At 44.4% G+C, this 57,671-nt stretch carries 41 protein-coding genes, 1 tRNA gene and 1 pseudogene (2 of these 43 cut by a window edge); 20 read left to right on the top strand and 23 right to left on the bottom strand.

The window, feature by feature from the left end:
• Positions 1-583: the beginning of an HD-GYP domain-containing protein gene (locus DRB05_RS09705; RefSeq protein ID WP_128726767.1), read on the bottom strand. It extends 629 nt beyond the left edge of the window; 583 of the gene's 1,212 nt are visible here — the first part of the coding sequence; it begins with the start codon at positions 581-583; the stop codon falls past the left edge of the window.
• 128 nt (positions 584-711) lie between these two features.
• Between DRB05_RS09705 and DRB05_RS09700 the strand changes: the two genes are divergently transcribed.
• Positions 712-2,025 (top strand): amidohydrolase, encoded by a 1,314-nt coding sequence (locus DRB05_RS09700; protein ID WP_128726766.1) that lies wholly within the window; start codon positions 712-714, stop codon positions 2,023-2,025.
• 49 nt (positions 2,026-2,074) lie between these two features.
• Here the strand turns inward: DRB05_RS09700 and DRB05_RS09695 are convergent, their stop codons facing one another.
• Positions 2,075-3,415: a peptidoglycan DD-metalloendopeptidase family protein gene (locus DRB05_RS09695; protein WP_128726765.1), complete on the bottom strand. Its 1,341-nt coding sequence runs from the start codon at positions 3,413-3,415 to the stop codon at positions 2,075-2,077.
• Positions 3,416-3,566: 151 nt separating this feature from the next.
• Here DRB05_RS09695 and tyrS point away from each other — a divergent pair, with 151 nt between their 5' ends.
• Positions 3,567-4,766, top strand: coding sequence for a tyrosine--tRNA ligase (gene tyrS, locus DRB05_RS09690; RefSeq protein WP_017216498.1), 1,200 nt, complete (start codon positions 3,567-3,569; stop codon positions 4,764-4,766).
• 62 nt (positions 4,767-4,828) lie between these two features.
• Here tyrS and DRB05_RS09685 read toward each other — a convergent pair whose 3' ends face one another.
• The 5 genes and pseudogenes from DRB05_RS09685 to DRB05_RS09665 form a co-directional block, all read right to left on the bottom strand.
• Entirely contained in the window at positions 4,829-5,785 is a 957-nt protein-coding gene (locus tag DRB05_RS09685) for a cobalamin biosynthesis protein (protein ID WP_128726764.1), read from the bottom strand.
• Complete coding sequence (mtnN, locus tag DRB05_RS09680; RefSeq protein ID WP_017217969.1) at positions 5,785-6,492, bottom strand: 5'-methylthioadenosine/S-adenosylhomocysteine nucleosidase; 708 nt, start codon at positions 6,490-6,492, stop codon at positions 5,785-5,787. The genes DRB05_RS09685 and mtnN overlap by 1 nt, the downstream gene beginning before the upstream one ends.
• Before the next feature lie 108 nt (positions 6,493-6,600).
• Complete coding sequence (locus DRB05_RS09675) at positions 6,601-7,191, bottom strand: DUF2726 domain-containing protein (RefSeq protein WP_010605979.1); 591 nt, start codon at positions 7,189-7,191, stop codon at positions 6,601-6,603.
• A gap of 210 nt (positions 7,192-7,401) precedes the next feature.
• A complete protein-coding gene (locus tag DRB05_RS09670) occupies positions 7,402-9,306 on the bottom strand; it encodes an aminotransferase class V-fold PLP-dependent enzyme (RefSeq protein ID WP_128726763.1) in 1,905 nt (634 codons plus the stop codon).
• A 286-nt stretch (positions 9,307-9,592) separates the two neighbouring features.
• Positions 9,593-9,864: pseudogene (locus DRB05_RS09665) on the bottom strand (endonuclease III); the annotation flags it as partial.
• Positions 9,865-9,991: 127 nt separating this feature from the next.
• Between DRB05_RS09665 and DRB05_RS09660 the strand changes: the two are divergent.
• Positions 9,992-12,202, top strand: coding sequence for a hypothetical protein (locus DRB05_RS09660; protein WP_128726762.1), 2,211 nt, complete (start codon positions 9,992-9,994; stop codon positions 12,200-12,202).
• Positions 12,203-12,241: 39 nt separating this feature from the next.
• Here the strand turns inward: DRB05_RS09660 and nth are convergent, their stop codons facing one another.
• From nth to DRB05_RS09615, 9 genes are all read right to left on the bottom strand, one after another.
• Positions 12,242-12,874, bottom strand: a complete 633-nt coding sequence (gene nth / locus DRB05_RS09655; protein WP_128726761.1) for an endonuclease III — start codon at positions 12,872-12,874, stop codon at positions 12,242-12,244.
• Between the two features lie 95 nt (positions 12,875-12,969).
• Complete coding sequence (locus DRB05_RS09650; protein ID WP_128726760.1) at positions 12,970-13,668, bottom strand: electron transport complex subunit E; 699 nt, start codon at positions 13,666-13,668, stop codon at positions 12,970-12,972.
• Positions 13,665-14,300: an electron transport complex subunit RsxG gene (rsxG, locus tag DRB05_RS09645; protein WP_128726759.1), complete on the bottom strand. Its 636-nt coding sequence runs from the start codon at positions 14,298-14,300 to the stop codon at positions 13,665-13,667. Before rsxG ends, DRB05_RS09650 begins: the two co-directional genes overlap by 4 nt.
• The gene (gene rsxD / locus DRB05_RS09640) at positions 14,297-15,358 is read right to left on the bottom strand and encodes an electron transport complex subunit RsxD (RefSeq protein WP_045990651.1); all 1,062 of its coding nucleotides are present in this window, start codon (positions 15,356-15,358) and stop codon (positions 14,297-14,299) included. Before rsxD ends, rsxG begins: the two co-directional genes overlap by 4 nt.
• Entirely contained in the window at positions 15,355-18,195 is a 2,841-nt protein-coding gene (gene rsxC / locus DRB05_RS09635) for an electron transport complex subunit RsxC (protein WP_128726758.1), read from the bottom strand. The genes rsxD and rsxC overlap by 4 nt, the downstream gene beginning before the upstream one ends.
• A 9-nt stretch (positions 18,196-18,204) precedes the next feature.
• Positions 18,205-18,759 carry an electron transport complex subunit RsxB gene (gene rsxB / locus DRB05_RS09630; RefSeq protein ID WP_128726757.1) on the bottom strand — a complete coding sequence of 185 codons (555 nt, stop codon included), beginning with the start codon at positions 18,757-18,759 and terminating at the stop codon, positions 18,205-18,207.
• A 2-nt stretch (positions 18,760-18,761) separates the two neighbouring features.
• Entirely contained in the window at positions 18,762-19,343 is a 582-nt protein-coding gene (gene rsxA / locus DRB05_RS09625; RefSeq protein ID WP_010370383.1) for an electron transport complex subunit RsxA, read from the bottom strand.
• Between the two features lie 599 nt (positions 19,344-19,942).
• Entirely contained in the window at positions 19,943-21,886 is a 1,944-nt protein-coding gene (locus DRB05_RS09620) for a GGDEF domain-containing protein (protein ID WP_128726756.1), read from the bottom strand.
• Between the two features lie 187 nt (positions 21,887-22,073).
• Positions 22,074-22,150, bottom strand: a tRNA-Asn gene (locus DRB05_RS09615).
• Between the two features lie 1,112 nt (positions 22,151-23,262).
• Between DRB05_RS09615 and DRB05_RS09610 the strand changes: the two genes are divergently transcribed.
• Together DRB05_RS09610 and uvrB are read left to right on the top strand one after the other, a co-directional pair.
• Positions 23,263-24,639, top strand: a complete 1,377-nt coding sequence (locus DRB05_RS09610) for an MATE family efflux transporter (RefSeq protein WP_128726755.1) — start codon at positions 23,263-23,265, stop codon at positions 24,637-24,639.
• Positions 24,639-26,642, top strand: coding sequence for an excinuclease ABC subunit UvrB (gene uvrB / locus DRB05_RS09605; RefSeq protein WP_128726754.1), 2,004 nt, complete (start codon positions 24,639-24,641; stop codon positions 26,640-26,642). Before DRB05_RS09610 ends, uvrB begins: the two co-directional genes overlap by 1 nt.
• 286 nt (positions 26,643-26,928) lie before the next feature.
• Here the strand turns inward: uvrB and DRB05_RS09600 are convergent, their stop codons facing one another.
• Entirely contained in the window at positions 26,929-27,522 is a 594-nt protein-coding gene (locus DRB05_RS09600; protein ID WP_128726753.1) for a porin family protein, read from the bottom strand.
• Between the two features lie 771 nt (positions 27,523-28,293).
• On the opposite strand from DRB05_RS09600, the gene DRB05_RS09590 reads away from it, so the two are divergent.
• Together DRB05_RS09590 and DRB05_RS09585 are read left to right on the top strand one after the other, a co-directional pair.
• The gene (locus tag DRB05_RS09590; RefSeq protein ID WP_128726751.1) at positions 28,294-28,800 is read left to right on the top strand and encodes a winged helix-turn-helix domain-containing protein; all 507 of its coding nucleotides are present in this window, start codon (positions 28,294-28,296) and stop codon (positions 28,798-28,800) included.
• A 29-nt stretch (positions 28,801-28,829) separates the two neighbouring features.
• Positions 28,830-29,558, top strand: coding sequence for a Sir2 family NAD-dependent protein deacetylase (locus DRB05_RS09585; RefSeq protein ID WP_128726750.1), 729 nt, complete (start codon positions 28,830-28,832; stop codon positions 29,556-29,558).
• An 18-nt stretch (positions 29,559-29,576) separates the two neighbouring features.
• Here the strand turns inward: DRB05_RS09585 and DRB05_RS09580 are convergent, their stop codons facing one another.
• Positions 29,577-30,236, bottom strand: coding sequence for a hypothetical protein (locus tag DRB05_RS09580; RefSeq protein WP_128726749.1), 660 nt, complete (start codon positions 30,234-30,236; stop codon positions 29,577-29,579).
• A gap of 126 nt (positions 30,237-30,362) precedes the next feature.
• On the opposite strand from DRB05_RS09580, the gene DRB05_RS09575 reads away from it, so the two are divergent.
• A complete protein-coding gene (locus DRB05_RS09575) occupies positions 30,363-31,208 on the top strand; it encodes an HDOD domain-containing protein (protein WP_128726748.1) in 846 nt (281 codons plus the stop codon).
• Positions 31,209-31,272: 64 nt separating this feature from the next.
• On the opposite strand, the gene metK is transcribed toward DRB05_RS09575, so the two are convergent.
• Complete coding sequence (metK, locus tag DRB05_RS09570) at positions 31,273-32,424, bottom strand: methionine adenosyltransferase (protein WP_045962687.1); 1,152 nt, start codon at positions 32,422-32,424, stop codon at positions 31,273-31,275.
• A 259-nt stretch (positions 32,425-32,683) separates the two neighbouring features.
• Here metK and tkt point away from each other — a divergent pair, with 259 nt between their 5' ends.
• A complete protein-coding gene (gene tkt / locus DRB05_RS09565) occupies positions 32,684-34,678 on the top strand; it encodes a transketolase (protein WP_128726747.1) in 1,995 nt (664 codons plus the stop codon).
• Between the two features lie 97 nt (positions 34,679-34,775).
• Here tkt and DRB05_RS09560 read toward each other — a convergent pair whose 3' ends face one another.
• The 3 genes from DRB05_RS09560 to DRB05_RS09550 form a co-directional block, all read right to left on the bottom strand.
• Complete coding sequence (locus tag DRB05_RS09560; RefSeq protein ID WP_128726746.1) at positions 34,776-35,219, bottom strand: MarR family transcriptional regulator; 444 nt, start codon at positions 35,217-35,219, stop codon at positions 34,776-34,778.
• Positions 35,212-35,694 carry a glutathione peroxidase gene (locus DRB05_RS09555; protein ID WP_128726745.1) on the bottom strand — a complete coding sequence of 161 codons (483 nt, stop codon included), beginning with the start codon at positions 35,692-35,694 and terminating at the stop codon, positions 35,212-35,214. Before DRB05_RS09555 ends, DRB05_RS09560 begins: the two co-directional genes overlap by 8 nt.
• A gap of 75 nt (positions 35,695-35,769) precedes the next feature.
• A complete protein-coding gene (locus DRB05_RS09550; RefSeq protein ID WP_128726744.1) occupies positions 35,770-36,627 on the bottom strand; it encodes a transporter substrate-binding domain-containing protein in 858 nt (285 codons plus the stop codon).
• 173 nt (positions 36,628-36,800) lie between these two features.
• Between DRB05_RS09550 and DRB05_RS09545 the strand changes: the two genes are divergently transcribed.
• From DRB05_RS09545 to DRB05_RS09530, 4 genes are all read left to right on the top strand, one after another.
• Positions 36,801-37,439 carry a cytochrome b/b6 domain-containing protein gene (locus tag DRB05_RS09545; protein ID WP_128726819.1) on the top strand — a complete coding sequence of 213 codons (639 nt, stop codon included), beginning with the start codon at positions 36,801-36,803 and terminating at the stop codon, positions 37,437-37,439.
• 177 nt (positions 37,440-37,616) lie between these two features.
• Positions 37,617-38,315, top strand: coding sequence for a DUF3581 family protein (locus tag DRB05_RS09540; RefSeq protein ID WP_128726743.1), 699 nt, complete (start codon positions 37,617-37,619; stop codon positions 38,313-38,315).
• Positions 38,316-38,448: 133 nt separating this feature from the next.
• Complete coding sequence (locus tag DRB05_RS09535) at positions 38,449-39,399, top strand: sensor domain-containing diguanylate cyclase (RefSeq protein ID WP_128726742.1); 951 nt, start codon at positions 38,449-38,451, stop codon at positions 39,397-39,399.
• A gap of 349 nt (positions 39,400-39,748) precedes the next feature.
• Positions 39,749-40,381 carry a GNAT family N-acetyltransferase gene (locus tag DRB05_RS09530; RefSeq protein WP_128726741.1) on the top strand — a complete coding sequence of 211 codons (633 nt, stop codon included), beginning with the start codon at positions 39,749-39,751 and terminating at the stop codon, positions 40,379-40,381.
• On the opposite strand, the gene DRB05_RS09525 is transcribed toward DRB05_RS09530, so the two are convergent.
• Positions 40,346-41,107: an IucA/IucC family C-terminal-domain containing protein gene (locus tag DRB05_RS09525; protein ID WP_128726740.1), complete on the bottom strand. Its 762-nt coding sequence runs from the start codon at positions 41,105-41,107 to the stop codon at positions 40,346-40,348. The genes DRB05_RS09530 and DRB05_RS09525 overlap by 36 nt on opposite strands.
• Before the next feature lie 320 nt (positions 41,108-41,427).
• Here DRB05_RS09525 and dapE point away from each other — a divergent pair, with 320 nt between their 5' ends.
• From dapE to DRB05_RS09490, 7 genes are all read left to right on the top strand, one after another.
• On the top strand, positions 41,428-42,624 hold the full coding sequence (gene dapE, locus DRB05_RS09520) for a succinyl-diaminopimelate desuccinylase (RefSeq protein WP_128726739.1): 1,197 nt from the start codon (positions 41,428-41,430) through the stop codon (positions 42,622-42,624).
• A gap of 266 nt (positions 42,625-42,890) precedes the next feature.
• Entirely contained in the window at positions 42,891-44,516 is a 1,626-nt protein-coding gene (locus tag DRB05_RS09515) for a cyclic peptide export ABC transporter (RefSeq protein WP_128726738.1), read from the top strand.
• Positions 44,517-44,831: 315 nt separating this feature from the next.
• The gene (locus DRB05_RS09510) at positions 44,832-45,068 is read left to right on the top strand and encodes an MbtH family NRPS accessory protein (protein WP_128726818.1); all 237 of its coding nucleotides are present in this window, start codon (positions 44,832-44,834) and stop codon (positions 45,066-45,068) included.
• On the top strand, positions 45,065-45,799 hold the full coding sequence (locus tag DRB05_RS09505; RefSeq protein WP_128726737.1) for an alpha/beta fold hydrolase: 735 nt from the start codon (positions 45,065-45,067) through the stop codon (positions 45,797-45,799). Before DRB05_RS09510 ends, DRB05_RS09505 begins: the two co-directional genes overlap by 4 nt.
• A 143-nt stretch (positions 45,800-45,942) precedes the next feature.
• A complete protein-coding gene (locus DRB05_RS09500) occupies positions 45,943-51,399 on the top strand; it encodes a non-ribosomal peptide synthetase (protein ID WP_128726736.1) in 5,457 nt (1,818 codons plus the stop codon).
• Between the two features lie 2 nt (positions 51,400-51,401).
• Positions 51,402-55,940 (top strand): type I polyketide synthase, encoded by a 4,539-nt coding sequence (locus tag DRB05_RS09495; RefSeq protein ID WP_128726735.1) that lies wholly within the window; start codon positions 51,402-51,404, stop codon positions 55,938-55,940.
• A gap of 2 nt (positions 55,941-55,942) precedes the next feature.
• Positions 55,943-57,671: the 5' portion of a non-ribosomal peptide synthetase gene (locus DRB05_RS09490; RefSeq protein WP_128726734.1), read on the top strand. The gene runs 1,655 nt beyond the window's last position; only the first 1,729 of its 3,384 coding nucleotides appear in the window; the start codon lies at positions 55,943-55,945; the stop codon falls past the right edge of the window.

Here is a 57,671-nt window from a genome sequence, read left to right as displayed (position 1 = left end):
CATGAAGAAGTGCTCCTGTGGTCATCTCTTCGGTTAATTCTCTTGAGTAACCAAGGTGCTTACAGAAAATAGCCATTAAGATAGAAACATTAATAGAATGCTCCAATAAATAGGCGTCTTTTTCCCTGATCCGAGCAATGCAGGAAAGCGCATCTTGATTGCGAAATACGGAGTCAATAAAGCCACTTGCTGTCGCTTTAAAAGCCTCTACTTCTATCGCTTTACCCGCTTTAATATCTGCAAACGCTTTGCTTTGAATTGCTTTTGCTTCGTCGTAAAGTGTCACTGCGTGTTGCATTTCTGCGTCGACACTACACTTGGTTTGCCAAGGGTCATGGTCTGGTTTATGTGGCTCTTCTATATGGTCATCATGAGGTGGTTCGTCATGAGGATCGTGCTCTGAAAGGCGTTTGCTGGGGTCGACCGTTACCTCTAAAACACCACTCTTTTGTAGCTTTGTAATGCTTGCTTTCGTTCTCACCCAGCCCTTGGTTTTAATCGCAACTGAGCCTGTCTGTTTGGTCACACCGACAACAAACATACCTGGCTCTAACTCACTGATATTAATATTAATCTCTGGCATGGTGGTTCCTTTGGTTGTGTCTTTAAGCGTAGCAAAGCTTGGTCAAATAGAAAGAACTAAAGCGTAAATATGATTGATTTTCCCCCAATAAACCCGCATCCTGAAAGAAACAAAAAGGAGTCTCACTTATGCGCTTATCTCCCTTGGCATTAGGTCTCATTGCCACTTTATCTTGGCATGCAACTGCTAATTTGAAACAACAAGTTGCAGAGTCTATGCCTGAACTTGAATCTTTGTACCTACATTTACATCAAAACCCTGAGCTCTCTTATAAAGAAGAAAAAACAGCAGGGCGTTTGGCGGATGAAATGCGCAGGCTAGGTTATGACGTGACTGAAAATGTGGGTGGTTTTGGTGTTGTTGGCATGCTGAAAAATGGTGATGGTCCAACTGTGATGATCCGAGCCGACACTGATGGTTTGCCAATTATTGAAGAAACAGGAAAGCCATACGCGTCAAAAGTAAAAGTGAAAGATGATGCGGGGAATGAAGTCGGTGTGATGCACGGTTGTGGTCATGATATTCATATGACCAGCCTAGTCGGTACAGCAAAACAGCTAATGACTAATAAGGAAAAGTGGCAAGGTACATTGATGCTCGTTGCTCAGCCCGCTGAAGAAGTGGGAGGCGGCGCAAAAGCGATGTTAAAGGAAGGATTGTATACTCAGTTTGCTAAACCTGATCATGTGCTTGGTTTGCATGTAAGCGCGGCCGTTCCTGCCGGTAAAGTGGCGATTGCACCAGGCTATGCATTGGCTAATGTTGACTCAGTTGACATTATCGTTAAGGGTAAAGGAGGACATGGAGCCTACCCACATACTACCATCGACCCTGTAGTACTGGCATCGCGGATTGTTTTGGGGCTGCAGACCATTACATCACGAGAGATCTCTCCGTTAGAACCGTCAGTGATCACGGTAGGCTCTATTCACGGTGGCTCTAAGCACAACATCATTTCAAATGAAGTCAAGCTACAACTGACTCTACGCTCTTATAATCCAGATGTGCGTGAGCAACAAATTGCGGCTATCAAACGCCTGACAGCAGGTATAGCAAAAAGTGCAGGGTTGGAAGACAGTCTTGTACCTGAGGTTATTGTTCATGAAAGCGAAAGCATTCCATCTACGTATAATAACCCTGAGTTGGCTGAATTTGTAACTAGCGCCATTAAGCAGGAAATTGGTGCAGAAAATGTTGAACAATCTCAGCCGGTGATGGCTGGTGAAGATTTTGGCTTATATGGCCGTACTGATGACAATGTTCCAATTACCATTTTTTGGCTAGGGGGGGTTAATCAAGCGGTATTCGATGCGGCACAAAAAAGCGGTGAGCCTTTACCTTCATTACACTCTAGTAAATTTGCGCCGGATTATCCTATCGCCATCGCGACAGGAGTAAGAGCAATGACCAATAGTGCACTTGCTTTATTTAATCAAAAATAAACTTTAGCTAGCATAGTAAAAAGGTAGCCGCGGCTACCTTTTTTAGTTTTTAGTCTTTGTTTGCTGCTGCAAGCATTAACTCTCTATTACGCTCTAGTTTTACCAGCATTGCATCCGCAATGGGTTTGAACTTAGCGAGCTCAGACTGAGGTAATGGTTCAGACTTCGGCAGTTTTACCGTTTTAGGGTTACGGTGTACACCGTTTACTAAAAACTCATAATGAAGATGAGGACCCGTTACACGGCCGGTTGCACCGACGGTACCAATTTTTTGTCCTTGCTTCACTTTTTGACCTGTTTTCACGGCACGTTTATTCAAGTGTAAGTACTTGGTCACATACTTGCTACCGTGCTGAATAAATACATAGTTACCATTGAGCCTATTGTAGCCAGACTTAAGTACTTTACCGTTACCTGAGGAAACCACCGGTGTGCCTACGCGTGCCGCATAGTCTATACCATTGTGAGACGACACCCGACCAGTCACAGGGTGAAGGCGACGCGGATTAAAGCTGGAGCTGATATATTTGAAGTTAACCGGTGCTCTTAAGAAGGCTTTTTTCATGCTGCGGCCTTCAGGGGTATAGAACTCATCATCAGTATGACGAACCGCACTGTAGCGCTCGCCTTGGTTGATAAATTCGGCTGCAATAATTTTGCCATTACCGATTTCTTCACCGTCTACATAGTGCTTTTCAAACACTAATGCGAAAGAGTCGCCCTTACGAATATCGTTTGCAAAGTCGACATCCCAACCAAAAATATCGGCAAAGTTCATTATTTGACGTTCGCTAAGACCGGCTGAAATACCTGCGCTCCAGAAGCTGGAGCTGATCTCGCCACCTGCTGATTTTTCGCGAGTTTCGATTTCTTTACTTTCGATTTTAGTTTCGTAGCTACCCTCGTCGTTTAAGGTCACCAATAAGGTGTCCGTTTTTGACAAGATGTATTTTAATTGAGCTAATTCACCACCATCATTGCTAGCAAAGCTAAGCACTTCTCCCGGGTGGATTTTAGTCAGCTTGCGGGTTTCTGCGTTGGTATTGACCAGATTGTGTAACGTTTTGGCAGAATAACCTGCGCGTTTAAAAATCACGGCTAGACTGTCACCAGACTTAACTTTGTGGTCTTTAAATTCAAATACAGGTTGTTTAGGGGCAGACTCAGGCGTGATGGCTGGCGCTGCATCTAATTCAGTAAGTTGCTCTGTTTTTTCTGATATTTTTACTGGCAACTCATAACGTTTCCCAACTTCTAAAGCTTTTCCGTCATTGTCTTTTGAAGCCGTTGCTTTTTCAGAGGGGATCAGGGCAATTCCGACCATCGCAGATAGGAAGCCGATGATGAGCACTTTGTGCTTTTTGGGGAGCTTATGAACCACATGAACCATAATGCGCCTTTTCTGCTGTCAAGAATTATTGTAGATAATATTGCAGGATATACGTAATAAACCCGTAATACCAGCGTTTTGTGCATTTAAACTCGGATAAATATAGGCTAGAATCGAGCGATTACAAGTTATAGCTGTTGGAGTGAGAATTGTGGATTTAGAAACTGCATTTGCAGAGATTAGCCGTGGTGCAGAAGAAATTCTGTTGCAGGATGAATTAAAAGAAAAGCTGAAGTCAGGTAAAAAACTACGTATTAAAGCGGGTTTCGATCCAACAGCGCCTGATTTGCATTTAGGACACACGGTGCTAATCAATAAAATGAAAACCTTTCAAGACTTAGGTCATGAGGTGATTTTCTTGATTGGTGATTTCACCGGTATGATTGGCGACCCAACGGGCAAAAATGTAACTCGTAAGCCACTCACTCGTGAAGATGTACTGGCAAATGCAGAAACATACAAAGAACAGGTTTTCAAAATCCTTGATCCTGCCAAAACCACAGTTGCATTCAACTCAGAGTGGATGGAAAAGCTAGGCACAGCCGGTATGATCAAGCTTGCTGCACGTCAAACTGTGGCACGTATGCTTGAGCGCGACGACTTTAAAAAGCGTTATGCAAATGGCCAAGCAATCGCAATCCACGAGTTCTTATACCCACTGGTTCAAGGTTGGGACTCGGTTGCATTAGAGGCGGATGTTGAGCTCGGTGGTACCGATCAGCGCTTTAACCTATTAATGGGTCGTGAGCTACAAAAAGACGAAGGGCAAAAGCCGCAAACAGTACTGATGATGCCACTACTTGAAGGCACCGACGGCGTACAGAAAATGTCTAAGTCATTAGGTAACTACATCGGTATTACTGACGCGCCAAACGACATGTTTGGTAAAGTGATGTCGATTTCTGATGATTTAATGTGGCGTTACTACGAATTACTAAGTGCGAAAACACTGGATGATATCGCCGCACTTAAAGAAGAAGTGGCGGGCGGCCGTAATCCTCGTGACATTAAAATTGAATTTGCAAAAGAAATGATTGCTCGATTCCACAGTGAAGCTGACGCTGAAGCGGCACATCAAGACTTTATCAAGCGTTTCCAAAAAAATGCTTTACCTGATGAAATCCCTGAAGTCACTGTAACTATTGAGGGTGAAAGCACGTTTATCACTAATTTGCTCAAAGAAGCTGGCTTAGTGGCAAGTACTTCAGAGGCGATGCGCATGATCAAGCAAGGCGCAGTAAAACTTAACGGCGAAGACAAAGTAACGGATACCAAATTAGAAGTTACTAAAGGTTCTTGCGAAATCTATCAAGTAGGCAAGCGTAAGTTTGCGAAAGTAACAGTAAACTAAACAAGCTAATCTACTTGTTATAGCCGAAGAGGTCAGTGCTTTACTGGCCTTTTTTGTGGTTGTTACAACATTAAGCTAGCAAAATTTATAATCACGAGTAGTAAGGCGGAAGTGGCAATAAATAGCCAGCGCATTTGATTGAGTAGTCCAAGCAAATGCTGAATATGTTCAGCAGAGGGCTGCGCTTTTGCACCCACCCGCATCACATCATAACGTTCGCCAAAATAAAAACGTGGCCCTGCGAGCTGCGTATGTAAATTTGCGGCAAAAAAGCTCAGTGCCCATCCCGTATTTGTTTGGCTAAAGTGACGGCCGTAGTATTTAATGTAGTGCCAAGTTTGCTTCGGTCTAAGTAGCAACGAAAAGCAGGTAATTAACAACCGAATAGGCATAAACTCTATAAGCCAAATTACGCGGGAAAGGCTTGCCATAAAACGGGTTGAGGGGGGCATTACTTGCCGCCATGCATGGTCGCATAGCAGTAATAGCTTATAAAATAGCGCGAGATAGGGGCCTGCTGCTAGATACAGTACAGCAATGACAAAAAAATGGCGCAGGGTATTTAATGCGGTGCTATCTATGGCGGCTTTACAAATACCAAGCTCTGTTAGCTTCTCGACATCTCTTGCTACCATTCCTTGCAACACCGCTCTTGCGGTTACTTTTTGCTTTGATTTTATCAGCGCGGAAATACGCTTAGCACGGCTTTCATGGCTAATATCTAAGCATAAAAACAACACCAGCCCACCGAGCCAATTAGGATAAAAAGCAAAGCTAATAATCGCATAAGTTAATACGGTGATGGTTAATATAGGGAGGAAGAATCCCAGTGTGCCTGATAATAGTTGATAACTAGAAGCCGCTTTGGGGCGATAAACTCTTTCGGCAATGGCTTTAAAAACAAGGCTAAGAATAAGATTAGGGTGATAAAGTGTTGATAACCTTACCCCTAGGCTGGCAAAAATCGCCAGTAAGAAAATGATCAGGCCCTCATGGGCCTGAAGCAAGCTGTCGAGCACTAAAGCGTAACCTTATCCAGCTTATTAAGTAGTGCCATCACCATTTTAGAAGAGTTAACCGAAGCGACTTCTAGATACTCCTCGAATGATTGCGGTGATTCTTTGCCGGCGATATCAGATAGCGAGCGGATCACAACAAATGGCGTGTTTAGAGAATGACAAGCCTGCGCAATTGCTGCGCCTTCCATTTCTACTGCTAACATAGTAGGGAAGTCTGCACGCGCCTTGTCGATGCGTACCGGATCGCACATAAATGAGTCACCCGTACAGATCAAGCCAACCATAGTTTGAATGCCTTCAAGTTCATGTACGCTTTGCTCTGCTGCCTCAACTAATTTTGCATGCGAAGTGAACGCAGCAGGCATTTGTGGAACTTGACCAATTTCATAGCCAAATGCAGTAACATCAACATCGTGATGACGTACTTCATTTGAAATAACCACATCGCCGACGTTTAGTGAAGGCTCAAAACCACCAGCAGAACCCGTGTTGATCACGCAATCTGGCGCAAAGTTGTCGATAAGCAAAGTTGTCGCAACTGTTGCTGCCACTTTACCAATGCCAGACTGTACAAGCGTTACGTCAAGACCAGCTAGTTTGCCGGTATAAAAAGTAAAGCCACCTTTGGTCAATGTTTGCGGGTTTTCCATGGTGTTACGCAAAATGGTAACTTCTTGCTCCATTGCGCCGATAATGCCTACTTTCATCAAAAGATTCCTAATTTGTGGTGGGGAAAGCCCCAGTGTCAAAATTGCTTTTATTATACGAAAGGGGTTTTGATAGGTAAAACAAAAAACGGGCTGACGCCCGTTTTGCTATATTTCTGCCAACTGAGTTGACTGTGCTTTTGCCTGTGAAGGGGACAGTACCGCAGGTTTGTAGGTGCGATTTCTGGTTTTCTTTGGCATCTCCACTTTTTGGCCAAGCTTGAATAGGATTGCCGCACGAACCTCAGCACTTTGGTAGCCACTTTTGATTTTCATGCGAATGTGTGGAATACCCGCAGATTCCAGAGCGCCACTGACAAACCAATCTTTTTGTGCTTTATGGCCGTTTTTATTGGCGTTGTTAACTAAATCAACAGCGGCAACAATTTTCAGTGTCTCTTTATCTACCAAGACATAATCCAGCTGTTTGTTCTTAGCTTTAGTTACCGCGGCACGACGTGCTTTTGGAGAGATCCCCGGTTTGCACTCAATCACATCAATGAGTTTAATGCGGCTTACGATTTTATATCTATCGCCAACAGCACGTTCTAATAAATGTAGAAACGATGCTTCAACGGTAGTAAAAACTGATTCTTTACGATTAAACGGATAAGGATTGCCACCCACATCGGTGTACTTAGAAGCGACAATGGAAGCAACGACCACTAGAGCCAAAATAGCAAGCAACGCAAATTCCATACAAAACTCCAAATCAAAAAAATGACATCTGTGATTTTATAAGCAATAGCTGTGCCAAAAGAGTGCTTGAATTAGTGGGTAGTTAACATTAAATCGGTTAATAAGTATTTGGGATATGGAGAGAAAAATAAAGTGCTTTAAGTTGTTTATACTAGGCAGCGATATCTTACAGCAGGGCTGCCTAGTACTGGATAATGGTATTAGCTCGCGTTATTTGTCTTCTTTCAGCACGTAGATCTCACCATCAAAACTACCTTGAATGGTCAATCCTTGCCCTGCCAGTTCCTTGAGATATTCAATATGCTCTTGGGTAATATGTTGACCCGGCACCAAAAGCGGAATACCCGGAGGATACGGGGTGACTAAACCTGCACAAATACGGTTGTTGCTCTTGCTAATAGGCACAGATTCACGTTCACCGTAGAAGGCATCGCTAGGAATACAAGCAAGGTCAATTGCGGGTAAATTCTCAGGCAAGCGCGAGCGTCGCGTTGACTTCGATAGTTTTATCTTGCCGCCATCAAGTTTCTTTAAGGCATTGTATAAGCGAATGATCTTTGAGCGTGTACCACCCAAGGTTAGTAAGACTAAGATAGTACTGTGGGTGTATTTCTCAATCTCCAGCCCAATTTCGTCTAACAGGAATTTATGAATATCCTTTAATGAGTACGGTAGTTCACTAATATCGATGAGGATTTTAAGCGGATCATGCCCCATATTATCGCCACTAAAATGTGGGAATATGTTCATAAAGTCTTGCTTATCAAGCACTTTAATATGTTTGAGCGAGGACATCTGCTGTTTAAACTCTGCAACATGGTTCAGCAGCGCATTGAGTAACTTATAGCCTTCCATCTCCAACTGCTTTTGGCACACATCCAAAGACGCAATAAGCTGGTATTTGGGCGAGGTGCTGGCGTAGATACTGTAAATCTCACGGAAAAAATCAGCATCAAAATCAGGGTCGTTAATATGGATATAAGACGCCTGCGAAAATGCCGATACGACTTTATGCGCCGAATGAGTGACATAATCTGCACCTGCATGAATGGCGGAATAATGGCGCAAGCTAGGGTGAAATAGCGAGTAAGCAAACCAAGCTTCATCAATAAAGACTTTGATGCCATGCTGATGGGCAAATTCTACGACTTGTTTCAGGTCGCTCAGCAAACCATCATAGGTACAGCCTGTGAGCACCAGTAGTTTTGCATCGGTATTTTGTTCTATCGCTTGCTTGATATCAGCCAGTGAGGGCGGTGCGAATATGCCATATTTTGGATTTAAAATACTCGATAAATAGATAGGGAAACTGGCCGATTGCAAAATGCCGTAGTGCACTGACTTATGACAGTTGCGGTCGATGATCACCTTATCGCCTTTGCGAAGTAGGGTTTGCAAAATGATTTTATTCGAGGTGGACGATCCATTAGTTACAAAGTAGGTGCGTTTAACCTCAAACGTTGCCGCTGCAGATTCCTGAGCGCGGCCAATGGTATTGGTGCTGTCTGACAGTGAACCTAGCGAATCAACCGATACAGACAAGTCTCCGACAAATACATTACGGCCATAGAATTGATAAAAATCTTTGATATAAGGAGAGTTTCTAAAGCTCGAACCGCCGCTGTGACCCGGAGTATGCCAGGAGTCGTTCGCTTCGCCGACATAACTGCGATACGCGGTCCAAAATGGCGTCTCGGCTCTGTCATCAAAGTCATTGATCATATATCCCAAAATGGCTTCAGGGTCTGAGATAACTTCATCTTTAAAGAAGAAAGATTCGATTTCCTCGGATTCGTTGACTATCTCAAGCCCTTTAGTGTCATCGCCAATAACGTAAACCGGTAATTCTAGACGAATACATTTTAATTGCTCGATAAAGCGACTATAGGTTTGCTCGCCACTTTTGCTGTGCACATCCCAACTCAGCACGACAGCTTGAATATCACCATCTTCAGTGACATGCTCCAAGGCTTTTGAAAGTTCGAGGCATTCAATAATATCGATTTGAACATCCTCTCGCTCAAAATTAGGGATCGTTTTTGATAGATTGCTCGAGAGCGCTTGTAATACGGCCGGCTCTTGCTCTATTAACAAGATACGAAGGACAGGTAGCATAATGATATTCGCATTAAAATTTAAAGACTTTCATTAGCATAAAGAAAGCGCAGTGATTTGTGAAATCAATACTTTGAAAATGTTCCAGAAATTGTAAAACGGATGTAGGGCGATTTTACATCGCGATTTAGTAAAAGCCCTCCGCGTAAAGCGGATCCCACCAGAGGTTATGTATCGCGTCTAGGAGATGCTTTACGCAGCGATCTGTGTTTCCAGATAATTCAACGAAACAAAAAAGTAGCAACAATCCCCATAAATAAAAGTTGTGCTTATGCTAAAACAAAGATTAACTATCAGTCTTCTCTTTAAACTCACATAAGTCTTCAATAATACAGCTACCACACTTTGGTGTTTACGCGCGGTGTGCACATAGCGGCCATGGAGAATAAGCCAGTGGTGGACATCTACCTTGAACTCTTTTGGTACAACCTTTTCCAGCTTTTGCTCGACTGCCACCACATTTTTATCCATAGCAAACTTGGTGCGGTTGGAGACGCGGAATATATGGGTGTCTACAGTAATAGTCGGCTTGCCGAAGTATAAGGAAAGTAGATAACTAAGTTCGTAATCACCTGCTTTAACTGTATGAATATTGTCAATTTTTTAATAAAAATATACACTAAGCCGCTTTGAAGATATAAACCGGATTTGCACACTATTTACTTACTGTAATGGACTCTTAGATATGAAACTTTTCAAATATATTATATTAATCACCACATTCCTTTTAGTAGCTTGTGGAGGTAGCTCGTCTTCGGATGAACCTAAACTTACAACTAAAATAGAAAAAATTAGCTTAAACTCTGAACTGGTCAGAGGCCAAAGTACCAGCGCAATAATAGAGTGTGTTGATTGTTTGAAAGATAAGGCCATTTATCGCTGGGAAATTGATAATGTTGTAGTGAGTCAATCTAGTTCATTTACTCCTGATTTTGAGCATTTGGATAAGGTGGTTGTGATCACGGTTCAAGTACCAAGTATTGATCAGGTGATGAGTGATGAAGTCTCCTATCAGGCTGAGGTTATTTCACGTAAAACTAAAATAGAAAAAATTAGCTTAAACTCTGAACTGATCAGAGACCAAAGTACCAGCGCAATAATAGAGTGTGTTGATTGTTTGAAAGATAAAGCTATTTATCGCTGGGAAGTTGATAATGTTGTTGTGAGTCAATCTAGTTCATTTACTCCTGATTTTGAGCATTTGGATAAGACGGTTGTGATCACGGTTCAAGTACCAAGTATTGATCAGGTGATGAGTGATGAAATTTCCTATCAGGCTGAGATTATTTCACGCAAAACCAAAGTCGAGTCGCTAGAACTTACAGGGAAACATACGCCAAACACGACAACCCTAGCGGATTTTACCTGTGATAATTGCCTGTCAGAAACAATATCAATGCAATGGTTTATAGGCGAGAAGTTGGTTGCAACTGGAACGTCGTTTACACCAGACTTAAATAACTTTGATAAGCCAATCACTATAAAAGCAAAGGTGACTAGTATTGATAACATTGTTAGTGAAACAACTTCATTTGACTTTATCAAGCCGACTCCAATCAGTGGAAATATATACCTATCAGATAAGTATGTTTTGATGTCTAACGGCGAGCTGATTTTTGATAGTAGCCATGGAATACAGCCGGAAGATGGCAAGAGTGACTTCGTTAATGCTTATTATGGAAAACATGTATGGGGGACGGTTTTAGCTCAAGATACTAAAGGGAAGTTTTTTAAATATGGTGACGGCAGAGAATTTTATTCTCATGAAAAAGAAAGTAGCTTTGAAGATATAAAAGAAAAAATAAATAACGTGAAAAGTTACTGGCTAGATTTCTACGGTGAGCACGTTTTAACAAGTGATGGAAAAATTATTACTTGGGATAACACTCTCGATGATTCAGGTAATTTTGAATACAGTAAAGCCCAATTATCCCAAACAGAGCTTAACGATGTAAAACAAGTTTTGCATTCACTTTATGACTGTAGCAGCTCTGCAAATACTTCAGCAGTGCTTTACAACTCTGGACTTCTTGTTATCGACGGATTTTGGTGGGATAAAAAAGGCTCGCACCAACATAGTTATAAGCGAGTAGAAAAAACGGGTGTAAGTAAGATTCAAGCCGTTAGCTATGCTGGCGGTGGTGGGTACGATGCTGTCGCAATATTTGATGAACAAGATAATGTAGAAATTTGGACATGTAGTAATGAGCCGTTTTTATCTACACTAGAAAATGGAGAATATGCTACAGGTTTTGGAGATTTACAAAATGTAGCCCGTATTATCAGTCCGTTAGGTTCAAAAGCTATTCTTGCGATAAAAAAAGATGGTAGCTTTTCAATCAGAGGTTCTGGTTTAACCTACCATGTTTCGAGTCTAAACACTGAGATTAAGGTAAAAGACTTACTTAAAATTAGTTGGATGTATGTTCTGTTGGATGTTGAAGGTAATATTCATTATTTAGATAGCTATTGGAGCGAATACTTACCTGAACAGTTCCCAGAGTTTTCTTTTGATAACATAGCGTATAGTGTTCCTTCTGATCATTCTAATGGCGTAGTTGTTAAAGAGGACGGTTCGGCTTTACTTATTACACAAAATAATCCAAAGACATTACCCTCTGTTAAAGATATAAACCTAGTAGACAATTTCATGCTAATTACGGATAAAGAAGGTAAGCTCACTACCTATTATGAACGTGATAGCGAAAGAGAGTTAGATGCAGATTACTTTTCAAATGGTATTAATCAAATAGAGGGCGTTTCAGAGGTTATAAATTTAGGAAACGGTTATATTATAAAAACAAAGTTAGGTGAGTTTATTTTAGTTCAAACAGGAGGGAGGTCTCTTAGTCACTTTCATGAAAAAATTAATCGGCCAATTGAAGCGGTAGATTAATTATTTTTTAAAAAATTAAAGCTCCATAAAAAGAGAAGACTAATCAGTCTTCTCTTTAAACTCACACAAGTCTTCAATGAGGCATGAACCACATTTAGGTTTGCGCGCGGTGCACACATAGCGGCCATGGAGAATAAGCCAGTGGTGGACATCCACTTTAAACTCTTTTGGTACCACCTTTTCTAGCTTTTGCTCGACTGCCACTACATCTTTACCCATGGCAAACTTAGTGCGGTTAGAAACGCGAAAGATGTGGGTGTCTACAGCGATAGTCGGCCAGCCAAAGGCGCAGTTTAGTACCACGTTGGCGGTTTTGCGACCCACGCCTGGTAGTGCCTCTAGTGCTTCACGGTTTTCGGGGACTTCGGAGCCGTGTTTGTCGACGAGGATCTGACACATTTTATAGACGTTATTGGCTTTTGAATTAAATAAACCAATGGTTTTGATATAGTCTCTTAAGCCTTCAAGGCCAAGCTCCAGAATTTTCTCAGGTGTGTTGGCAACAGGGAAGAGTTTGCGTGTCGCTTTGTTTACCCCAACATCAGTGGCTTGTGCTGAGAGGGTAACGGCAACTAAAAGCTCGAATGGTGACGAGTATTCTAGCTCAGTTTCAGGGTGCGGATTTTCGTCCCTGAGTCGCGTGAGTATTTCTATACGTTTTTGTTTATTCATAAGATTTACTTGCTAAATTCAATGACGGTAGCATGCGGTTATTTCATTAAGCAGCGATAGTGACGGTATCGCTGCAAATTGGCATTATTACCGCATTAGTTTAAGTTAGTGACCCGTGCTCTTGGGCCTTTTACTTCTTCGGCTGTTGGTGTAGCTTTGGCTTTGAGCTGAGCGTCGATAATGTTTTTAGCCGCAATCAAAAAACCAAGGCCTAAAAAGGCGCCCGGAGGCAGGATAGCAACTAAGAATTGATGATCGAACGAGAAGATCTCAATACGCAATACACTTGCCCAGTTGCCAAGGAGTAGCTCGGCACCATCAAATAGTGTTCCTTGACCAATGAGTTCGCGCATTGCACCCAGTACAAATAGCACCAGTGCAAAACCCAGTCCCATCATTAAACCATCCCAAACCGATAACAACGGACTATTCTTCGAAGCGAATGCCTCAGCACGACCAATAATGGCGCAGTTGGTCACGATCAACGGTATAAATATGCCAAGGGATTGATACAGACCAAAGGTATAAGCGTTCATGAGTAGTTGAATAACCGTAACAAAGGCGGCGATGATCATGACAAACACGGGAATACGAATGTCTTTTGGCACCCAGTTTCTAACCACCGATACGGTAAAGTTAGAACCAACCAGTACCAGTAATGTGGCAATACCAAGCCCTAAGGCATTGGTTACCGTTGAAGTCACCGCAAGGAGCGGACACAGCCCTAAAAGCTGTACCAGTGCAGGGTTATTTTGCCATGTACCTTCTTGAAAGAGCGATTTTAACTGACTCATTGCGACACCTCGCAAGTATTAGGCGCGTTAAATAGCGCATCAAAATGAGTTTTGGCAAACCATGCTGCCTGATTTACCGAAGTTACCACGGCGCGTGGGGTAATGGTTGCGCCGGTAAATGAATCAAATTGACCGCCGTCTTTTTTCACATTCATTTTAGGGTCTGCTTCACCTTCAACTTGAACGCCGTTGAACGTCGTTACCCAAGCCGATTTTGCCAGCTCTACCTTATCACCAAGGCCAGGGGTTTCTTCATGGCGCGTTACACGCACGCCTGAGATCAGACCTTGTCTATCGACAGCGGTTAAGACATCAATATTGCCACTGTAGCCTTTTGGGGTGATGTGTCTCACTAAAAGAGCTGAGGGTTCGCCATTGAGTCTGGCTCTGTAAATCGTGTGCGGACCGCCTGGGCCGAGTTCTAAGGCGTTGCTGGTGGTGCAATCCAAATACAGAGTATTGTCGTACTTATCTGCTGCAATCACCTGAGAAAGTAGTTGCATCAGGTGTTGCTGCTCTTGGCTGGCAATCTTATCTTTAGTGAGGTCATTAATCAGTGCGACCGCTCCTGTTGTTGCCAGTGCAAATGCCGCGAGGATAAGGCCATTTTTCTGCATCGATTGAATTATCATGATTTAGCTCCATGACCATAAGTACGAGGCTGAGTGTAATGATCGATAAGTGGTACTGCCATATTCATGATCACAACTGCAAATGCAACGGCGTCTGGATAGCCACCAAATTGACGAATAACATAGACAGTAAAGCCGATTGCCGCGCCGTAAATCAGACGACCTAAGTTAGTGGTAGAGGCCGACACCGGATCGGTGGCAATAAAGAAGGCACCAAGCATAGCGCCGCCACTTAACAAGTGGAATAGGGTGCCGGGCTCTGACTCAGGCGCAATGATATAGCCAATTGCACTAGCAAGGCCAAGACTGGCAATAAAGGCTACAGGAATATGCCAGTTGATCACTTTGGCTTTTAGCAGGTAAAGGCCGCCCAGCAAAAAGGCGAGGTTAACATATTGCCAACCAAGTCCCGCAAGCGCTCCAAAACCCTGCTTACTCATCGCCTCATTAACGGTTAAACCTTGTGAGACTGCGGTTTTTACCGAGTCTAATGGCGTTGCGCCAGTCGCGCCGTCAATCACCCCTGCACGCCATACGTCAAGTGTAACACCTTGGCTGCTGGACTCGGTAAAGATCATCGCGAGTTGGTCGACAAAGCTTAGCGACTCTAGCGTGAGTGCTTGAATAGGTGACCATGAAGTCATTTGTACAGGGAAGGAGATCAGCAATAATACATAGGCCGCCATGGCTGGGTTGAAAAGATTAAAGCCTAGGCCACCGTATAGCTGTTTTACAATAGCGATGGCAAAAAATGCACCAATGACGGTTATCCACCAAGGGGCTAGCGGCGGAATACTGATGGCCAGCAGCACAGCGGTGAGCCAAGCACTGCCGTCGCTGAGGCTAGGCCATATCGCTCGACCTCTTAGCTTTAGCACTAGCGCTTCAGCAAGGCTTGCGGTAATAAGCGCCAAAGCCAACTGGATCAATACACCAAAACCAAAATAGTAGGTTTGGACTAAGATCCCGGGAATACAGGCTGCCATGACGGTCATCATGATTTTGTTGACCGACTTATGGCTATGATTGTGCGGGGATGAGGCCATGGTTAGTTTCATGACGGTTCATTTCCTTCTTGTTCTTTCGCTTGCTTCTTCGCTTTTGCTCTCGCAATTGCGGCTTTAACGGCGGCTTTTTTACGTGCTTCAGGGCTAAGTGCTCGTTGCTGCTCAGATGTGCCCTCAGCATCTTGCTCTGTACCGCTGGAGTCTGTTTCTGATCCCGCCGTTGGCTCATTTACTTCTTTGTCTTGCTCATTCATACTTTCGCCAGCTTCTTGTGCCTCTTTAGCGGCTTTCTTGGCCTTGGCTCTAGCGATTGCTGCAGTAACAGCGGCTTTACGTGGATCTTCCTCGGCGCTTTCCGTTGGAGCGCTTTGAGCAGCGTCTGCTTGCTCGACTGTACTCTCGCCAGCTTCTTGTGCCTCTTTAGCGGCTTTCTTGGCCTTGGCTCTAGCGATTGCTGCAGCAACAGCGGCTTTACGTGGATCTTCCTCGGCGCTTTCCGTTGGAGCGGCTTTTGCTTGTTCGCTCACGCTTGCGCCAGCTTCTTCAGCCTCTTTAGCAGCTTTCTTGGCCTTAGCTCTGGCAATTGCGGCAGCAACGGCGGCTTTGCGTGGATCTTCCTCGGCGCTTTCCGTTGGAGCGGCTTCTGCTTGCTCGACTGTGCTCTCGCCAGCTTCTTGTGCCTCTTTAGCAGCTTTCTTGGCCTTAGCTCTGGCAATTGCGGCGGCAACGGCGGCTTTGCGTGGATCTTCCTCGGGGCTTTCCGTTGGAGCGGCTTCTGCTTGTTCGCTCACGCTTGCGCCTACTTCTTCAGCCTGTTTAGCGACTTTCTTGGCCTTAGCTCTGGCGATTGCAGCGGCAACGGCGGCTTTGCGTGGATCTTCGTCAGTATTATCGGTTTGAGCACTTTGTGAAGCGTCTGCTTGATTGCTCTCGCCAGCTTCTTCCGCCTGTTTAGCGGCTTTTTTGGCCTTAGCTCTTGCAATTGCGGCGGCAACAGCTGCCTTTTTATCGCTTGGCGCTGCATTGACTTCAGGTTCTGGGGTGTCTTCTGCGGCTTCTTTTTTGGCTTTAGCCCGGGCGATTGCAGCAGCTACGGCTGCCTTTTTATCATCTGCTGCAGCTGGCTCAGATTCAGGCGCGGTTTGGGCTGCGGCCTTTTTCGCCTTTGCACGGGCAATGGCGGCGGCTACTGCATCTTTTTTATCTGTGCTTTCAGACTGGTCTGTTTTTTCTTCTTTATATTTACGCGCTTGCGCTTTGCGTTTTGCACGCTCTTCAGCAATGGAGCTGTTGTCCGGCTCTAACTCGCCATTCTCACCCCGTTTGGCTTTGGCGCGTGCAATCGCAGCTTGGACCGCGGATTTATCTGACTGCTTATCTTTAACGCGTGATAGTGCTTCTTGTACTTTTTCTTTATCTGCGGCTTTTGGCGCAGCACCAGCTGAACGGCGTTTATGTTTATTTTGACGCTCTTCCTGTTCTCGCTCTAAGCGCTCTTTTCTTGCTTCAAAACGCTCTTTAGCACGCTCAGCTTTGACTTGTTCAAGTTTTTGTTCGCGAATGTCGGCTTTGGCCACTCGGTAGTATTGCACCAAGGGGATTTCGCTTGGACAAACATAAGAGCACGCACCGCATTCGATACAGTCAAAGAGGTTGTATTCCTCTAATTTTTGGTACTCTTTGCCTTTAGCAAACCATTGTAACTGTTGTGGTAATAAGCTTTGAGGGCAGGCATCTGCACAGGCACTACAGCGAATACATGCCTTTTCATCACCTGGGATCGCAAGTTCTTGGTTGTCTGGCGCGAGTATACAGTTGGTGGTTTTGACCACAGGGATCCTAACCGATGGCAAGGTAAAGCCCATCATTGGACCGCCCATGACGACGCGCTGCGCCTCTACTGGTGAAAAGCCTTGCGAGTCAAGCAGATGCTTTATTTCAGTGCCGAGTAAAGCCCACACATTGCTTGGTTGAGTAATGGTATTACCGGTCACGGTAACTACGCGCTCAATAAGGGGTTTCCCCTCAAAAATGGCTTGCCAAATTGCGAACAGCGTTCCGACGTTCTGCACTAGTACGCCGATATCAGCAGGGATCCCAGTACTCGGTACTTCTTTAGAGGTTAATACCTTAACCAGTTGCTTTTCACCGCCAGAGGGATATTTGGTTGGCACACTACGGACTAAGATATCCTGATTATGCTGAGCCGCTGCGGTGATCGCCGCAATAGCTTCAGGTTTATTATCTTCAATGCCAAACAACACTTTTTGTGGTTTCAATATACCTTGTAGCACTTCGACGCCTGCGACGATTTCTTTGGCGTGTTCACGCATCAAACGATCGTCGGCTGTGATATACGGTTCGCACTCAATGCCATTAACGACTAAAAACTCAATAGGTTTTGGACTGTCTGCTTTGACATAAGTTGGGAATCCCGCACCGCCCATACCGGCAATACCAGCTTGGTGGATAATATCAATAAGCTGTTTGTTATCAAGCGTGTTTAGGTCACTAATAGGATTCAGTGGTGTCCACCTATCTTCACCGTCTGGGCGCAAAATAATACTGAGCTCAGGTAGCGCGGATGGATGCGCCGATGGCATCGGTTTTATCGCTTCAATGGTGCCAGATGTGGGCGCATGAATAGGAAGCGACCAGTTCGTGCCGGGAGCCGTCAATGCTTGCCCTTTAAGCACGTGCTCGCCCGACTGTACTAGTAAACTGCCGTTTGCACCTATATGTTGCTTTAACGGGAGAATGAGTTTATCCGGCAAAGGTAAACGAGCAATCGGTTGTTGGTTAGATAACGTTTTTTGCTCTGGTGGATGGATGCCACCTGGGAACTGCCACAGTTTTCCACTTTCTATTTGTTCAAGTAATGTTTCCACTTAAACCTCTTAATCAATCTGTGTCACAGGAATGGCGTCTAGCTGCCATTTCCACGTTTGCTTGGTCTGTGCAACTGGGATCATATCAATACAATCAACCGGGCAGGGTTCGACACACAGATCGCAGCCTGTGCACTCGTCAACGAGTACGGTGTGCATTTGTCTGGTTGCACCAACAATGGCATCAACGGGGCAAGCTTGAATGCATTTGGTACAGCCAATACATTCGTCTTCACGAATGTAAGCCACCTTCTTGACCGGCTCTGCGTCTTCTCCACCAGCCAATGGCTTTGCTTCTACGCCCATTAAGTCCGCCAGTTTTTTCACTGTAGCTTCACCGCCGGGAGGGCATTTATTTACGTCATCGCCATTCGCAATCGCTTCAGCGTACGGTCGACAGCCGGGATAGCCGCACTGGCCGCATTGAGTTTGTGGCAGAATGGCGTCTATCTGTTCAACAATTGGGTTGCTTTCAACTCGGTATTTCACTGCTGCATAGCCAAGCACAATACCAAAAATGAGCGCCAGCGCACCAAGTGCAAGTAATGCGTAAAGTAATGTCATATCTAAAACTTAACCAATCCAGAAAAGCCCATAAACGCAAGCGACATGAGTCCTGCGGTGATCATCGCTATCGATGCTCCTTTAAAGGGGGTTGGCACGTCAGCGACAGCTAAGCGCTCACGCAAGGCGGCAAATAGCACCAGAACCATAGAAAAACCAACCGCTGCGCCAAAACCATAAACTGCAGACTCTAAAAAGGTATGGTCTTTCTTAATATTAAGTAATGCAACACCTAGTACTGCACAATTAGTTGTAATTAAAGGCAAGAAAATTCCCAGCAACCGATACAAGGTTGGGCTGGTTTTACGCACCACCATTTCAGTAAATTGCACAACCACTGCGATAACCAAAATAAAACTCATCGTTCTTAAAAAAGTGAGGTCAAGCGGCAACAAGATATATTGATTGACCAAATAGCTGGTGACTGAAGCTAGGGTGAGAACAAATGTTGTCGCTAAAGACATTCCCACTGCGGTATCTAATTTTCCAGATACCCCCATAAATGGGCATAAACCCAAAAACTGAACTAAAACGAAGTTATTCACCAGCACTGTGCCAATGAGCAACAAAATGTATTCGGTCATTCCTGCCTCTATAACTTAGTCACTTTATTCGGGCTACTCCCGATAAATCGAGGTGATAGTTAACTGTATTAAAGAATTTACTGGGTGCAAATTTTGATTTGATTTAATTTTGCTAAAAGCACTTTTCAGTATAATTAAATCGATAGCACCGTTTCGCTCTGTGTTTCTAAATGAAAAAACATACTTTGCAATCAACAGAGTTATGGTCTCTGATTTCGTAAGGCTTTTGCTTAAGGTCTCATGCTAGCAGCTTTCATTTAATTATTGGCAAATAACCCTAACTCAAAGCTCGTTTACTAAGCAGTTTATTGATTTTATTTTATAAAAATCAATGTGATAGATGTTTTAATCTTACTGAACTCTGGTTAGTTGTTAGTGCCGAAATAATCTCCATGACTATCTTTGTGAACTTCTTATAGTGCATGGATAAATTTGAATGATAATTCCTGCCAATAGTAACACAGATTGCAATAGGTGTGGCAAATGATAGTGTATGAAAGTAAGCGCAATGACGCTGGAGAATAGGGCAGGGCAAACAAGTTGCCCTTGGAGTTTTTGTTGAGCTCGGATAAGCCTTGAATTATCCGAGCTCAGGTTACCTAGATTTCTTTCGGTTTTTCGATGTAGTAGCCTTGTACACCATCCAAACAGAGCGTTTCGACTATGTGCTTCTCTTCTTGACTCTCGATACCTTCGGCAAATACGTTGACACCGATACGGTGTGCAAGGTCAACCATCAAGCGCATAAAGTATTGATTATTCTTGTCTTCTTCAAGGCCACGAGTATAGCTTGCATCCATTTTGATATAGTCAGGCTTTAGGTCTCTAAAGAACTTAAACGATGTTAAGCCCACACCAAAGCGCTCAACGGTGATACGAGCGCCAGCACGATGCACCATATCAATAAAACGCTTACTGGCTTTAATATTTTGCTGTAAGCCAAACTCGCTAACTTCAAATACCAATTTAGAGGCTAGATTGGTTTCTTTTAACAAACGACGCTCTAACCAGATCACAAATTGATCGTTATGAGCGCTCGATGCGGTAACGTTGATCCCAAAATACTTTTCGTTAAAGTTACGCGTTTTAATAAGTTCTAGCGAGGTGTCTATGATCAACTGATCAATCTCAATGGCCATTTCTAGCTTTTCAGCCATGGCAAGGAATGAGGCCGTTGGTAGCATTTGCCCCTCTTCGGTTTTGAAGCGGGATTGGATCTCTGCATAGGCCTTAGAATTTTTACCAATTGGCATGATATTTTGCATCATCAAACTAACACGCTTGCTGCTGATCACATCGCGGATCACGCGACGCCAGTTTTGGTTGCCAAATCCAGCACTGACATTATTCACTAAGTCAGACTCACGTTGAATATGCCAAGCATTGGCTTGTTTGCTCTGCGCCATACTCATCGCATTATCAACAACTGAGAGTAGCTCTCCAAGTGGTTTACCGTTCTCATAAGGCACAATCCCAGTGTTTGCAACCGATGATAGTTCTTGGTTTTGCTGGAACTGAGTGAAGCGCGCTTGTAGAGTTTCACCAAACTCTTCCGCTTCTTTACTTGGCACGTTGGGTAAGATCACCGCAAAATCCGAGCTATTTAAACGGAACACTTGGCTGCCTGCATAAGTACCGGTGACGTGCTTGATGATATCCGATACTGACTTAATATATTCATCGCCTTTTTGATAGCCACGGGTTTGGTTAATGACTTGCAATTCAGAGCAACGGATCATCGCCAGTGAGCCAAATGCCTTTTTGGCAGACGACTCAATATATTGCTCGTAGTGTTCAACGAACATATTGCGGTTGCCAAGATCGGTGACCACATCTTTATACGCTTCTTGCTTAATAGTGTGGGCGGCATTTTTAATGTCTTCTTGCTTTGACTTTAAAAAGCTGGCTAAGCGTTTAAAAGAGGGGACTAAATCATGCCCAAGTTCTGCTACTTTGCCATCGTTAAAATCAAACTCAATGTTGTCGGTGACTTGGTTTTGTGTGATGTATGAATCTACAGCACTGGCGACGGTCATACTGACGTTACGGTTAAGCTTCTTATAGACGCCTTGCATAAAGAAGACGGGAATAAAAGCGACCAGTGCAGAAATAATAATGAGCAATAGTAGGGCTTGTTGCAGTAGTTGCGCCTGGCTTTGTGCATTGATCAAGAATTCGATTTTGATGTCTTTGCTATCGTTAACAGCAAATTGAGGACGAATAGCATTGATGTTTGATTCAATAATTTCAGCGATAAAAGGAAGATTGCTTGGCGTATTGACTTGTAAAACGGTTTGACCGTCAAAATCTCTTATAATAAAAGTTGAGAAAACATCTCCGCTATTTAGTGCTTGGCGAATGTGTTCTGGGGTCACTTCAGTGATTTTTTTGTCTTTTATATACTCTGTTACCATAGTGTGTGCGCTTTGCTGCGCTTTATTTATTGCAGAGTCAAAACTTGTTGCGAAAAAAAAGCTACCAATCAAGGAGAATAATAGCCAAGAGGTGACTTGGAGTACGATAAGTTTTTTAAAACCAGCCATAGTACGCTTCTTAAAGAGGGTTATTCCATAGTATCGGGTGCATTGCCAAATTCTTTATCAAATTCATCGGTTTGATTTTCGTCTGAGCGATAAATTACAGAGCAGGTTGTTGTTTGAGCAAGTGCAGTGAGAATATTGCTTGTAGAGTAGTGTAAATGCTTGAAAAAGTCTAATGCTTTCGTGGAATTGGCTCCCCCTCCCCGACTCGAACGGGGGACCTGCGGATTAACAGTCCGTCGCTCTAACCAACTGAGCTAAGGGGGAAGCGTATCTCTCAACGGGGCGAAATATTAATGACGACATTGCAAGGTGTCAACCACTAAAATCACAGAAACGTAAAAAACTCTACTAAGCGATGAATTAATGCGCTATTTGTTGGCTTTTTAGCTTGTTCAACGCATTTTATCGCGTTAAAACGGCGCATTTTACATTTACTTGTTGTGTGAATGTGGCTCGCGATACCAAGTAAGAGAGTCGAACCAAAGCTAAAACGAATAAAATTAACATATATAATCTTCACTGTGTATTCGTACAGTTGGTTTTTTAGTTTCATGTATTTTTTGAACGTTTTGCTCGAATTGTATCCTTAACAGCTCATTTTATGATGTTTTCTCAAGATCTTTAAATTAGTGCAATTGTCACTTGGATGGGATCATTGAGTATAAATAGTGTTGTATTAATAATCTCGACTTAAGTGCAGTGGGGCTAGCAGTAAGTAGTTACTATCAATAAATTGAAAATCAATAACTTAATAAAAAGACCAGTTAAAACAAATGGATATGTTTGGCTGGTTAATTTTGGAATATATGAAGATTTTTACTTCCAGAAGCAAGGTTAGTCTACAGATCTAAATTGATCCAGTTGTTGTTTTAAGAACGATCATACTAAATGCACCGTTGATCAAAATTACTCCAAGCTGAAAACCTTTATTCTACTGGCTTGGAGCGACTTATCCACGGAATCTGTGGATAACATTGTTTATTATTATTTGAGAAGTATTGCAAGACTATGAAAATAGGGCGCTGCGGCCGTTTCAAGTAAAATTCGATAAATATTTAAATCTATTAATATCAATGGGTTATGTTTGGTTGGGTATTTTTGTTTATTTGTTATTCAGTGTGAAGCTTTTATGAACTTTTGGCCAATTTGGTTGTGCAAAAAACATGCTACTTTGCGAGGTGGATTGTAACTTTTTTGTCAAAACTTACTGAATCGTTATTTTTAACACTAAATCTTAATCCTATGACTTAATACCAGCTTTTTATAAGTAACTGTTGCTAATTTAGACTTTATCACGACTCTTGACGTTTCCCGCATAGCGTCAACATCTTGAATAGCATACAATGAGCCGCTTAAAGTATCAGAAATAGGTTGTTATGACTCAAGCTAAGTCAAATTCCAATGGCAACGATATCCTTTTTGGTGATATTGGGGCGACTTTAAAGCGAATGACGATCCCCATGATATTCGGGATGATCACGCTGATGATGTTTAATCTCGTTGATACTTTCTTTATTAGTATGCTAGGCACCGAGCCGCTCGCAGCGATCAGTTTCACTTTCCCTGTTACCTTTACTGTAATTAGCTTGGCCATTGGGCTAGGCATCGGAACATCTGCCGTTATCGCTAAGGCTTTGGGTAGCAATTTGCTTGATGAAGCTAAATTTGATGCCGCAGTGGCTATTATTATCTCTGCGATATTAGTTTCATTACTTTCTATTCTTGGTTTTATTTTTGTCGATGAGATCTTTATTCTCCTCGGTGCAGGTGAAGCGGTTATGCCATTTATCCACGACTATATGTCGGTGTGGTTTATTGGCTCGATTTTATTGATAACACCGATGATTGGTAATTCAGTGTTGCGTGCCAGTGGTGACACCAAAACGCCAAGTTTAGTCATGGGACTCGGAGGATTAGTCAATGCGGTGCTGGACCCGATATTAATCTTCGGATTTGGGCCTATTGATGCAATGGGTGTGAAAGGGGCTGCAGTGGCCAGTGTGTTGTCTTGGAGTCTTGGGGTAACTATCATTTTATATTTGCTGATAGTTAAAAAGCGTCTTATCTCACTGTCTGCAAAATACACCAGCTTCACAAATGCGGCGAAAAAAATTCTCACTATAGGCCTGCCTGCAGCTGGTGCAAATATGCTGACACCTTTAGCAATGGCGGTAATGACAGCACTTATAGCTAGTTATGGACCTGAAGCTGTGGCCGCATTTGGTGTTGGCAGTCGTATTGAGTCGATCGCAAGTCTGGTGGTTTTAGCGCTTTCTATGACCTTGCCGCCATTTGTCAGCCAGAACTTTGGTGCAAAGCACTATCAGCGTGTGTCTGATGCCTATACCCAAACACTTAAATTTGTGCTTGGTTTTCAATTTGCGGTCTACTTATTGCTGGTATTGAGCGCTTACTATATAAGTCATACTTTTGGTAATGAGCCGGCTGTTGTTGAAACCATACAGCTATTTATTTATATCATGCCGTTAGGATACGGTCTTCAAGGCGTGATCATATTAACCAATTCGTCATTTAATGCGTTGCATAAACCGATGAATGCACTCATTCTAAGTGTGATCCGGTTGTTCATATTCTATGTACCTATTGCTTATTTAGGCTCACTGTTGGCTGGATTGCCAGGATTATTTGCTGGCGCTGCTTTGGGAAATTTATTTACTGCAGCCATTGCCTACAATTGGTTTAAGAAAGTCATTAATGAAATTGCAGCAAGTGAGGTTCAAAAGGAGGCATAATGGAAGATAAGTTTCAGCTAGTTTCTGAGTTTCAGCCAAGCGGAGATCAACCAACAGCGATTGCTCAGCTGTGCGATGGCTTAGAATCAGGCCTTGCACATCAAACCTTGCTGGGGGCTACCGGGACGGGTAAAACCTTTACCATGGCTAACATCATTAATAACCTCAACCGTCCGACGATTATTATGGCGCATAACAAAACGCTGGCTGCACAGTTGTACGGCGAAATGAAAGAGTTCTTTCCTCATAATGCGGTTGAGTATTTCGTTTCTTATTACGACTATTACCAACCCGAAGCCTATGTTGTTGCTAGCGACACATTTATTGAGAAAGACGCCTCTATCAACGATCATATAGAGCAAATGCGTCTATCTGCGACCAAGGCCTTGCTTGAGCGCAGAGACACTATCATCGTAGCCTCAGTTTCAGCGATTTATGGCCTTGGCGATCCCGACTCTTACATGAAAATGATGCTGTTACTGAAAGTCGGTGAAACTATCGATCAGCGTGACATGTTAAGACGTTTGGCAGAGCTACAGTACACACGTAATGATATGGATTTTAGCCGTGGTACTTATCGAGTTCGTGGTGAAGTTATTGATATTTTTCCTGCCGAGTCAGAAACCATCGCGGTACGAGTCGAGATGTTTGACGATGAGATAGAGAGGATCAGCCTGTTTGATCCCTTGACGGGTGCCATTGAAAAACATCTCGTTCGCGCGACTATTTATCCAAAAACTCACTATGTGACGCCAAGAGAAAAGATCCTTGATGCCATTGAGCGTATCAAGGTCGAACTCAAAGAGCGCCGCACTCAATTACTGGATAAAAGTCGCTTAGTCGAAGAGCAGCGCATTGCTCAACGTACACAATACGATATTGAAATGATGACAGAGCTTGGCTATTGCTCTGGTATTGAGAATTACAGTCGATATTTATCGGGACGTGCACCAGGCGAGCCACCCCCAACTTTGTTAGATTATTTGCCGGATGACGCGCTTATGATCATCGACGAATCTCACGTTACCGTTTCGCAGGTAGGGGCGATGTATAAAGGTGACCGCAGTCGTAAAGAAAACTTAGTTGAATATGGTTTTAGATTACCGTCTGCGCTGGATAATAGACCACTAAAGTTTGAAGAGTTCGAAGCGATTTCGCCACAGACCATTTATGTTTCGGCGACTCCCGGTGATTATGAATTGAATAAATCAGCGGGTGATGTTGCCGAGCAAGTGATCCGCCCAACTGGGCTATTAGATCCAGAAGTAGAGGTGCGTCCAGTTGCAACTCAAGTTGACGATTTGCTCTCTGAGATCTACAAACGGGTTGAAGTGAATGAGCGTGTGCTGGTTACTACGCTAACAAAACGCATGTCAGAAGATCTGACCGATTATCTTAACGATCATAATGTTAAGGTGCGTTACTTACACTCTGATATCGATACCGTTGAACGTATGGAGATCATTCGAGACCTACGTAAAGGTGTTTTTGATGTACTAGTCGGCATCAACTTGTTACGAGAGGGCTTGGATATGCCTGAGGTTTCATTGGTTGCCATACTTGATGCGGATAAAGAAGGCTTTTTACGTTCTACGCGCTCTCTTATTCAGACAATTGGCCGCGCGGCACGTCACTTAAATGGTAAAGCGATTTTGTACGGCGATAGAGTAACGAACTCGATGCGCCAAGCGATAGATGAAACGCAAAGACGTAGAGAAAAGCAAGAGGCGTATAATGAGGCTAATGGCATTACACCAACGGCGCTCAATAAGAAGATCACGGATGTGATGGACCTCGGTGAGGAAGTGGCTGATGACAAAGTGGTGGATATCGATGCCAAATTTAAACCTGGTATGCCTGCAATGGATGCGAAAGAGATCGCCAAAGAAATAGACCGACTTGAAGCACAAATGATGAAGTTTGCAAAAGAGCTTGAGTTTGAAAAAGCAGCTCAAGCGCGAGATCAAGTTCAGATCTTACAAAAGCGTTTGATTAAAGCTTAGGGCTAAAACGTCGGCTTTAAAGAATAAAAAAGCATGTGGCCATCACATGCTTTTTTATTGGTTGGGTAGGTTGCTTTATACCAATTGAATTAATTCTCTAATCAATTTGAAGGGTGAAATAGCATATTAGCTTCGTTAAAAATTTCTCATTTAGAACAACTAAATAGCAAAATTTTTGCCTTGCCTATATGGATATAGGTACCTTAGCGGTAGCAGGACGCGAGAGCGGTGCTACTAAAGCTATTTCCCCGTTTCAAGATAGATCATTTACTTAATACAACTGGTATTAAAAGCGATAGCTGACACCAAGAGATAAGTTTGATGTATCCAAGTCACCCATATCAAGGTACTTGTAGCCAAGGTTAACTGCTATACCGTTATCCCAGTCATATTGCCAACCGGCCTCAGCAACAAAACCGATACCGTCGTCAGTAACTAATTTGGTGCGGCCACGAGTGATTTCGTAATCGTAATAGTTCGCCCCTAATTTACCGTAAAAATAGCTATTGTCAGAAATTTGATAGTAGCCTTTAGCCGCAACGACGAAGTTATCAAATTCTAAGTTATTAGCACCAAGACCAAACAAAGTTTTGTTGTTTTGTGTGCAGGTAAATTTGCGATCGTTTTCGTCTTCACACTTCCAATCATCTAAGTCTTCACCGCTGTTATAACCTAATTCAAGCGCCAAAATTGGCGTAAAGTGATAGTTGTAATACAGGTAGGCTTGACCTACACCATCACCATCTTTGCTTGAGCTTTTATAAGAGGCGCCACCGCCAGAAATGTCTAAACCGACACGGTGTGTCTCGTCCTTTTGCTCTGCAAAAGACGATAAGCTTGTTGTGAGTAATGCAAGAGATAAAAGCGCTTTAAGTTTCATAATCAATGTCCGTTGTGGTTAACTTGAAGACAGTATAAATAGGGTGGGTGTCAAGGTCTGTTGGGGGGCTGTCATAAAGTGTAAGAAGGCGTCGAATTTGGTTTTATTTATTTTACAAATCTAAATAGTTGCACTTGCTAAGTGCTTGTTGGTGTCTTAGGTTTCGTAATGAATATTTGATATTTCATTATGGTGAAAAATGTTAAAATTGCAGCAATAAGCCCACTCCATATGTGATGCATGACCAAATGACTTGCAATGAACATAGGCACATCTTGCCAGCCAGCAATAAACAAAAGTTTACTCAATAACAGCAAATACCCGAGCAGGTGTGCGAAGAGCGCAAACCTAAAGGATTTTATAAATTTACTTTTTGCATTGACAGGTAGCGCTGGGAGGTTGAGGTGTAACGCGACGGTAAAGACTACTGAGAGCAAAATACTCACGCTTCCTAAACCCAGTAATGAGGTTTTAATCAACACGATGGAATAGATGAAAGCTAGTAACATGCGTCAGTCCTACAATTACGAGAAACGCAGTTTATATACGCTTAGGTTTTGAGTCTATTCGAATTATTCTAAGGATTAGGTAGTGATTTTCTGAACGATCGCTCTATACTAAGGGCCGATTTTATCAATAGTTTGTAAACCGATGTAACATTAGCCTGTATTTTCGTGGCATGTTTCGTTATAAATGCAATGCTATGTCGTAGTAAATTCGAAAAAAACAATAATTATTATAGTATTTAAGACCAAGTTGGGAACTAGGGAAATGAAATTTGCTTTTAAGGATTTTTTGTTTGATAGCAAAGAACTCAAGCTTTATAAAGATGATAGAAAGCTAAATCTAAAACAAAAGCCAGCTCAGATATTGGAGCTATTTTTAACTGCTCCTCAAACCATTCACAGTAAAGAAGATATTTTAGAAAAGGTATGGCCAGATAGAAAAGTAACGGATCAGGTCGTATTTCAAAATATCGGGCATTTACGCGCTTTATTTGGGGATGATGCTATCAAAACCTTTTCGAGAAAAGGGTATCAATGGCAGATCCCATGTACGGCCTTTGAGGGAACGACAGAAGCTCAGACCTCAAAGCAGTCTTTGCCTCAATCAACTAACCCCGCAGGGGGAGTGCTAGATGATAAACCTTCTGAGAATGAAGCCGCAGTCACGAATAATGCACTCAAAAAACCCGAGTCAGTCAGTAAGCTGCCAATGTTTGGGCTTGTGGGCATACTTGTATTACTCGCTGTGGGTGTTTACTTTACGTTATCGTGAGTCGAACTTACGTGGATTGAGGGCGTATTATGTCGCAAACGTTATATATCACAGGTGCTGGTGTAAGTGCTGAAAGTGGTATTCCGACTTTCCGGGGAGAGGATGGATTTTGGACGATAGGTTCGGCTAACTACACTCCTCAAGAAATGGCTACGCGCGCAATGTATAAATCACAACCGGCGGAATTCTTAAAATGGTATTACCATCGTTTTGTGACTTATCGTAATCACGGCCCCAATCAAGTTCATCAATGGCTTAGTGATAAAAATGTGATCACGCAAAATATCGACGGTTTAGATGGTAAAGCGGGAAATAATCATTTTATTGCGATCCATGGCCGTGTTGATCAGGTGACTCCCTTTCATACCCAAGGTGAGCCCACGGAGTGCTTTACTGCCCCTTGGGATGAGGTGGACGAAAGTCGATTAGCTGAGTCGCTGTTAGCACTTTTCAAGATCGCGCAGCGAGGCCCAGAAAAAGGCGTGTCACTTAAACCCTATGTATTGCTATTCGACGAATACTACACCGATCTGTATCGTATTAGCGAAGCACAGTCACGAATGTATGCCGCGGATCGCATGATTTTTATAGGTACTTCCTTTAGTGTCAATATCACTCAAATGGCCTTGGAAATAGCAAGGCACAAAGCTATTCCAATTGAAGTGGTTGACCCAAACCCTGCGCACTTACTTTACGAGCAAGTCACTTATCACCGTATGACGGCAAGTGAATACATCACCAGTTTGCCAGCCTCTTAATCCAAAGTTTGGGAAAACTCATCCTGTATTGCCTTGGTAGTAAGTAGCTAACAGAAATTGTTTATACTCGCTGAATCGATTTTGTTGTATGAGATGTGACTCAATCATTTTAGCGTTGTGGAGTTCTACAACGCTTATATGTCGTCGTTCGATTTCTATCAAGCCGAGTAACGCACTTAATTCTTGAATGCTAAGCGGGGTAGTATGGCTATTAAAAGCTAAGTAGCATTCGAGAGGTGTTAACTTTTTTGCATTTCTTTGACTAAGTGCGTTTTGTAGTAGTTCTTTACTTTCAAAGTGTAATAAGGTTCTGAGGTAGTTGAGGCCGTTATCTTTCGCTGCGATTTGCGATAAAAGAATGTGCAGTATGTTATTCCCTTGCTGGTTGAGGTTGTTGATTTGCTCAGCTTGGATCAAAGGGGGTGAGAAAAAGGCAAACTTTTCTAAGGAGTTAATCGCAGCTATCATCGCTTCTGGAAAGCGCGCAGCTTGTAAGCAAATACTCGCTATATCTTGATAGTGGCCATAGCGTGCATCGTCACTCTGTGCGCTTTTGAAAAGAAACTTTAGGACTTCAATCTGCTCGTCTTTGGGAGCGTCTGTGTACACGGCTTTTATTTTTTCGATGTTCGCACTTTTTAACGCCAGTAAAAACGGTGCTAAGCTACCATTCGACATTTAAATACACTTTGTTATTTAATACTTAATCTCGATGATAGCTTATTCACTCGAGTATTTTAACTTCAATACTGCAAATATCAGGCGATGAACTAAACTTGGATTTATCAATTCAGAGGTAGCCCAATGATCGATATTGACGATAAAGTGCTGAATGATCTGCGCGGCGGGTTTAACTTACCTGCTAAGCCTGAAATATTACAAGCCTTACAAAATGAATTATCAAAACCAGAACCTGAGTTATTTGCTGTTGCGGATATTATTGCAGCAGATGTTGGTGCATCAGCTGCGGTGTTAAAGGTGATTAATTCACCAGCGTATGGCCTTGCCCGCACTATTACAGACATTAAACAAGCTGTGATGTTTTTGGGCGTTACCTGTATTACGCAGCTCGTGACAGGATATTTGCTGAAAAACGCGTTTGAGCAGTCCAAATGCTGTATTTCACTGCAGCAATTTTGGGATAACGCTGCTGATATTTCAAAAGCTGCAATGGTAGTTGGACATCACTTAAAGTCATCATTACCGATGGAGAATTTACAGTTGCTCGGACTGTTTCATGATGCCGGGATCCCTGCAATGGCCGTAAAATACCCTGATTACGCTGAGGTAATAAAACAGTCCATAGAGCGACCTGAGCAAACACTGATTTATTATGAGCAGCAAAAATATCCAGTGCCACATACAGTAATAGGTTACTTTCTTGCGACATCTTGGCACTTACCCAAAGAAATATGTCAGATGATTTTGCGTCACCATGACGTAAGCTATCTTGAAGAGCAAAAAAATGCGCAATATGTGCAAACCTTTGCGGCACTTAAACTGGCTGAAAACCTGTGTTTTGAAGCAAAACACTTTAGAAGCGCAGCGGATTGGTATTTATTTAAAGATAAGGTGATGATTGAGCTTAATTTGCATGAAGATGAGTATCAAAACTTGAAAGATGATGTCGACGAAGTATTTATCGGGTAGAGGATTAACCGTAGGCATTAAAAAAGGCGCACTAGGCGCCTTTTTTACTTTTTGCAGCAGGGGATTATAGGCCTGCAGCTGCACGCAGTGCGTCAGCTTTATCTGTTGCTTCCCAAGGGAACTCTTCACGACCAAAGTGGCCGTAAGCAGCAGTAGGCTGATAAATTGGACGCTCAAGGTCTAGCATAGTGATTAGACCGTAAGGGCGTAAGTCGAAGTGCGCGCGGATAAGTTCGATTAAACGCGACTCATCAAGCTTAGCTGTACCGAAAGTTTCTACGCTGATAGAGGTTGGCTCAGCAACACCGATTGCGTAAGACACTTGGATCTCACACTTGTCAGCAAGGCCAGCGGCAACAATGTTCTTCGCAACGTAACGTGCTGCGTACGCTGCAGAACGGTCAACTTTTGATGGATCTTTACCAGAGAATGCACCACCACCGTGACGTGCCATACCGCCGTATGTATCTACGATGATTTTACGACCTGTTAGACCACAGTCACCCATAGGGCCACCGATAACGAAACGGCCAGTTGGGTTGATGAAGAACTTAGTTGCTTCAGTGATAAGCTCTGCAGGTAATGTAGGCTTGATGATAGTTTCCATCACAGCTTCTACAAGGTCTGCTTGTGAAACAGAATCACAGTGCTGTGTAGATAATACAACTGCGTCGATACCTACAGCTTTACCGTTTTCGTACGCGAATGTTACCTGAGACTTAGCGTCTGGGCGTAACCAAGGTAGTGTGCCGTCTTTACGAACTTGCGCTTGGCGCTGAACTAAACGGTGTGAGTATGTGATTGGAGCAGGCATCAGTACGTCGGTTTCGTTACACGCGTAACCAAACATTAGACCTTGGTCACCAGCACCTTGCTCTTCTGGGCGAGTACGGTCAACACCTTGGTTAATATCAGGTGATTGCTTACCAATGGTATTTAGGATTGCACATGAATCAGCGTCAAAGCCCATGTCAGAATGCGTGTAACCAATTTCACGCACGGTCTTACGAGTTAATTCCTCGATATCAACCCAAGCGCTAGTCGTGATTTCACCACCAACCATAACCATACCGGTTTTAACGTAAGTTTCACACGCAACACGTGCTTTTGGATCTTGCTCAAGGATGGCATCTAGAACCGCATCAGAGATCTGATCGGCGATTTTATCTGGATGGCCCTCAGAAACAGATTCAGAAGTAAATAAATGTTTAGCCATTGTATTTATGCTCACAAATATTGCGCTTCACAAACATCAGGGACAGCGCGAAAAATTAAGGGGCGTATTCTAACCAAAAAACCTAGGCATTGACTAGTTATTTTACGCCTAGACGTCCAAAATTGTGCAAACTTTTTTATTGGTCGGAAAAAGTCTGTCTGTACCCGTTTTTTTATGGCCTTTGCCGTTGCAGTTAGCCATATAAATAAGTAAGAATGGGCTCAAACCCCGCGAAACACATTTAAAGGTAGGAGAATTCATGCCATCTCGCAAAGAACTTGCTAATGCAATTCGCGTTCTTTCCATGGACGCTGTACAAAAGGCCAAGTCTGGCCACCCAGGAGCCCCGATGGGCATGGCGGACATCGCAGAAGTACTTTGGCGCGATTTTTTAAAGCACAACCCAAGTAACCCTGAGTGGTTCGACAGAGATCGCTTTGTATTGTCAAACGGTCACGGCTCAATGTTAATTTATTCATTGTTGCATTTGTCGGGTTATGACTTATCAATTGATGACATCAAAAACTTTCGTCAGCTACATTCAAAAACACCAGGCCACCCAGAATATGGTTACGCGCCAGGTATTGAAACGACTACAGGCCCATTAGGTCAGGGTATTACTAATGCGGTAGGTATGGCGATTGCTGAAAAAGCATTGGCTGCACAGTTTAACCGTGAAGATTACGACATCGTTAACCACTATACCTATACATTCTTAGGTGATGGCTGTTTGATGGAAGGTATCTCACACGAAGCTTGTTCACTTGCGGGTACGCTTGGTCTTGGCAAACTGATTGCATTTTGGGATGACAACGGCATTTCAATCGACGGTGAAGTTGAAGGTTGGTTTAGCGACGATACACCAAAACGCTTTGAGTCTTATGGCTGGCATGTTATCGCCGGTGTTGATGGCCACGATAGCGATGCGATTAAAGCTGCAATCGAAGCGGCGCAAGCAGAGTCTGACAAGCCAACGCTTATTTGTTGTAAAACGGTTATTGGTTATGGTTCACCAAATAAATCAGGTAGCCATGATTGTCACGGTGCACCACTGGGCGAGGATGAAATCAAAGCTGCTCGTGAATTCCTTGGTTGGGAACACGGTGCATTTGAAATACCAGAAGATGTGTACGCTAAATGGGACGCAACAGCACGTGGTCAAAATCAACAAAGTGACTGGTTGATTAAGTTCACTGAATACCAAATGCATTATCCTGAGCTTGCTGCTGAATTTGAGCGTCGCATGAAAGGCGAACTTCCAGCAGATTGGTCAGAGAAAACTGAAGCGTATATTGCAGAGCTTCAAGCGAATCCTGCAAACCCTGCAACACGTAAAGCATCACAAAATGCATTGAATGCCTATGGTCCAATTCTACCTGAGTTTATGGGTGGCTCTGCTGACCTTGCGGGTTCTAACTTGACACTTTGGGATCAATCTAAAGGCTTAACGGCAGAAGATGCTGCGGGTAACTATATCTTCTACGGTGTGCGCGAGTTTGGTATGTCTGCCATCATGAATGGTATTGCATTGCACAGAGGTTTTATCCCTTACGGTGCGACATTCCTAATGTTTATGGAATACGCACGTAATGCCGTACGTATGGCTGCATTGATGAAGCAAAGAAGTATCTTTGTGTATACCCATGATTCAATCGGTCTTGGTGAAGACGGTCCAACGCACCAACCAGTAGAACAAATGGCGAACTTACGCACTACGCCAAACCTAGCGAGCTGGCGTCCATGTGACCAAGTTGAGTCAGCAGTTGCTTGGCAGCAAGCGGTTGAACGCGCTGATGGTCCATCTGCACTTGTATTTACTCGTCAAGGTCTTGCGCAGCAGCCACGTACCGCTGAGCAGGTTGCAGCAATTAAGCAAGGTGGTTATGTGCTATCTTGTGATGGTGAGCCTGAAATTATTCTTATTGCGACAGGTTCTGAAGTGCAACTTGCGGTTGAGTCTGCGGATAAGCTTCGTGCAGAAGGTAAAAAGGTACGTGTTGTGTCTATGCCTTCAACTGACATTTTTGATGCGCAATCTCCTGAATACAAAGAAAGTGTACTACCAAGCTCAGTAACGCGTCGCGTCGCTATCGAAGCGGGTATCGAGGACTTCTGGTACAAATATGTAGGCCTAAATGGTGCGATCGTTGGTATGACAACGTTTGGTGAGTCAGCGCCTGCTGATGAGCTATTCAAGCTATTTGGCTTTACGGTAGAAAATATCGTTGAAAAAGCAAACGCATTGTTTGCATAATCAAGTGAAAGAGAAAAAACCCATGCTATGCATGGGTTTTTTTATGCTTGAATGCTCAAATTAAGCACTATTGAGCTTTGCTGTGTTTTGCTTTTTCTTATGGTGTTGCAGCGCTGGATTTTAATAACATATCAAGAGACTGCTTTAACTGTTGAACTTGCACCATATTTAAGCCCGCTTTTGCCATCATTTGTGCTGGGATACATGTGCATGATTGCTCCAGTGCTTTACCTGCTTCAGTTAAGTAAATGAAGGTTTGCCGTTCGTCATCAGGGTTTTTGCTGCGGGTAACTAGACCTCGTTCTGCTAATCGCTTAAGAAGCGGTGTTAAGGTGTTGCTATTGAGTTCAGCTCGCTCGCCTATTTCTTTCACGAGCAGTCCATCTTGCTCCCATAAAATCAATAACACTATATATTGCGGGTACGTGAGCCCAATCTCTTTGAGTAACGGCTGGTAGAGTCGGGTAACCTGTCTTGATGCACTATATAGCCGAAAGCAGATCTGATGATCGAGGTTGAGCTGCGGATTAGATTTACTCATTTAATAACTTTTCAATATCTTTGGCTATTTGTTCTGGTTTGGTGATTGGAGCATAGCGCTTAATCGGTTCACCCTGTTGGTTGAATAAAAACTTAGTGAAGTTCCACTTGATTTTATTACCAAATAGCCCTGGAAGTGCAGATTTTAGGTATTGATAAAGTGGGTGTGTGTTGTCGCCATTAACTTCTATCTTTTCCATCATCTGAAAATCGACACCATAGTTGATTAAACAGCCTTGTTGAATTTGTTTTGCATCACCAGGCTCTTGTTTACCAAACTGGTTGCAGGGAAAGCCGATGATAACAAGGCCTTGGTCCGCATATTTTTGATGTAATTTTTGTAGCCCTTCGTATTGTGGGGTTAATCCACACTCACTGGCCGTGTTAACAATAAGCACAACTTTACCTTGTAAGTCGGTAAAGTGATATGTCTGACCTTGTAATGTGTTTGCTTCAAACTGATATAGCGTCGTCATTTTTAATCTCTTGTGATTTAATCGTGTGCGATTTAATTTAAACCAGGTATGACCTTTGTGCAATAGCTGTTGAGATTATTTTGCTGCAGTACGTTGATACTTGGCGTTTAGCATCGCAAGTCGTCTGGTGATCAAAGCGTGATCTTGTTTAGGGAGATATTTTAAGTGTGTGTTGAGGTAGGTATTAGTGGAGTAAAGTGCACGGATCATGTGATTGGCCTTTTCGATAAATGCTTGGGTTTCTTGGGTATGGCTGCAAGCGATATGGCCCTCCAGGTGAGGAAGATTATTTGCTATTGGTAATGACCCCACTTGATGGGCTTTGTCCTTAGGAAAGCTTTGCTGAAAAATAGCGGGGTAGGCTAATATAAAGTCGACCCTTCCTGCGCTGAAGTGTTCCATAATGGTTTGTGCTGACGTTTTATATGGTTTGGTGGCAACATTTTTTGGGTCAAGCAGCGCTAATGCGGAGTCAATGGTATTACCGTAAGACTTGCCGATCTCCTTGATGATGGTGGCTTGAGGATAGTAAGCCATTAAGCTTGCAAGCGACGTCAGCTTACCGGTGCTGTTCACAAGGCTGGCATCAATAGGAGTGCGTTGCTTGAAGTAATATAATCTATGGCTTGGATAGAGGTGAATGGGGATGGTAAACAAGAAGGCTTGCTGGCGGCTTGGGGTTTTTAGGCGAGACACTGCGCACACTGGGTCTTCACTTGCCAGCAATTGGTTGAGTTCGGCTGGGGTGACAATGTTAAAATCGAAGTAATCTCGGCCGAACTGGTTTAAAAGCAAGTTGTTGGTATCGGACTCTAAACTATGGGGTTGTTTGGTAAAAAGTCTTTGCTCATCGGCAGGCTCATTCGAGATCAGCAATATTTTTGCGTCGCAGCAGACACAAAACAACAGCAGCATTAGCAGTAAATATTTCATTATTGCTCCAACTAAGTAAAGCTGACTCCTGTTTACTATAGAACATTATGCTTAATTAGCATTCAAAATTGGGTGCTATATCAAGATAAGCGGTTATTTAACCTTAACTCTTTGTGCTGAGTTTTATAACCTGTCATCATTGCAATGATTTTTACCTATGGGGCAAATAAATGATGACCAAAGTGTGGGATGGATTTATCCGCGGGTTTCACTGGCTGCTCGTAGCAGGACTAGTAACCTTATATATTACCGGTGAAGAAGGCATGATGGATCTTCACTTTGTTACTGGCTATTTAGTGCTAGCACTGATGGCAACGCGATTAATTTGGGGTGTCATTGGTAGCCAAACCGCTAAATTAAGCGCTTTATTTCATTCACCTAAAGCGATTTTATCGGCCATTAAATCAAAACAAAGTCATGTAGGGCATAACCCCGCAGGCAGTTTGATGGTGCTACTATTTTTTGTGCTGATCCTTGTACAGCTCGTATCTGGCTTGATGACAACCGATGATATTTTGGTGGAAGGACCGCTTGCACAATATGTATCTTACGACTTAGTTGAATTAGCAGATGATATACATCACACCAATATTGAGCTGTTAATCGCGGCCATTGCACTGCATATATTTGCTATTGTGGTGTATCGCCTAAAAGGTCAAAACCTAGTAAAGACGTTAGTTACTGGTAAGCAAGAAAATGCAGTCAGCACGCCTGTTATGAAATCGGGTGTTGTTGCATACCTTATCTTTATTGCACTTTCAGCTTTATTACTCTTTACGTGGGGCGCCGAGCCATTACAAGGGTTAATGTAACTCTACTCTAAACAAAAGTGAGCGAGGTTATTGTTTTCAATAACCTCACTCACTTTTAATACCAAGTCCGGCTAGTGTAATATTTGTTAACAGATTATCGTAACAGATATGACCTCTATTTCAGAAAATTCTGGTAACATGGCGCAGTTTTATCATAGAGGTTAGAGAAAAGTAGCGATGTTAGAGCCGTATTATCAACAACAAGCAAATGAAATCACCATTACCAGAGAACAGGGGAGCTTGTTTGCAAAAGGAGTCGCGGACGATTACAACCCATTGCACGACATCGATGCAAAGAAGTTTTGTGTACCGGGTGATCTACTTTTCTCCTTAGTGTTAAAGCACTACGGCTTAAGCGAAAATATGGAGTTTAGCTTTGTGGGCATGGTGGACGAAACGACAAAGCTCGTATTGCCAGATGGTGCTGCACAATTTGATATTACCGCAAATGATAAAGTGATGCTGTCTGTGTCGCGCACTGGCGAAACTAGCACTTGTCCAACACTCATCAATAGTTTGACGAGAAATTACGTTGAATTTTCAGGCACTACCTTTCCTCATGTGATCATCCCATTGATGGGTGAGCAAGAAGTAATGATCAATCCTGCAAGGCCAATGGTGATTTACGAATCTATGTCTATCCATATGGATGATATATCGGTATCGGAAGTAACATTGGAAGCAGCTAAGCCAGAGTTTAGCTATGAAGGCAAACGTGGCAAGATCAACCTGCGTTTTAACTTGCTGTCTAACGGCACTAAAGTCGGCTATGGTGAAAAGCACATGTTAGTTTCAGGGATCCGTGAGTATTGTCAGCAAACCGTTGATGATTTGATTGCTTATTACAACGATAGAAAAGTAGCATTAAAGCCATAATTTTGTAGTACACGCTGATTTACCGGTCAGCGTGCTGTTTATACAGCTTTCTTTTTAAACAATAATTCATCCTCTTTTCAGCTGTTCGCTATACTGTTTAGATAACATTGTAATTGAACGAAATGGTATCACTGTGCCCTATGCAGACTTGCTCAAACCAGAGTCCTCGCAACAAACATTATTAAAATGGCAAAAAACGGTCGATTTAATGGCAAAGATTTTTTCGGCGCCTGCTGCGTTTGTAGTGCAAAAAAAAGAAGATGGTTTTGCAGTGATGATTGCAAGCAACCAAGAAGAAAATCCGTATCCTGCTGGTGGTTTTATACCGCAAGAAACCAATATTTTCTGCAAGCATGTTGTTGCTAATAACCGTAATTTATATGAGCAAAATGCTAGTGCGAACTATCAATGGGACGATAACCCTGAGGTTGCCGATGATGGTTTTGAGTCATACTTGGGCGTACCTATCCACTGGCCCAATGGGAAGTCGTTTGGCACTTTGTGTGTGATGGATTTTAAGCCTACAAATTACAACGCTTCGTTGGTCGAGTTTATAGAGCACTTACGCGATATGCTAGAAGATGATTTGGTGATGATTGAGCGTTATAGCAAAATCAAAGCTATTGCAATGCAAGACCCGTTGACTGAAGTGTTGAATCGTCGCGCGACCGAAATACTCGGTGAACATAAGCGTGATATTGTCTTAAAACTTGGCGGAGCTATTTACTGTATCTTTCTTGATTTAGATGGTTTTAAACCAATAAATGACAGCTATGGTCATAAGATTGGTGATCAAGTGTTACAAAGCTTGGCTGAAGCGTTGAGGGCCACAAGCGGCGAAGATGATATTATCGGGCGCTATGGCGGTGATGAGTTCTTGGCTATTGTACAACGAGATAATGAAGAGGAAGTAAACGACTTTATTTTTCAAAGTGAGGCTAATTTCTATCAAGCGTTAAAAGAGAAAAAACTCCCCAAGTGTGGTTTTTCAGCTGGGTTTGCCAAGAGCGATAATAAGTTCGAAAGTATGGCTAGCTTATTTGCTCGAGCGGACAAACATATGTACCAGAAAAAAATGACCTAGATTGCCGACAAAATAGTGCTTTCCTTAAATTAATTCCCTTAGTCATCGTCCACTAAGCAGAGTACATGTGATCTCATGGCTCTGTTATTAATACCAATTTGTCATAATACTTGCTCAATTTGAAGCTACGAACCTGACGCTAACAGCGTTAAAAATTTCTTTTTCAGCGCAACTAAATAAGAAATTTTTGCTTTGTCTACATAGATGTAGGTACTTTGGCGATAGCAGGATGCGATAGTGGTGTTATTGACAAGATTTTCTCGCCTCAAAATAGATAATTTAATTAAGGTTTTTCAAACGCACTTTGTCGCTTTAATGACGGTCGTTTGTATAATTTAAATGGAAGAGTATGTATTCAATTCATCCTTTGTGGCAGCAATTTCCTTGTGCCGGCAAAACCGTGCAGCAAGGTACAGAGCTCGCCTCGTATTACAACTCACAGCTCAATAAGACTGTGCGCTTTAAGTTGATCTCAAAAGCGGATTTACCATTATTTTGTCAGTGGATGAACGATCCTCGAGTTGCACATTTTTGGCAGCAGGCGTGGTCAGAAGAAAAGCAGTGGCAGTATCTTAGCGAACGCTTAGCCGACAACTATAGTTTGCCGCTTATCATGTATTTTGATGAACAGCCATTTGGCTATGTTGAAGTCTATTGGGCTGAGTTAGATAAGTTAGCTGGTTATTATGAGTGGCAGCCCAAAGATAGAGGCATCCATTTATTAGTTGGCGAGCAATCATGCAGAGGTCCCGAAAATTTTCGTGCTTGGATGACCAGTTTAAGTCACCTTATTTATTTAGGGCATGAAGATACTCAGCGCATTGTACTAGAGCCTCGCCATGATAATGCAAGGTTACTCACTCGCATTGCAGAACTTGGCTATCATAGCCAGTTTGAATTTGATTTTCCTCATAAGCGTGCTGCGTTAGTGATGGCTGAGAAAGCTTCATTCTATCGAGACGTTTTTCCTCAGTTTGCTTAGGTTACTTAACGCGGCTTTTCTTTGCACCACATTGTGCTTGTGTTTGGGACAGTCGCGGCAGTAATTGCCATTTTCTCGGTTGTGTAGAAGGCAGCATTCAGGACGGATTTGATACTTGCCACTCGGATCATGCGCGACTATTTCGGCAAACTTTAGCGGATTATTTAGCGCCCCAAAGTGGGAGGATTTAGTCAATATTTGTTTATCTTCAAGCAATGTTGGATGCGCACCCACAAGCCCCATAATAATATCGAAAAAGTCATTCAAGCGATAAAAGCAATTACTCCATAGCGTCCGCTCTTTTACGCCAAAAGCTTGATGTAGCAGGTCGTGAAGCGGTGATAAGTGATTGAATAATAAATCGTGATAGCGTGTTTCTGTGTCACTGTTTACGAGTGCTTTGCCTTGATGAGGCAATAAAATGCTGAGCTGCTCAGGGTGGTAGCTCAACTCGCAAAGCTTTAGTGGCAATGGTGTTAGCAATAACGAATGGCTCACAATGATGCTTGGGAAAATATTGAAGGTGTAATACATATGCCACACGGAGGCTTGAGCCCTTGATTTCGTTACGCCTTTTTCTAGGCTAAAACGAGCTACATGGTCGATAAAATGTGGTGACTCTAATAACTCAGAAAAAGTCGCAGTAGATCGTAAAGGGTTGAGGTCAACACCTTGTGCATATGTATCATAAGGTGGCTTAAAAAAAGGCACTAAATTCGGCAGCATTGAAACGAACAGCTATAGAGGTTTATGGTTAATGACGAAGCGCAACTTCATTAATTTAATACCGTTTTTTAGTCTCAAAATGCCACATTACCTTAGTACTTATTTTGTTCGGTTGTTATCTACCAAAAATGGCGCTAGAAAAATGCAGTTAATGGTCAAATTAGATGTTTTGGCGGGGTAAAAAATACCGAACGCCGACAAATCAATAATCTTATGTAAAAAAATTTAGTTTAGTTTCGTCACTAGTCTGAGTGTCGTGGTTGCTGCCTAAAAGTGGTGTGCAACAAAAACAAATATTCGGCTTGGGAACTAGGCTCTACATGCAAGAACTAACTAAAAAAATAACCCAAATAAGTACCTCTATAAGTCTTTTACAGGAGTTCATTGCAGCGCCGTCGGTGACGCCTTGTGATGCTGGGTTGATTTTAACAATCGCTCGATATCTTGAGGAACTCGGGTTTGAAGCCTCATGGTTTGAAGAAAATGGAGTGCGTAACCTTATAGCCAAGCAGGTTTTTTCTGAAGGGCCAAGTTTTGCATTCTCTGGTCATGTTGATGTTGTCCCCGCTGAGCAGGAGCATTGGCATTCCGATCCATTTAAAGCGACTGTCGTAAACGATGTTATTTATGGCAGGGGCGTGTCCGATATGAAAGGGGGCATTGCTGCCATGCTGAGTGCCACACGAGTCTTACTGGCTTCGAAGCAAAAGCTTAAAGGCACTTTCTATTGGTTGCTGACATCCGATGAAGAGGGGGAAGCTGAATTTGGTACCAAGCGAATAGTTGAGCGACTCAGTCAAGATGGTGTAACGATTGACGCTTGCCTTGTTGGAGAGCCTACGTCGCACAATCGAGTAGGTGATGTGATCCGAAATGGTCGCCGCGGCTCAATCTCAGGTGCCATAAAAATTGAAGGGAAAGCAGGTCATGTCGCTTATCCCGAACAAACGGTCAATGCGGCGCATATCGCGGGTAAAATAGTGGCGACACTGTGCGGTTTAAAGTGGCAAAAAGACCAACCAGATGTCAAAACAACCCTTCAAGTCACGGGCGTCAATACGACGACTGATGTGGATAATATCGTACCTGAAGCGTGCCAGGTTAATTTCAATATTAGATACAGCCATGGGTATAGTAATCAAGAGATCATCGGCATTATCGAAAATCACTTAGCAAGATTTAAAGACAACCTGAGTCTAGATTGGTCAAGGGCATGTAACCCGTACTATACCAGTGCAGATATGGAAAATTCGTTCTTAAACCTAGTGGAAAACGCCATCGTGCAGTGTACTGCGAGATACCCCATAGTAAACACCGCTGGAGGCACGTCTGATGGGCGTTTTTTTGCCAATGGCCACACCCAAACGATTGAATGTGGTGTTAAAAACGACACGATACACCAAGCCAATGAGTGTTTACCCATAAATGACTTACTGGAAATCGAGCAGATTTATTTAACGGTGCTCAGTGATTTTTTTGGCGCTAAGCAACACCTTAACTTGCCCGCTGGTGAGTAAGTTGCTCGCTGTCAGGCAGACAATACCAGTTTGACTTCATACTTGCTCAATTTGAGGGAGTAAACCTGACGCGATCTGTGTTAAAAATTTATCATTTAGAACAACTAAATAGCAAAGTTTAGGCCGGACTATCGATAAGGTTTTCTTGCCTTAACATTTAGGTAAATTGGTATAAATTTAGTTTTTTTTAGACTTTCGTTAAACAACTTTATAAGTGCTTCGTCTTGTTGCTATCAGACTCAGTAATTGAATTATGAGGAAATCGTGTGCTTGGGTATTTAATTCGTCAATCAAAATGGCTGTTAGGTGCGGCTGTATTCACGAGTGCAATCTGCGGTATGTGTGCCGTATTGTTACTCACGCAAATTAATAATGTATTGAATTCATCACAACAAGAAGCCAATCAATTTTTTGGTATTTTTGTCGCCTTGGTGGTGGCTGTGTTGTTTTTTCAGGTGGTGGCTTCAACATTGTTTGAGCGATTGAGCCAACAGGCGCACGCTGTGCTGAGAAGACATATTTCAGACAAGGTGCTGCAAGCAGATTATCGCCAACTTGAAGAAGTGGGTGGAGCCAAGGTGCAATCAGCGCTGTCTGAACACTGCTTAAAAGTTGCCGAGTTTTTCGTCCGGTTACCGGTGATCGTCGTCAACGGTATTATTGTAATAGGCTGTATGGCTTATATCGCTTGGTTATCGATGGATGTATTTGTGATGGCGCTGGTGGTCTTGGGCTTAGGTTCTATTGGTTATCACTTGGTTCATCTCAAGGCCATTGGCTATTTAAATGGTGCCGCAAAAGAGCAAGATCGCTTGTTTGGACACTTTAGTGCTTTGGTTGACGGTGCCAAAGAGCTACGCTTACATGCTGGTAAAAGAAAGCGATTTGCAGATAACGTGCTTGGAGACTCTATTGAGTCTGTACGTAAGCAACGGACGGTGGGCATGTCTGTCTTTGTTATTTCTACCGCTTGGGGAAATTTCTTAATCTACGCATTTATTGGCGCGGTTTTGTTCGCGCTGGTAGCAGACTCAGCGCAGCGCACTCAAATACTAACGGGCTTTGCGTTGGTCTTTATATACATGATTGCGCCTTTAGAGAATTTACTAAAGGCTCTGCCCGCGGCCAATATAGCGAAAGCATCAGCTGAGCGCATTGAAGCTGTCACCGCGCATTTATCCGAAGGAGCGAAAGAAAAGCACTTACCGAATGCGACATCTTCGTTTAAGCAGCTTGAATTAAGCGGATTAACACACCAGTTTTATCATGAACCTTCTGATGATTTATTCACACTTGGGCCTATCGATTTATCGTTTAAACCGGGGGAAATTGTCTTTTTGGTTGGCGGTAATGGCAGTGGCAAAACCACGCTGGCTAAGATGTTGGTCGGATTATACAAGAGTAATACTGGTCAACTTCGCTTAGATGGCAAAACCATTAACCCAGAAGATCTAGATGAGTATAGGCAGCTTTTCACCGCAATTTTCTCTGATTTTTATTTGTTTGAAGAGTTACTGGATATCCCTTCGGCTGAATTAGATGCGGCTGCAAACTCATTGCTAGAAAAGCTCCAACTTAATCGTAAAGTGCATGTCGCCAACGGCGCATTTTCAACGCGTGCGTTATCTCAGGGGCAAAGAAAACGCTTGGCAATGGTGGTTGCCCATTTAGAGCAGCGTCCGTTTTTGGTCTTTGATGAATGGGCGGCGGATCAAGATCCTATATTTAAAGAGGTGTTTTATCGCCAGTTATTACCTGAGCTTAAAGCGCAGGGTAAAACGCTGTTGGTTATCTCTCATGACGATAAGTATTTTGACTGTGCCGATCGACTATTGCGGATGGAACACGGCCAACTTTATCAGCGTGAAGAGGCCGCTGCAAAAATAGCCTGAGTGGTTAAAGTTGAGCGCAGTGCCAGTTGACACTGCCACTGCGTTCAACTTGATAACAGCCTGGCAGTTAAGCATATTCAGTCCGCAACCCCCCCTCCTATACGCGTTCAATTATCTGCACTGGTAAAAAATCAGAATATAGGCGCTTTTTTCTTTAAACAATTCGCATTTCTATTCGTCTACAGAGGCAATATCGCCAAATTTATTGGCATGTTGAGACGGTAGCACGGAGATACATACCTCATGGCTACCCAATCTCATCAGAATGTAAACCAACTGCCTCTAGTAGCAGTGCAATATTTATCAGGAGATGTCATGTCTGTGAGCTGTTTTGACCGCGAAGATGAAACCTTCATCGTGCTTATTAATCAAGAAGAACAATATTCAATTTGGCCCGAGTGGAAAGCAGTACCTGCAGGTTGGCAAGCCGTAGCTGGCGTTCAGGGCGATAAGGCCCACGTGCAAAACTACATTAACGAGCACTGGACCGATATGCGTCCTGCCTCTTTGCGTCAGTGGATGGCTGAGCAAGCGCAACAAGGTGACGCGTGAGCACGCCAAGCATCAAGCTGCTGTGCCTGCCTTGTGCTGGGGCGAGTGCCTCCATGTACTTACGTTGGAGTCGGCAATTACCTAGCTGGATAAAGTTAGTACCCATTGAGCTTGCAGGGAGAGGCCCAAGGTTAGATGAACCGAAAGTCGAAAACTATCGCGAACAAGTGAATGCGATCCTCCAATGTTATCAGCATGAGATGACCGGTGATTATGCTTTTTTTGGCCATAGCATGGGAGCTTTGCTTGCCTATGGCGTAACACTGCAGTTGCAACAGCAGAATTTACCTTTGCCTAAGACCTTGATGCTATCGGCGTGTCCTGCGCCACAGTTTATTCATCCCGAGCGCTACCCAGAGCCTAACGATAGGCAAGCGCTCATTACTGAATTGCGAGCGCAGGGAGGAACGCCAGACATGCTATTTGACAATGCTGATTTATTGCAGATGACGCTTGAGGTGCTGGCCGCTGATTATCGCGCATTGCGCTCGTTTACGCCACCGAGCCCTTCGCGAATAACCGTGCCGGTAACCACTTTTTATGGCCACGATGACTTAATCAGTGTTAGCGAAGTGCTGGCCTGGCAGCAGCACGCCCGTCATCCATTATCGCAACAAGGTTTCGCTGGTGGGCATTTTTATATTCACAGTGCCCAAGCCTCAGTGTTGTCTGCGCTTGAGCAAACATTGAGTCGCAACAATGCATCAGCGGCTTCTTTGGTCAGTTGTTGAGAGTAAAACCAAGCGCTGCACTTGAGGACTTGGGTTATCACACAGCATTAAACACTTGGTGACATTAATTGTTTAGTCGGTTCGCTTTTTAATCTTGTCTCTAGTCGCGAGCCCATTTAGAAAAATTGAGGTAGAGCTGCAATATGCAACACAAGCCATTACAACTAAACCCGTATCTCACGGGCGAGACGCCCCACAGCATGGTTGAGCGTTTACAACACCTTGCCCAGATCCAAGCGGATAAAACCGCGCTGGTGGTCGTTAGTGACAAAGAAGGTGTGCTGGATGAGCGCTCATTTACCTATGGTGAATTAGATATACAGATTAAAAGACTAGCGGCCGAGCTGCAGCTACAGTGTCGTCAAGGTGATCGCGTGCTGTTGATGCTAGATAACAATGAGCACTATGTTATCAGCTTCTTCGCATGCCTTTATGCAGGTCTTATCGCGGTCCCTTTATTTGTTCCCGAATCTTCACGTTCTCAGCATATTCAGCGCGTTGTTGGGATTGCGTTAAATTGTCAAGCAACCGCTATTTTAGCGCATTCTGCAGATCATCAGTTAGTTGAACTAGCCAAACAAGAAATGAGCAACAGCGGTCTGAATGCTGCAAGTTTAATGTTTGTTGACCAGTTAAATTATCAAGAGAATACCTACTGGCAAGCGCATACGCCACAACCACAAGAGTTGGCATTTCTACAATATACCTCAGGCTCAACGGCAGCACCAAAGGGCGTTATGGTGAGTCACGGTAATTTGATTGCAAATGAAATTGCCATCAGCGAAGGGAGTGGGGTGATAGCTGACGAGGTTGTGGTGTCTTGGTTGCCTCTGTACCACGATATGGGATTAATGGCTGGCTTGATTTTGCCTTTATTCAATGGCTCAAAATGTGTCTTGATGTCGCCTCGCTACTTCCTTGAAAAACCAATTCGCTGGCTTGAAGCAATTGCTAGACACCGAGGTACGTCAAGCGGTGGTCCAGATTTTGGTTATCGCTTGTGTGTTGAAAGGATAAGACCAAGCGCAATGGCGAATTTGGATCTGTCTTCTTGGCAAGTGGCCTTTAGTGGCGCAGAGCCTGTAAGGGTTGATACGCTTGATAGCTTTTTTGCACAAGCCACGCCTGCAGGTTTTAATCCTCAAGCCATATACCCTTGTTATGGATTGGCTGAAGCAACCTTATTTGTTACTGGGCCAAAAAGACAATCTGGCCTAATGGTACAGTCACTTTCTGCTGCCTCACTTGCACAAGGTATCGCACAACAAGCTGAGCACGGCGTAAAACAGGTAGCCTGTGGCGTACCTGCTTCACATCATAGTATACGGATCACTGACAGCACGACCAAGGCGGCATTGCCGGCAGGACATGTGGGTGAAATTTGGGTATCGGGGCCGAGTATTGCTCAGGGCTATTGGCAAAACCCAGCTGCAACGGCTGACACCTTTGTAGAACATGAGCAAGCGCGCTGGCTTCGCACCGGGGACTTAGGAGTGTGGCAAGATAATCAACTATACATTGTTGGCCGCATCAAGGATTTGATCATTTCTCATGGTCGCAATATTTACCCTCAGGATATTGAAAAAATTATCGAAGCAGAATTTGAGTTCGCCCGTAAAGGTCGGATCGCGGTATTTGCAGCCACGGATAACCATAGCGAAGGCGTTGGCGTGGCCCTAGAAATTGCGCGCAAGGTTCAGCGCCAAGTGAGTCCGCAGTTGTTGGTTAATCGCTTAAAGGAAATCGTTGCAGAATATTGTGATGAGTCCGTCACAGGCGTTTTGATGATGCAACCTGCAAGCTTGCCAAAAACGTCCAGTGGCAAATTGCAGCGTAGCGCCTGCAAGCAAATGTGGACGCAAGCCGCTGAACTGAGTGCTGCTGCGGAACTGTCAGAAGATAATGCTGATAAGGCTTATGCGATTTATGCTCATAATCAGCTGGTGCGTGGTCAAACACTGGCAGATACTTTGGCCCCAGCACCTTTATCAGAACACGAGCAAGCACTGGCCAATATCTGGCAAGCCGTGCTCAACCGTAAGAGTGATTTTAGTCGCGACGCACACTTTCTAGCAGAAGGCGGTAATTCGTTAAAAGCGGTGCAGTTAATTCACGCCATTGAGCAGCACTGGCAAGTGAAGTTTGATCCTACAGAAATATTTCATTGTTTGCGCTTAGGCGAGCAAGCCGATGCTATTTTGGCCGCGTCACAACGTCAACAGCTGGTGGCTAAAGAAGCTTCCGACGTGTCATCAATCAATTCCATTATTGCCAATGAGTATGGAGTTGAGCAGGCCGTTCCAATGTCTCATGCGCAAGCGAGACTATGGTTTTTATGGCAACTAGAGCCCCATAGCAGTGCTTACAATATTGGTGCGCGCATCAACCTACACTCAGATATAGACGCTACGCGCTTGCAAAACGCATTAAATACTCTGGTGGCTGAACACCAAGCGCTGCGCACACGCTTTGATACCGATGAACTCGGTACGGCAATCCAAGTGGTTGCGAAAACGGGTCATTGGCCGCTGCAACAATTTGACTTAAGTAATGTTGAAGCACCGCAGCAAGCTTCGGCATTGGCTGAATTGGTTGCCACAGTGAGTCAATACGCATTTGATTTAACTAAAGGGGATGTCGTCAACGCGGCGCTAATTAATCTCGGTGAGCAAGGCTATCAGTTGATCCTAGTGATGCATCACATCGTTTCCGATGGCGTATCGATGCAAATATTACTAGACCAACTTGCACATATTTATTTGGGAACCTTGAGCGCGAGTAAAGTGCGAGAGGACGCAATCACCTATCAAGATTTTTCTTTGTGGCAGCGCTCATATCTCACCTCCGATGCAGCGCAAGCACAATTAGCGTGGTGGCAAGCACAGCTCGCCTGCGATGAGCAACCTATTTTGCAGTTATGCACAGATTTCCCTCGAGTCAATAAAGCGCACTCTCCTGAAAATAACAAGCAACTGTTAGGTGCAAATCACAGTGTCGTCTTACCGGCTCAACTGGTTAAGCAACTTCGTCGCCAAGCGGCCAAACAAAACGCCAGCTTATTTATGGTGATGTTAGCCAGTTTTCATGCGTTGCTTTATCGTCATACTGGGCAACATGACATTCGAGTGGGGATACCAGTTGCGAACCGCCATTTGCCTCAACTCCAAGAGTTAGTTGGCTTTTTTGTAAATACCCAAGTGATCCCTGCGAAGTTTTCGGGTCAGGTTTGTTTGCAAGATATTGTGGCGCAAGTCAAAACTGCAGTCTTGGGCGCACAAGCAAATCAAGATGTTCCTTTTGAGTATCTAGTCGAAGCACTAGCGCCGGAACGTAGCGTCGATACGCATCCGCTTTTCCAGGTAATGTTTAGCCATACGGAGCATGATACTCGTGCATGGCAGCCGTTGGTCGCAACGGATACTAACTTATCAGCTCGGGCTTGGCAGCCGCTAGAAGTGGCGCCGCAATTTGACTTAACGCTCGAAACTTACGAGCTGGAAGAGGATCAAGTAGCGCTAGAGTTTGTTTATCCCAGAGCACTATTTTTGCCGCAAACGATAGCGCGTATGGCTGAGCAATATGTTGCTCTACTACATGCCCAGCTTGAGTCTGGCGCAACGCCATTTGCGCAGCTATGTGTGCAAACTACGGCAGAGCAAGCGTGGTTGACTCAGGTTGCCAAAGGGCCTGCGGTTGCAACGGATGACTCCACCATTTATCAACTGTTTGAGCAGCAAGTGAAGCGCACGCCAGATGCGCCCGCGCTTATCTTCAACCAACAAACCGTAAGTTATGACGCATTAAATCAACGAGCCAACCAGCTCGCGCACTATTTAAAAAGTCGAGGTATTGGGCCGGAAGATTGCGTTGGTATGGCGCTTGAGCGCGGTATTGAGATGTATGTCACCCTATTTGCGATTTGGAAAGCGGGAGCCGCCTATGTGCCACTCGATCCGACGTACCCGGAGGACAGGCTTGTTCATATGGTGAAGGATAGCGGGGTGAAGTTGGTGCTGACGAATGCTGCGCTCGTGGCGCATATTCCAAACGCTGAAAACGACATCCCTGTGCTTGCATACGAGCATATAGCGCTTGGCGACTTTGCAACGACTAACCCTACGATTGCATCACACTCCCAGCACTTGGCTTATGTTATTTACACCTCAGGTTCGACCGGGTTGCCCAAAGGGGTTGCCGTTACGCATGGCCCATTGTCCATGCATATTCAAAATATGGTTGACGTATACGGAGTGGATAGCGAGCACACGGAGCTGCAGTTCTTTTCGATTAACTTTGATGCCGCAGGTGAGCAGTGGATGACGCCACTGATCAAAGGAGGGGCGTTAGTGCTGGCGACTAAAGCGCAACTCAATGTGGAGGCCGTCAGTGAATTAATAAACGTGCATAAGGTGACGGCACTGCATCTACCGCCCGCCTATTTGCGCCTTTTGACGCCGCATTTACACGACTGTAAACAAATTCGCACCTGTATTGTCGGCGGTGAAGAATTTAGCCGCACAGATTATCAAGACGCTCATCGGGCGTTTTCCGCGCCTCGGATTGTCAACGCCTATGGGCCAACTGAAACCATTATTACACCAACGGCATGGATCAGTTTGCCGGGTGAGCTACATGAGGTTAGCACTGTACCAATTGGCAAGCCGATTGGTGAGCGTGAGGCCTATATTTTAGACGCCGATCTGAATCCTGTACCACAAGGAGCAAGCGGTGAGCTTTACGTGGGTGGTCGTGGTGTTGCTCGTGGTTATTTGGGGCGTCCAGCCCTGACCGCAGAGCGCTTTGTTGCCAATCCATTCAGTAGCGATGGCGAAGTCTTATATCGAACGGGAGACTTGGTTCGTTGGAATCAACGCGATGAACTGGAATATTTAGGGCGTATCGATCATCAAGTCAAAATTCGTGGTTTCCGGATAGAGCTTGGTGAAGTTGAAGCGCAATTAATGGCACTCCCACATATTAAAGAAGCGGTTGTATTGGCCAAAGATGGGGATGGTCAACATGGTCATTCAGGGACACATTTAGTGGCTTATGTTGGCGCTGAGGCGAATGGCCAAGGCGTATTACCAAGCGCGCAAACACTGAAGCAAAGTTTACTGCAAAAACTACCAGACTACATGGTTCCGAGCTGTATCACCGTATTGGCAAACTTGCCAGTGACGGCCAATGGCAAAATTGACCGTCATCATTTACCCGAACCTCAGTGGGGGAGTGGTGAAAGCCATCAAGTACCAACAGGCGGCTTAGCAAAGAAAGTCGCTGCGATTTGGGCGGAAGTGCTAGGTCTAGATGCGAAACAAATTGGCCTGCATGACAACTTCTTTGACTTGGGCGGTCACTCCCTATTGTTTGGTCAAATTCAGCAACGTCTTGAAGCCGAATTTAGCTGTAAATTGACCATGTTAGAACTGTTTCATATGACAACCGTAAGTGCCATGGCCACTTACTTTGAACAACGTACACCTGAAGGCGCTGCAAATGCACAGCAAGCAGTTGCCAAAGAGATGAAAAAAGCATCGGCGCGCGGTCAACGCCAGCGCCAAGCCTTCTTGAAAAAAACACGCACTAAAGTGGAAAGCTAAGCATGACTACAGAAACTTATTCAAGCACAGATATTGCCATTGTCGGCCTAGCAGGTCGTTTCCCAGGAGCTGAGAACGTAGATGCCCTATGGGAAAACCTAAAAAACGGGGTGGAATCAATCAAAACCTTCACAGAGGCAGAATTACGTGAACTTGGGGTGCCGGAAGCGACTATTGCTGACCCCAACTTTGTCCCTCGGTGTGCATTGTTGCCTGATCAAGACAAGTTTGACGCGTCATTTTTTGGCTATTCACCGCGTGAAGCCGAAGAGCTTGACCCACAGCAACGTCTCTTTTTAGAAACTGCTTGGCAGGCGCTGGAAAATGCTGGCTACGATGGTGACAAGTGTGACTTTCCAATAGGTGTCTATGGCGGCTGTGGCGTAAACACTTATCTAATCTCTAATTTGATGCAAAGTGGCCGTTTTAGCGATCTCGGTAATATCTCACAGCTACAAGCGCTGATGAACGGTAATAACAAAGATGCCATGACCATGACATTGGCCTACAAACTAAACCTAAAGGGTCCGGCGGTAACGGTACAAACAGCGTGCTCAACCTCTTTGGCTGCAGTCCACATGGCGACACGTTCATTATTGAATTATGAGTCAGATATGACCTTGGCTGGCGGCTCGTGGTTGAACTTTTTGCATCAGGGCGGTTATGTATATCAACCTGGCGCAATTTTGTCTCCAGATGGTCACTGTCGTCCGTTTGACGCAGATTCTCAAGGGACGGTAATTGGTTCTGGCTCTGGTGTCGTGGTGCTCAAACGCCTTGAAGATGCGATGGCTGATGGCGATACCATTTATGCCGTGATCAAGGGCTCTGCAATGAATAATGACGGTAATACTAAAGCTGGTTACACCGCACCTAGTGTGGATGGGCAGGCTGAAGTTATCGCCGCGGCACTGGAAATGGCTGACACCCCAGCAGAGAGCATTGGTTACGTTGAAGCGCATGGTACCGGCACGGTGATTGGGGACCCCATTGAAATTGCTGCGCTCACCCGCGCCTACCGAATGGATACTGAGCAAACGCAATATTGTGCTGTAGGCTCGGTAAAATCGAATGTTGGTCACCTAGATGCAGCCGCAGGGGTTACCGGGCTAATTAAGGCCGCGCTGACAGTGAAGCACGGACAAATCCCGCCGAGTTTGCACTACAAGCAAGCTAACCCAGAAATTGACTTTGCCAATAGCCCGTTTTATGTCGCGGATAAGCTGACGCCTTGGTCAAATGAAACAGGCCCACGCCGTGCTGGGGTGAGTTCATTCGGTATTGGTGGCACCAATGTGCATGTGGTCCTTGAGGAGCCACCTGTTCAACGTGCGACGCAGTCGCAGCGCAACTGGCAAATCTTACCGCTGTCAGGCCATACCAAAACTGCACTGGCCAGTCGCCGCGAGCAGTTAGCAACTTGGTTTAAGCAAGCAAGCACTCAGCCTTTGTGGCAAGACAGTGCTTACACTTTGCAAGTCGGTAGGAAAGGCCTAACCCATCGTGCTGTCGTGGTGGCGCAAAATAATGAGCAAGCGATTGCAGCACTGGCTGACGACACCAGCACATTAAGAGCGCAAGGGCAGTTAACAGTTTCGGGTGACAGACCCGTTACCTTTATGTTCCCAGGGCAAGGTTCGCAGCATATCAATATGGCCCGCGCACTGTATGAGTCAGAAAGTGTGTTTAGAGATGCATTTGACCGCTGCCGAGAGGGTCTGATAGCGCACGTTGGGCAAGATATTAAAGATCTTATTTTTGTTGATGAAGCGGACGTTGAGCACGGTGCGGCGCAACTAAAACAAACCTCAGTCACTCAGCCGGTATTATTTGCTATGGAATATGCATTGGCGCAGCAGTGGTTGGCGTGGGGAGTGAAGCCCAGCGCTATGATTGGCCACAGTATCGGCGAATACGTCGCCGCGTGTATTGCGGGGGTGTTTAGTTTAGAGGATGCATTATATCTGGTCGCTAAGCGGGGCGAATTTATTCAGGCGCAAGCACCGGGCTGTATGTTATCGGTGGCGCTCTCAGAAGCCGCTTTAGCTCCTTATCTTGATACCGACAATCTTGAGCATAAAGTTGAGCTAGCAGCGGTGAATAGCCCTGAAAACTGTGTTGTATCGGGCTCAGAGCAAGCGATAGCGGCACTATCAAATAGGCTCACAGAGCAAGGGGTCGTAGTACAGCCTTTACATGTTTCCCATGCGTTCCATTCGTCCTTGGTGAGTGATGCAGGTGAGCAACTGGCTAAGTTGATTGCTCAGGTTCAGCGCAATGCCCCAAGCATTCCATTTGTATCGAATGTAACAGGTACTTGGATAACCGACCAACAAGCGACCGACCCTCAATATTGGGCGCAGCATTTAGCACAAGCGGTTCGCTTTAACCAAGGTCTGCGCACTATCGTCAATCTTGACAATCCAGCGTCAGAAAATGGCTTAGAGCAAACTGTGCTACTCGAAGTGGGGCCAAGTAATACGCTAAGTCAACTTGCCGGACGGGATGCAGAAGTAAAAGCGCAAACGAGCATTGTCACTTCGCTACCACACCCAAGAAAAGCGCAAGAGACAGAGCAGCACTTTGCCTTAGCCTTGGGGCGTTTATGGATTGAAGGCGTAGAGATTGATTGGGATGCCTTGTATGAGCAGACGCCTCATCGCGTCGCCTTACCTGTTTACCCGTTTGAGCGAAAACGTTTTTGGATTGAAGCCGATGCAAATATTGTGGCGCAAAACAACCATAACGCCTTAGCACCAAAGCCGATTGAACAGTGGTGTTACATCCCTTCGTATAAGCGCTCGGTTCCTGATTTAACTCAGCCCGTTGAACTGGGTTGTACTTTGCTATTTGAAACACAGCATAAGGCCTGCGATCTGCTCCTTGATAAGCTGCACACGCAGAGCGATAAGCTAATTCGGGTCAAATTAGGGCAAGCATTTCAGCAAGAATCGGATAATGAGTTTGTGATCCGCGCGGCTCAGTTGAGCGACTATCAGCAACTTATTGCAAGCGTGAATCAAATTCACGGTCCTGTATCGCATATATTCCATTTGTGGAGCTTGCCGACCAGCGAGCCTGCTGATTTAAACCAAACTCAACAACAGGGCATGATGAGTTTAATCGCACTTGCTCAAGCACTTGAATCGCAACAGTTAGGTCAGCCGGTTAATTTGAGCGTAGTGAGCCAAGGGTTGGCCGATGTGTCGGGTAATGATGAGATTTCACCCGCTCAGTCGATGTTACTTGGCCCATGTAAAGTCATCCCGCAGGAGTTCCCACACATTCAATGTCAATTGGTTGATTTTGGTGCACAACTTTACGGTGACTGGGTAGATTGGTTGTTGTCAGAGCAGCATGGCGAAGCGGGCGAGGTGGTTGCTTATCGGTCTTATCATCGCTGGCTGATGGGCTTTGAAGCAACGGCCAAACCTAAGCAAAATGAAGCGATTTATCGCCAAGGTGGGGTGTACTTAATTACCGGCGGTTTAGGTGGCGTTGGTTTGGTAATGGCTGAGCATTTGGCGGAGCACTACCAGGCTAAATTAGTGTTGCTTGGTCGCAGCACGCCTTCAGAAGCACAACAGCAAAAATTAGCACAATTGCAATCTTTTGGTGCGCAGGTACTGGTTAAACAAGCGGATGTGGCGGACTTTGAACAAATGGCAGAGGTTGTCGCACAAGCACATCAGCAGTTTGGGCAGATCAATGGGGTGATCCACGCCGCTGGGAGTGGTGCAACGTCCTTAATTAGTTCGACGGATGCAGCGTTTGTCGAGCAGATGTTTGCTGCCAAAGTTGTGGGTACGCAACATTTGTTGGCTTTATTTAACGAGCAGTCACTGGACTTTATGGTGTTGTGCTCATCGCTTGCTAGCATTGCAGGTGGTTTATCTAAGGCCGCCTACGCTTCAGCCAATGCCTATCTAGATGGCATCGCACAACAATACGCACAGCGATTGGTGCAAACGGGCGGTTATCCAATACTGGCTGTTAACTGGGACAGTTGGCGAGAGGTCGGCATGGCTGGTGATATGGATATGCCTGACGGAGTCGGCATCGCGCCTCAGCAAGGGATTGAAGTTATGGCGCGCATACTCAGCGCACCAATATTGCCGCAAGTTGCGGTTTCAACGCTCGACCTTCCTGCACGATTAGAAGCCACCAAAGGTAACCTGTTAGATGCAGAATTGACTATGGCAGATGCGGCACCTCGCAGTGGTGGCTATGAGCGTCCTGAGTTATCAACGCCATATGTTGCGCCAGAAGATGATTTACAAGTTGGTATTGCGCAAGTCTGGAGCGCCATGTTGGGGATAGAGCAAATAGGCATTCACGATAATTTGTTTGAGCTGGGCGGTGACTCCTTAATGGGGGTACAAATCATGTCGCAACTAAGCAATAAATTTGAAGTGACCTTGTCACCAGCTTCCTTTTTTAAAGAGCCAACCATTTTGGGGCTTGCTCGAGTAATAGAAGCCATTCTAATACAAGAGCTACAGCAAGAGCTGGCCGAAGAGCTGGCTGAGGGAGCGAAATAAGCATGTCGATCAATGCACTATTGGCAGCGCGCAAAGGCAATATGACACTGGCGCAGAAAAAAGCCATGCTTAAACAGCTCGAGGATAAACAGCCAGTTCAGTCGAGTGCGCCAGTAATTAAAAAACTTGGCAAACTTCAAGCGCCGTTATCGGCGGCACAGCAAAGGCTGTGGTTTGAGTGGTTGATCAACCCTGAAAATACCGCATACCACCTTGGTGGGGGGATGTGTTTAAGTGGCCATCTAGACAAAGACGCGCTGCGTGCAAGCTTAGATCACTTAGCCGAGCGCCATGCTGGGTTGCGTACTCAGTTTGTTGAAGGGGAAGGCGCCAAACCTGCGCAAGTGGTTTTGCCGACACTGAGCTTACCGCTGGAATCGGTAGAGCAACATGAATTAGTCGCTGAAGTCGCAGCACTGCAAGCACATGATACAGAGCTGAGTCGCGAACAAGCGCAGGAACAGGTTTATAAAGCAAGGTTAGCGCGCTTCGCTGCAACGCCCTTTGATTTACGGACAGGTCCTTTGATGCGAATGCAGTGGTTGCAGTTTGCTCCAGAGCAGCATGTACTCTTAGTCGTGATGCACCACATAATTAGTGATGCGTGGTCGAAGAGTTTGATTATTAAAGACTTCGTTGAAATTTATCAAAAAGCGAGTCTCGCTCAACCCATCACCCATGACGCGAACCGGTTAGATTATACTGACTTTGCTCAGTGGCAAAATGATTGGCTTAACAGTGATGCTGAGCAAGTGCAGCAGCAGTGGCAATTTTGGCAGCAACAACTCACAGGTCACTTGCCTGTGGTTGAACTCGGTGTGACAAACTCAGCGAATAACGTACCTAAGGCAGAGCAACTCGTTACTCAGTTACCCGCGCAATTGGCAGCACAAGTCACACAATTTGCGCGTGAACAAGGAGTCTCGCTATTCGTCGTGTTATTGACTGCGTATCAAGCTTTGCTGCATAGATACACAAACGAAGATGAGCTGCTGACGGCGGTTCCGGTGGCAAATCGGAACCAGTTTGCTACCCATAGTGTGGTTGGCTTTTTTGTTAATATACAGCTGATGCGCTTGCCTGTTGCTGGTGAATTAACGCTGCAGCAGCTATTGCGCAACTGTGCCAAACAGTCATTAGCAATCCAAGCGCAACAAGACATCCCCATAGACTCACTGATGAAGCGTTTTCAACCTAACTTGCAGGGCGCAACGCCTTATCAAGTGATGTTCAATCATCTCAAAGATAGCAGCAGTGGTTTAGCACAATTGCACGGTGTCTCGTTGACCAATTACTTAAGCTTGACTCAGGGCGTAATGTGCGACCTTGCGTTAGATACAACCGAGCTAAGTGATGGTGGCGTGCAATTACAATGGCGTGTTGATAGTAGTAAACTTTCAGCGGCTTGGATCTCCACATTTGATGAGCAATATCAGTCGCTCCTGCGCACCTTTTGCCAAGCTCCAGAGACTCAAATTCGCGATCTTTCACTGAACAGTGCCGAACGGAAAGCGGCTTTAGCGGCGCTTGAATCCGGTGGTAAAACTTCAGCAAGCTTGCTTAGCGTACCTCAAGCATTTACGCTTCAGGCACAGAAAACCCCAGACGCGATTGCGTTAAGGTTTGCGGGCGAGTCAGTCACCTATGCTGAATTACAGCAACGGGTAAATCAATTAGCACAGTATTTGGTGGCGCAAAATATCAGCCATGAGTCGAAAGTGGCATTGCTAT

Source organism: Pseudoalteromonas sp. A757 (assembly GCF_004103285.1).
Taxonomy (GTDB): Bacteria; Pseudomonadota; Gammaproteobacteria; order Enterobacterales; family Alteromonadaceae; genus Pseudoalteromonas; species Pseudoalteromonas galatheae.
The sequence above is the reverse complement of the archived record's forward strand: the minus strand, read 5'-3'. Positions and strand labels throughout refer to the sequence as shown.

Excerpts from the sequence above, each read along its gene's own strand:
- DRB05_RS09600 (WP_128726753.1), bottom strand. The coding sequence starts at position 27,522 with ATGAAACTTAAAGCGCTTTTATCTCTTGCATTACTCACAACAAGCTTA.
- DRB05_RS09550 (WP_128726744.1), bottom strand. The coding sequence starts at position 36,627 with ATGAAATATTTACTGCTAATGCTGCTGTTGTTTTGTGTCTGCTGCGAC.
- mtnN (WP_017217969.1), bottom strand. The coding sequence starts at position 6,492 with ATGAAAGTAGGCATTATCGGCGCAATGGAGCAAGAAGTTACCATTTTG.
- DRB05_RS09660 (WP_128726762.1), top strand. The coding sequence starts at position 9,992 with ATGAAACTTTTCAAATATATTATATTAATCACCACATTCCTTTTAGTA.
- DRB05_RS09495 (WP_128726735.1), top strand. The coding sequence starts at position 51,402 with ATGACTACAGAAACTTATTCAAGCACAGATATTGCCATTGTCGGCCTA.
- DRB05_RS09695 (WP_128726765.1), bottom strand. The coding sequence starts at position 3,415 with ATGGTTCATGTGGTTCATAAGCTCCCCAAAAAGCACAAAGTGCTCATC.
- DRB05_RS09650 (WP_128726760.1), bottom strand. The coding sequence starts at position 13,668 with ATGAGTCAGTTAAAATCGCTCTTTCAAGAAGGTACATGGCAAAATAAC.
- DRB05_RS09500 (WP_128726736.1), top strand. The coding sequence starts at position 45,943 with ATGCAACACAAGCCATTACAACTAAACCCGTATCTCACGGGCGAGACG.
- rsxG (WP_128726759.1), bottom strand. The coding sequence starts at position 14,300 with ATGATAATTCAATCGATGCAGAAAAATGGCCTTATCCTCGCGGCATTT.
- rsxB (WP_128726757.1), bottom strand. The coding sequence starts at position 18,759 with ATGACATTACTTTACGCATTACTTGCACTTGGTGCGCTGGCGCTCATT.
- rsxA (WP_010370383.1), bottom strand. The coding sequence starts at position 19,343 with ATGACCGAATACATTTTGTTGCTCATTGGCACAGTGCTGGTGAATAAC.
- DRB05_RS09590 (WP_128726751.1), top strand. The coding sequence starts at position 28,294 with ATGAAATTTGCTTTTAAGGATTTTTTGTTTGATAGCAAAGAACTCAAG.
- uvrB (WP_128726754.1), top strand. The coding sequence starts at position 24,639 with ATGGAAGATAAGTTTCAGCTAGTTTCTGAGTTTCAGCCAAGCGGAGAT.
- DRB05_RS09585 (WP_128726750.1), top strand. The coding sequence starts at position 28,830 with ATGTCGCAAACGTTATATATCACAGGTGCTGGTGTAAGTGCTGAAAGT.
- DRB05_RS09610 (WP_128726755.1), top strand. The coding sequence starts at position 23,263 with ATGACTCAAGCTAAGTCAAATTCCAATGGCAACGATATCCTTTTTGGT.
- metK (WP_045962687.1), bottom strand. The coding sequence starts at position 32,424 with ATGGCTAAACATTTATTTACTTCTGAATCTGTTTCTGAGGGCCATCCA.
- DRB05_RS09670 (WP_128726763.1), bottom strand. The coding sequence starts at position 9,306 with ATGCTACCTGTCCTTCGTATCTTGTTAATAGAGCAAGAGCCGGCCGTA.
- rsxD (WP_045990651.1), bottom strand. The coding sequence starts at position 15,358 with ATGAAACTAACCATGGCCTCATCCCCGCACAATCATAGCCATAAGTCG.
- DRB05_RS09560 (WP_128726746.1), bottom strand. The coding sequence starts at position 35,219 with ATGAGTAAATCTAATCCGCAGCTCAACCTCGATCATCAGATCTGCTTT.
- dapE (WP_128726739.1), top strand. The coding sequence starts at position 41,428 with ATGCAAGAACTAACTAAAAAAATAACCCAAATAAGTACCTCTATAAGT.
- DRB05_RS09700 (WP_128726766.1), top strand. The coding sequence starts at position 712 with ATGCGCTTATCTCCCTTGGCATTAGGTCTCATTGCCACTTTATCTTGG.
- DRB05_RS09675 (WP_010605979.1), bottom strand. The coding sequence starts at position 7,191 with ATGGAATTTGCGTTGCTTGCTATTTTGGCTCTAGTGGTCGTTGCTTCC.
- tkt (WP_128726747.1), top strand. The coding sequence starts at position 32,684 with ATGCCATCTCGCAAAGAACTTGCTAATGCAATTCGCGTTCTTTCCATG.
- DRB05_RS09555 (WP_128726745.1), bottom strand. The coding sequence starts at position 35,694 with ATGACGACGCTATATCAGTTTGAAGCAAACACATTACAAGGTCAGACA.
- DRB05_RS09510 (WP_128726818.1), top strand. The coding sequence starts at position 44,832 with ATGTCTGTGAGCTGTTTTGACCGCGAAGATGAAACCTTCATCGTGCTT.
- DRB05_RS09545 (WP_128726819.1), top strand. The coding sequence starts at position 36,801 with ATGACCAAAGTGTGGGATGGATTTATCCGCGGGTTTCACTGGCTGCTC.
- DRB05_RS09575 (WP_128726748.1), top strand. The coding sequence starts at position 30,363 with ATGATCGATATTGACGATAAAGTGCTGAATGATCTGCGCGGCGGGTTT.
- DRB05_RS09580 (WP_128726749.1), bottom strand. The coding sequence starts at position 30,236 with ATGTCGAATGGTAGCTTAGCACCGTTTTTACTGGCGTTAAAAAGTGCG.
- nth (WP_128726761.1), bottom strand. The coding sequence starts at position 12,874 with ATGAATAAACAAAAACGTATAGAAATACTCACGCGACTCAGGGACGAA.
- DRB05_RS09620 (WP_128726756.1), bottom strand. The coding sequence starts at position 21,886 with ATGGCTGGTTTTAAAAAACTTATCGTACTCCAAGTCACCTCTTGGCTA.
- DRB05_RS09525 (WP_128726740.1), bottom strand. The coding sequence starts at position 41,107 with ATGCTGCCGAATTTAGTGCCTTTTTTTAAGCCACCTTATGATACATAT.
- DRB05_RS09530 (WP_128726741.1), top strand. The coding sequence starts at position 39,749 with ATGTATTCAATTCATCCTTTGTGGCAGCAATTTCCTTGTGCCGGCAAA.
- DRB05_RS09540 (WP_128726743.1), top strand. The coding sequence starts at position 37,617 with ATGTTAGAGCCGTATTATCAACAACAAGCAAATGAAATCACCATTACC.